Here is a 57,671-nt window from a genome sequence, read left to right on the forward strand (position 1 = left end):
TACCTGAATCGAGAGCGTGATCCTGTAAACAGACAAGCTGCTTAAGATCTAAAGCGACAACTACGTTGACACACACCGAAAGCACTAAAAGTAACCAAAAGTGCCTGCTCTCGGCTGGGTCCCTCCTCCGTCGGGATTCCCTCACTCCGACGATGCTCCGTGGGCCCGCGCCGAACGGACATCCATGTCCTGACGGCGCTCTCGCCGCATCCATGCGGCTCGACCCACTCCGCACCGCCTGCGCTCGGCCTGCACCAAAGTCGCGTTTTGCGGTGTCTGGACTTTTGTGTAGGAAGATCAAGAGCGGCAACAGCAACAGCAACGGCAACAGCATTTGCGAGCAAGCTCGCTCCCACGGGGAGAGAGCCAGGCCAGCAAAATAGTCAGCGCCCACACCGGCCTCTTCCCGGCTAAAGCCGGTCCTACAAAAAGCACACTGCGTACCCCCGTAGGACCGGCTTCAGCCGGGAAGCTTTTGATCTTGATCTTGATCTCAAACACAAGAGTTTCAGACGACATCAATCGCGACTTGGGTGCAGGCTGAACGCAGGTTTCGCGGAGTAGGCCGAGCCGCATGGATGCGGCGAGAGCGCCGTCAGGACATGGATGTCCGTTCGGCGCGGGCCCACGGAGCGAGACCGGAGTGAAGGAACCCGACGAAGTCGGGCCAAACCGAGAGCAAGCACCCTTGGTTACTTGGGGTGCTTTTCCAAGTAACTCGCCGAAGGCGAAACAGTCTGCCCCCAGGCAGACGCTTTTGATCTTAAGGATCTTGATCTTGATCTTGATCTCGATCAAAACACCTTTTGGCCTGTAAACTCCCGACCATTGCTGCCTGGAGTAACCTATGCGCGAAGAGTTGAATCAGGGCCTTATCGATTTCCTGAAGGCCTCCCCCACCCCCTTCCATGCCACCGCCAGCCTGGTCCAACGCCTCGAAGGCGCCGGCTACCAGCGGCTCGACGAACGCGAGCCTTGGTACACCGAAGCGGGCGGCCGCTACTACGTCACCCGCAACGACTCCTCCATCGTCGCCTTCAAACTCGGCCGCCTGTCGCCCCTCACCGGCGGCATTCGCCTCGTCGGCGCCCACACCGACAGCCCGTGCCTGCGCGTCAAACCGCAACCCGAACTGCAACGTCAGGGCTTCTGGCAACTGGGCGTCGAAGTCTACGGCGGCGCCTTGCTTGCGCCATGGTTTGACCGCGACCTCTCCCTCGCCGGCCGCGTCACCTTCCGCCGCGACGGCAAAGTCGAAAGCCAGCTGATCGACTTCAAGCTGCCCATCGCGATCATCCCCAACCTCGCGATCCACCTCAATCGCACCGCCAACGAAGGCTGGGCGATCAACCCGCAGACCGAACTGCCGCCGATCCTGGCCCAAGTCGCCGGTGACGAACGCCCTGACTTCCGCGCCCTGCTGACCGATCAACTGGCCCGCGAGCACGGCCTGAATGCCGACGTCGTTCTCGACTACGAACTCAGCTTCTACGACACCCAAAGCGCCGCCGTCATCGGCCTCAACGGCGACTTCATCGCCGGCGCCCGGCTCGACAATCTGCTGTCCTGCTTCGCCGGGCTGCAAGCGTTGCTCAATGCTGATGGTGACGAGACCTGCGTGCTGATCTGCACCGACCACGAAGAAGTCGGCTCGACGTCCGCCTGTGGCGCCGATGGCCCGATGCTCGAGCAAGTGCTGCAACGTCTGCTGCCGGAAGGTGACGACTACGTCCGCACCATTCAGAAATCCCTGCTGATCTCCGCCGACAATGCCCACGGCGTGCACCCCAACTATTCCGAAAAGCACGACGCCAACCATGGCCCGAAACTCAACGCCGGCCCGGTGATCAAGGTCAACAGCAACCAGCGCTACGCCACCAACAGCGAAACCGCCGGTTTCTTCCGTCACCTGTGCATGGCCGAAGAAGTCCCAGTGCAAAGCTTCGTCGTGCGCAGCGACATGGCCTGCGGCTCGACCATCGGCCCGATCACTGCCGGCCACCTCGGCGTTCGCACCGTCGACATCGGTCTGCCGACCTTCGCCATGCACTCGATCCGCGAACTGGCCGGCAGCCAGGACCTGGCGCATCTGGTGAAGGTGTTGTCGGCGTTCTATGCGAGTGCCGAGTTGCCGTAATCTCCCGAATCACGTTGCGGCGCAAGCCGCAATGCGCAAAAGCTTCAAACGCGGGAAGCTAAAGGCCACGGAGGCCTGGATTTGATCTCGCGTTTTTTGTGCACGCCCGGCAACCCAAATTAAACAGCGCACACCCGACACCCATATCAAATGGAAATACATGCTATCGCGACTTAATCTAAACGTGACAGCCATGTATCTGGACGCCATGCATATCGCTAACCTAGAGTTGAAATGCGTTCACCATCAATGCAAAAGGAAAAGCATCATGGCTAATCAAAACAGTGGTTCGACAAACAAACCCATTATAGTGATCATCCGCTCTGTCGGCGAAGACATTGAAAGAGGTGGATCCTGCGGCGCCAATGTAGATTTGTATGGTAGTGCGGAAAAAAACGTCACGATCGAAATCAAAGATCAAACAGCTATATTATCTGCTACGCAATCAGATCAATACGGCGCGTGGAAGGTCACACTTGATAACCTTCAACATGGCTTACATGTGTTTGCTGCAGGCGATGCGGCAAGCGGAACTGTGTCGGACAGCTATGAAGTAGGTTATCCAAAACCACCAGAGCCAAATTAATAATATCTTTAAAGGAGTTTGATTTATTTACTCTTTCTCCCGCCTTTTTCAGAGAATAGATTAATGACGGTGATGCACCGTAAATAATTCAGCCCCCTTCTAAAGGGGATAATTGAATCAGTGGCGTTGAGCGCAGGCCGATCCATTTCCTTCACAGGTCATGGAAACGGCCTGCACATCGCGCTGTCCCGGACTTCACAATTCCCCCTCGCCACACCCCCCATCCCCTCGTAAACTCATCCGCCTCTGCTTGACCCGGCATGGCTCCCAAACCACGCCATCCCAAGCGCCTGTCTATTCGAGGTCTGTTTCCAGGTGATCGCTCCCACCCGCCTTTCCGTTCTGCCCCGCCTGTTTTTGCTCTGCCTGCTGGCGCTGTTCCCGTTTGCGTTGACCCACGCCGCTGGCCTGCCAAGTCTGCTCAGTGGCGGCGACAAGACGCAGCCTCAGGCCCAGGAACCGCTGGGGCAGTCCCTGGACGAGGTCATCACGTCGCTGGAAAACGATCAGCAGCGCAGCAAGTTGCTGCAAGACCTGAAAAAGCTAAGGGACGCCACCAAAAAAGCGCAGCCAACCGTGGAGCAAGGCGTACTGGGCCTCATCGGCAGCTCGCTTGCCGAGCTGGAAAAACAGTTCACCGGCACCGACAGCCCGCTCAGCCGCTGGGCGGATGAGGCGGGGATGGCTGAAGACGAGCTGATGGCGCTGATGCTGCCGGCCAACCAGTGGTGGCCGATCATCTGGGGCTTTGCCGTGGTGCTGGCGATCTGGGGCCTGCTGGCGGCGGCGTTGATCTGGCTGGGCCACAAGGTGCGCTTGCGCTTCGGCCTTTCCGCCGAGCTTCCGCAGCACCCGCGCCTGTCGGACATGCTGCGCTTCGCGCTACGCAAGCTGGGCCCTTGGCTGGTGGCGCTGGTCATCACGATCTACCTGAGTTATTCGCTGCCGCCGTCGCTCGGCCGCGATCTGGCGATGGTGCTCGCTTACGCGTTGGTCGTTGGCACGCTGTTCTCGGCGGTGTGTGTTATCGCGTTTTCACTGCTGGACGGGCCGCACCGGCATCGGGCGCTGTACATCCTGCGGCATCAGGCGTTTCGGCCGCTGTGGTGGATCGGCAGCTTTGCCGCGTTCGGCGAGGCGTTGAGCGATCCGCGCCTGGTCGCCAGCCTTGGCGTGCACCTGGCGCACACCGCCGCAACCCTGGCCAATGTCATGGCCGCGCTGTCCACCGGCCTGTTCATCATTCGTTTCCGGCGCCCGATCGCACACCTGATCCGCAACCAGGCCCTGGAGCGCCGCCTCAAACGCCGCGCCCTGAGCGACAGCATCGAGGTCCTCGGTACGTTCTGGTACCTGCCGGCGCTGGTACTGGTGGGCGTCTCCCTGTTCGCCACGTTTTTCTCTGCGGGCGACACCAGCACTGCATTACGTCAGGCCCTGATCTGTACAGTGCTGCTGGTGATGTGCATGGTCATCAACGGCCTGGTGCGGCGTCATTCACTCAAGCCAAGCCACGCTCACAAGCGTCACGCCCTGTATTCGGACCGCCTGAAGAACTTCTTTTATACCGTTGCGCACATGCTGATCTGGCTGGTGTTCATCGAACTGGGCCTGCGAGTCTGGGGTTTGTCGTTGATTGGCTTCGCCGAAGGCGACGGCCGCGACATCAGTCTGCGGCTGATCGGCCTGGCGGCCACGCTGATGTTTGCCTGGCTGATCTGGATTCTTGCGGACACGGCGATTCATCACGCCCTCACCCGCTCGCGCAAGGGCCTGGCCAATACCCGCGCGCAGACCATGATGCCGCTGATCCGCAACGTGCTGTTCGTGACCATCTTCATCATCGCGTTGATCGTCGCGCTGGCGAACATGGGCATGAACGTGACACCGCTGCTGGCCGGTGCCGGTGTGATCGGTCTGGCCATCGGTTTCGGCGCCCAGTCGCTGGTGGCGGATTTGATCACCGGGCTGTTCATCATCATCGAAGACTCCCTGGCCATCGACGATTACGTGGACGTCGGCGGCCACCTGGGGACCGTGGAAGGCCTGACCATTCGCACGGTGCGCCTGCGCGACATCGACGGCATCGTCCACACCATCCCGTTCAGTGAGATCAAGAGCATTCAGAACTACTCGCGGGAGTTCGGTTACGCGATCTTCCGCATCGCCATCCCGTCGAGCATGAACATCGATGACGCCCTGAAGATGATCCGCGACGTCGGCCAGAAGATGCGCACCGACCCACTGCAACGACGCAACATCTGGTCGCCGCTGGAGATTCAGGGGGTGGAGAGTTTCGACGCGGGCAACGCCATTCTGCGCGCGCGCTTCAAGACCGCGCCGATCAAGCAGTGGGAAGTGTCGCGGGCGTTCAATCTCTCGCTCAAGCGTTATCTGGATGAAGCGGGGATGGATCTCGCGACCCCTAGATTGAGCGTGCAGGTCAACACCAATGGTGGCAGCGTAAGTGAGGTGCGTGGGAAGAAGGGTGACCCGGCAGGCTGATGTGTCAGTGTCAGCCTGTCGACCATCGCTGAGAGTGACGCTTGGTGGAGCCTCTGTCGGAAATCGGCCTCGGGGCTATCTCGCTGATGACCCAAAACACGATTCAGAACTCCCACATGCCGGGGCAGCTACTCAAACGTAAACGTATCGACTAAAAACCAATCTCCGCGAGCCGTTTTAAATACCATCTCTCTAATACCCACGGCAGAGAATGTACTTTCAGTCACATAGGGGCTCTCGGGGGGTAATACCACTATCCCCAATGGCGAACCCTCATGATTATAAAAAGATACCTGGTGATCCCTCTCGTTCGTAGCGCGGCACCAAAAACTCACTTTAGAGCAACTCCCTCTCAACTTCACACTGACGGTCTGACCCGGTGGCTTTGGATTTCCGCCAGTAAATTTTGCATGGAAGTTCAGCGTCTGCCTTTCTATCTTTCCGGGATAATTGGTGCCCGCAGGCAAGATGCCTACATTACCCACACCTTCTAAAAACGTAATCGTCATCATCGGCGTTTCGATGCTTTGACCAACTGAGATCATGGTATCTGGAAGCGAATCGAAATTCTCAACGCCCACCAGCGCACGCTCAACCTGTAAGGCCCACGGGTCGGAAACAGTCGTACCGTCTGCTGTCTTTGCAATAAAGCTGTGAGCCCCCTCCTCCAGCCCTGAAACATTCTTTTCCCACACGCGGCCGCTCACTGGGACAAATCCCAGCGAAACACCGTTATCAAACAACTCCACCTGGGCATCGGCGTTGCTGTCAGCCCCGTTGGCTTCTTTTAACTGGACCTGCCGCTCCATAATGAATTCCTTTCCATGGCGTTAGCTGAATGATGGATAACGCTATCAGTGTGACGCAATACATGCATTTGGCAACGGCAGCTCAAGAACCCGCGAATGAGCAAACGCAGCCAGAGATCCGATCATGCGACATGATTCACTTTAAAAATCATAAACATAAAGAATAAAGCTATTCAAATTCGAAATAATGTTAATTTCAAATTGATCTTATAAGCATAAATTAAGGGCCAAGCAGAGCGCCTGATGTGGAGTACGAAGCTCACAACACAACTTCACCAAAGGAATTCAAATATCCGCCACCACTGCGCTCACGTGAATCGCGTCGTGGCGCCAATATTCCAGATCGCAATCGATCAGCCGGCCGCGCTGGTCGTGATTGACCCGGGCGATGCGCAGGCCCGGGCTGCCGATGGAGACTTTCAGCGCTCCCGCCGCTTCCATGGGCAGCGCGGTGGGCACCATTTCGAAACGCACTTGGCCATAGCGAATGTCGTAATGGCTGGCGTAGAGCTCGGTCAGCGACTGGTTCAGGTCCAGATCAAGGATCTGCGGGAAGTAATCGGGGTTGAGGTAGTGCTCGACATAGAGCACCAGCCGTTCATCAATGCGACGGGCGCGGCAGATCTGGATCACGCTGGACAGCGCCGGCAGCTGCAGTAACCCGCAGATGACCGCCGAGGCCGGTTGCAGCCGCGCGGATATCACCTGGGTCGCGGGCACCCGCCCCTGAGCCTGAACCATCGCGTGAAAGTGGCTGCGGCGCATCAGGTCATAGGCCAGTCGCGGCGGTGAAATGAACCAGCCGCGCCGCTCCTCGCGGTAGATCAAGCCCCGCGCCTCAAGCTGCACCAATGCCTCGCGCAAGGTAATGCGGGTGGTATCGAAGACCTCGCTCAGCTTGCGCTCGGCCGGCAACTTGCTGCCCGGCGGCAGCAGACCGTGCTCGATCTGCTCTTGCAGCGCATTGCAGATGGTCGTCACCGCTCGGGGCATTTCTTCGCGCATTGCGTTACCTATCTGGACTAGACCAGCGCTATTTAAGGGCAAGGTCGCTCGCTGACTGGCCCGTTTCGGTGCTCCAGAGCCTAGGCAGCGTAGATGACCGTTGCGTGACATTCCAGCCGGGAGCGGCGGCAACGCCGGACTTCAGGAAATCGTCAGGGCCTTTCAGATCAGGCGCTTGAGCATGGTCTACGCTCATTTCACAGCGATTGCCCGGGTTGTGGCTTGCTCCAGCAAGAGTCGGTCCAGACACGAAAGCGTCATGTTACTGGCCTAACTTGGCTCAGGTATTGCTGACCTAGACCAATCATCCGCAACGAACACTTCTATGAGTCCGTCGAGAAGTGCACAAAGGAGCTTCGAATGAAACACCTTTTGCTGGCATCACTCCTGGGTTCGGCCATCGCGCTGAGCACGTCGGCCATGGCCGCCGACACCGACCTCAAAACCCTCGAAGCCGCGGCCAAGGCCGAAGGCGCGGTCAACAGCGTGGGCATGCCCGATGACTGGGCGAACTGGAAAGGCACCTGGACCGACCTGACCGCTAAATACGGTCTGGTGCACATGGACACCGACATGAGTTCGGCTCAGGAAGTGGCCAAGTTCGATGCGGAAAAAGACAACGCCAGCGCCGACATCGGCGACGTGGGTGCCGCCTTCGGCCCGATCGCTGTCGCCAAGGGCGTCACTCAGCCCTACAAGCCGAGCACCTGGGCGCAAGTGCCTGACTGGGCCAAGGATAAGGAAGGCCACTGGGCGCTGGCCTACACCGGCACCATCGCGTTCATCGTCAACAAAAAACTGTTGCACGGCTCCGACGTACCGACCAAATGGGCTGATCTGAAAAACGGCAAGTACAAGGTCACCATCGGTGATGTCAGCACTGCGGCCCAGGCTGCCAACGGCGTACTGGCCGCTGCGATTTCCATGAAAGGCGATGAGACCAACCTCGCGCCGGGCCTGCAACTGTTCACCGAACTGGCCAAACAAAAGCGCTTGGGCATCAACAACCCAACGATCCAGTCGATGGAAAAGGGCGAAGTGGAAGTGGGCGTGGTCTGGGACTTCAACGGCCTGAGTTACAAGGCCAAGATGACCAATCCTGACGACTACGTGGTACTGATCCCGTCCGACGGCTCGGTGATCTCGGGCTACACCACGATCATCAACAAGTACGCCAAGCACCCGAACGCCGCCAAGCTGGCCCGTGAATACATCTTCAGCGACGCCGGGCAGATCAACCTGGCCAAAGGCAACGCACGCCCGATCCGCGCCGAGCACCTGACATTGCCGCCAGAGGTCCAGGCCAAGCTGCTGCCTAACGAGCAGTACAAGAACGTGACGCCGATCAAAGACGCTGCGGCCTGGGAAAAATCCTCGAAAGCCCTGCCACAGCAGTGGAACGAGCAAGTCATCGTCGAGATGCAGTAATCCTCAACGGCTAACGCAGCCCCCTTGTAGGAGTGAGCTTGCTCGCGATGTCGGTGTGTCACTCGACCTGTCTGTCGCAGGCATACCGCGATCGCGAGCAAGCTCACTCCTACAGTGATGTTTGGCGATCCACCCTCCGGAGATGCCATGAAACACAACGTCATCCTCATCCTGCTGGACGGCCTGAGTTACAGCGTGGCGCAACATGCGATGGGGCATTTGCTGGCCTACCGAAACGCAGGCCGCGCGGCGTTGTACAAACTCGAATGCGAACTGCCGTCGCTGTCCCGCCCGCTGTATGAATGCATCCTGACCGGCGTGGCGCCCATCGACAGTGGCATCGTGCACAACCAGGTTTCCCGGCTTTCCAGCCAGCGCAGCGTGTTTCACTACGCCACCGACGCCGGGCTGACCACTGCCGCTGCCGCGTACCACTGGGTCAGCGAGCTGTACAACCGCAGTCCGTTCATTGCCGCACGCGACCGCCACACCGACGATGCCGAATTACCGATTCAGCACGGGCACTTCTACTACGTCGATCACTACCCCGATTCCCACCTGTTCGACGACGCCGAGCATCTTCGAACAGCGCACGCGCCGCACTTCTTGTTCGTCCACCCGATGAACATCGATGACGCCGGCCACAAGCACGGCCTCGACACCCCGCAGTACCGCAACAGCGCGCGTACCGCCGACATCATTCTCGCCGAGTACCTGCAGCGGTGGCTGGATGCGGGCTATCAAGTGCTGGTGACCGCCGACCACGGCATGAACAACGACCGCTCCCACAATGGCGTGCTGCCGGCAGAGCGCGAAGTCCCGCTGTTCGTGCTCGGTGACGCCTTCAGCCTCGACCCCGAGGCGCGACCGAAACAGAGCGAGATCTGCGGCACCGTCTGCGCGCTGCTCGGCGTACCCCACGACAAACCCTTGTGCAGAGAGGTGCTCAAGTGAATTCACTAAGTCGCGGCAAATGGCTGGGGCTGTTGTGCCTTGTGCCGTTTGCGGTTTTTTTCATCGCGTTTCAGATCGCGCCGCTGGCCTGGGTGGCGATCAACAGCCTGCAATCAGACGCCGGCTGGGGCATCGACAACTTCATCAAGGCGTTCAATTCGCGTTTCTACCGCCAGGCCATGCAGTACAGCCTGGAGATCAGCTTCTGGTCGAGCCTGATCGGCATCATCATCGCAATCCTGGGCAGTTATTCCCTGCGCAAAGTGCCGTCGCGGCTGAGGGATTTCGTCAGCGCCTTCGCCAACATGACCAGTAACTTTTCCGGCGTCCCGCTGGCGTTTGCCTTCATCATCCTGCTCGGTTTCAACGGCGCGCTGACGCTGATTCTCAAACAGGCCGGGATCATCGATGACTTCAACCTGTACTCGAAAACCGGCCTGATCATCCTTTACACCTACTTCCAGATCCCCCTGGGCGTGCTGCTGCTCTACCCCGCTTTCGACGCGCTGCGCGAAGACTGGCGCGAGTCGGCGTCACTGCTGGGCGCCAGCGGCTGGGATTTCTGGCGGCACATCGGCATTCCGGTGCTGACCCCAGCGCTGCTCGGCACCTTCGTGATCCTGCTGGCCAACGCGCTGGGCGCCTACGCCACGGTGTATGCGCTGACCACTGGCAACTTCAACGTCTTGCCGATCCGCATCGCGGCGATGGTGGCGGGCGACATCACGCTGGACCCGAACATGGCCAGCGCTCTGGCGATGATTCTGGTGGGGATGATGACGCTGGTGACCGTCGTGCATCAGTGGCTGTTGAAGAGGAGCTACCATGTCTCGCGCTGAACGCCGCCCGCCGGGGCTCTACCACCGCGTCGTGGTGTACCTGCTATTTCTGATCCTGCTCGCGCCGCTGCTGGGCACCTTTGTGTATTCGATCGCCACCAGTTGGTCGGCGACGATTTTGCCCGACGGCCTGACCTATAAATGGTACGTCGCGCTGTGGAGCGATCCGCGTTTTTTGCGCGCGTTCGGCCAGTCGCTGCTGGTGTGCGTCGGCGCGCTGGCGCTCTCGGTGGTGCTGATTCTGCCGCTGCTGTTCGTCGTGCATTACCACTTTCCCAAGCTCGACGCGCTGATGAACATCCTCATCCTGCTGCCCTTCGCGGTGCCGCCGGTGGTGTCGTCGGTGGGTCTGTTGCAGCTCTACGGTTCGGGGCCGCTGGCGATGGTCGGTACGCCGTGGATTCTGATCGGCTGCTATTTCACCGTGGCGCTGCCGTTCATGTACCGGGCGATCACCAACAACCTGCAGGCGATCAACCTGATTGACCTGATGGACGCCGCCCAGTTGCTCGGCGCCAACACATTTCAGGCAGCGTTTCTGGTGGTGCTCCCGAACCTGCGCAAGGGCCTGATGATTGCCCTGCTGCTGTCGTTCTCGTTCCTGTTCGGCGAGTTCGTGTTCGCCAATCTGCTGGTCGGCACCCGCTACGAGACCCTGCAGGTGTACCTGAACAACATGCGCAACAGCAGCGGTCACTTCAACAGCGCGCTGGTGATTTCCTACTTCTTTTTCGTACTGCTGCTGACGTGGGCGGCCAACCGACTGAACAAGGACAAAGACTGATATGAGCTTCGTCAGTGTCGAAAACCTGCAGAAGAATTACGGCAGCACGGCGGTCTTCAGCGACATCAATTGCGACATCCGCAAGGGCGAATTCGTCACCCTGCTCGGCCCGTCCGGGTGCGGCAAGTCCACCTTGCTGCGCTGCATCGCGGGGCTGACGCCTGTGACCAGCGGCAGCATCTTCCTTGACGGCAAGGACCTGGTGCCGGTGTCGCCGCAGAAGCGCGGCATCGGCATGGTGTTCCAGAGCTATGCGCTGTTTCCCAACATGAACGTGGAGCAGAACGTCGCGTTCGGCCTGCGCATGCAGAATGTCAGTACCGATGAAATGAAGCAGCGGGTGGCCGAGGTGCTGAAGCTGGTGGAGCTGAACGAGTTCGCCACGCGCTACCCGCATCAGCTGTCGGGTGGGCAGTGTCAGCGTGTGGCATTGGCGCGATCGCTGGTGACCCGCCCTCGCCTGCTGCTGCTCGATGAGCCGCTGTCGGCCCTCGATGCGCGCATCCGCAAACACCTGCGCGAGCAGATCCGTGCGATTCAGCAGGAGCTGGGCCTGACGACGATTTTCGTGACCCACGATCAGGAAGAAGCGCTGACCATGTCCGACCGGATTTTCCTGATGAATCAGGGCCGGATCGTGCAGAGCGGCGACGCCGAAACCCTGTACACCTCGCCGGTCGATGCGTTCGCCGCCGGCTTCATCGGCAACTACAACCTGCTGGAAGCCGACGCCGCCAGCCGCCTGATGCAGCGCCCGATCAACAGTCGCGTGGCGATTCGCCCGGAAGCGATTCAATTGAGCCTGACCGGTTCGCTGGAAGGCGAAGTGCGCAGCCACAGCCTGCTGGGCAACGTGATCCGCTATCGCGTCGAAGCTCGGGGCGTGGAGCTGGTGGTCGACGTGCTTAACCGCTCGGCCAGCGACTTGCACCCGAACGGCCAGCGCGTCACCCTGCACATTGAAGCGTCGGCGTTGTGTGAAGTCGCATGAATTAGACGCCAACCCTGTAGGAGCGTGGCTTGTCCCGCGATCGGCGGGGAACCCGTCGTGAAACCTGCGACGAAGGTCAGAATGACACACCGCATTGGCCTGGGTTGCTGCCGGTTCCCGGCAGATCGCGGGACAAGCCACGCTCCTACAGTTGATCTGCGTGTGAATGATTTAAGAGGACAGTTTTAATGGCTTTAGCAATTTTCGATCTGGACGAAACCCTGATCCACGGTGACTGTTCAAGCCTGTGGAGCGAGCAGATGGGGCGTTTGGGCTGGGTCGATCCCGAGTGGTTCATGAAGAAGGACCACGAACTGATGGAAGCCTACGGAAAGGGCGAACTGGCCATGGAAGACTACATGGCGTTCAGCCTGGACCCGATGGTCGGGCGCACGCCGGAGGAAGTGGATTTTCTGGTGGGGCCGTGGGTTGAGGATTACATCGAGCCGATCATTTTCAGCGACGCGACCAAGGCCATCGCCGAACACCGCGCCGCCGGGGATCGCATCCTGATCATCTCGGCGTCGGGGGTGCATCTGGTCAAGCCCATTGCCGAGCGCATCGGCGTTGATGAAGTGCTGGCCATTGATCTGGACGTCGCCCATGGCGTCTACACAGGTAAAACCAGCGGCGTGCTCACCTACCGCGAAGGCAAGATCACCCGCTTGATGGCGTGGCTGGATCAGGAAGGCGAGAACCTTGAGGGGGCGAGTTTCTATTCGGACTCACGCAATGACCTGCCGCTGCTGCAGAAGGTCGACTTTCCCCATGCGGTGAACCCGGACCCGGCGCTGCGTGAAGCAGCAGAAAACGCGGGATGGCCGATTCACCACTGGAAGTAATCCATTCGCCCGCCCAAGGCATTCACGTTGTGGGATCAAATCCATTCGCGACACGGAAGGACAGCCGACACGCCTCGTCGACTGAAATATCCTTCGCGAATGAGTTTGCTTTCAGCAGCTACCCCCGAATTCGACATAAGCCCTTAGGTACTGATCATTTCTTCTATCAGAACTGTCATTTGTGACAGTAGCCAACTCTCATGACGCGGCGCCTAATGACGCCTGCCTTCACTGACAGGAGTCAACGAAATGTCTAGCACCCCGCCCAGCTCCGCCACTGATAGCCGCCTGAAGCGAACCGGAACTGCAACGGCCAACTATGAAGTGGAAATCTTCGATGGCAGCACTTCCATCGGCAAAACCACTGCAAACGCCAGTGGAGTGTGGACCCTGCCAATCACCGACCTCACGGTCGGCGCCCACGCCTTAAAAGCACAGCTTCTAAACGGCCATGGAGAAGAGTCGACGGTGTACAGCTTCACCATCCTTGCATTGGCTGCACCGACCATCACCAGTGTCAAGGACTCGAGGGGCGTTGAAATTCCGCAAGGTGATTCCACCCTCGATACCAGCGTAACCATCACCGGCACTGCAGCGGCCAATGAAGACATTGAGATCTTCGATGGCGCTGCGTCAAAAGGTACGGCGAGCACTGATGCCAGTGGCGTCTGGACCAGGACACTCACCAACCAAGCTATTGGGGGCCATGCAATCAAGGCCAGGGCCCTTTACGGCAACGAACAAGAGTCGGCAGTGCGGACATTCACGATCGCTGCTCCTCTGGACTTCAATGTCTCCCCGGTTGCGCTGCAAGCCACGCTCTACATGATCTGGAGAAATCCGGGAGCCCCTGCGCTGCCGACCTTTCCGGCCGGATCCACGATTACTCGCACCGCCTCCGGTGGCCAGCCGCCTTATACCTACAGTTCGTCCAACGACAGCGTGGCTAATGTGACCAGTGATGGACTCGTCAGCCCTCGCGGCAACGGGGCCGCCACGATCACGGTGAGAGACAACACAGGGCAATCAAAAAACTACACCGTGACGGTCAGTAATGTCTGGACGGTGGAATACATTGGCTCTTTTATCCACCGAGGAGCCGTGGAGTATCAACGGCCAGGCGGGCATCTGTCCGATACGGGGGAACTGGGCAGGATTGGCGATCAACATCGGGGCCACTGGCCGGCAGGCATTCCCAATGGCTGGTACTGGTCAAACGAACGTCAACCAGGACTTTTTGAAGAGTACTGGGCCAAGAGTACGTCCGATGGAGCGGTGCAGGTATTCCTGGCGGCCACAGCTGTCGATACGTTTTCTGTCTACCCAAGAAACCCCTGAAGCCGCACAGGCCGTTTGCTGCGGTGATCTTTCGGCACCGCAACAGACGACCCGTATCGTCAGCGGTCAGACCAGGCTTTCGTTGATCACCAGCACGACTTTGCCCGACACCTGATTGGTCGCCAGCTCCGCGTAGGCCGCTTCCGCTTCACTGATCGGAAAGCTGCGCGCCAGTTGTGGCTTCAAGCGGCCTTCGGTGAACAGCGGCATGACGTGTTGGCCCAGGTCGCTGAGCAGGTCGGCCTTGAACGGGTCGTCGCGGCTGCGCAGGGTCGAGCCGAGGATATGGATGCGCTTGCCCAGCACCTGAGCGAGGTCCAGCTCGGACTTGCTTCCGCCCATCAGCCCGATCAGCACCAGACGACCGTCAACGCCAAGCACCTTGAGGTTCAGCGCCGCGTAGTTGGCGCCCACCGGGTCAAGGATGACGTTGAACGGCGCAAAGTCGTTCAGCGCGTCGAGGTTCTCATTGCGCAGCACACCGCCCTGGGCGCCGAGGGATTCGCAATACGCCAGCCGCTCCGCCGAGCCCACGGTGACCCAGACCGGGTTGCCGAAGGCCTTGCACAGCTGAATGGCAGCTGAACCAACTCCACTTGCTCCGGCGTGCAGCAACACTTTTTCGCCGGGCTGGAGACCGGCCAGCTGAAACAGGTTGAGCCAGGCGGTGGCGTACACCTCGGGTATCGCCGCTGCTTCGTGCAGCGAAATCCCCTCGGGCACCGGTAGCACATGCCGCGCGTCGACCACGACTTCTTCGGCCATCGCCCCGCCCGCAACGAGCGCACACACGCGGTCGCCGACTTCCCAGGCGCAGCCCGGGCCAACCTCGGCAATCACCCCTGAACATTCCATGCCGAGGATTTCCGTCACACCCGGCGGTGGCGGGTAATGCCCCGAGCGTTGCAGCAAATCGGCACGATTAAGTCCGGCGGCTGCCACCTGGATGCGGACTTGTCCTACATCCAGCGTCGGCGATGGCTCATCAACCCATTCCACACGACCTTCCACGCCTTGCAATGCTTTCACGGTGCCTCCATAGTGAGTCTTGACTGAGCCCATGTGCCTCACGGCCACTGGGCTTTTTGCATTATGCGACCGTGTTCTGACCGAACCGGCGACCTCCAAAGACGGCCTAATATGCGTTATCAATTGTCCCCGCGTCGAATCAGCATGAAGCATTTTTTACCCAGCACCACCCTTGCATTACTCATTGGCCTGACTGTCCTGCCAATGTCGGCCAGTTCGTTTGCTGCCAACAGCTGGGATAATCTTCAACCTGATCGCGATGAAGTCATCGCCAGTCTGAATGTCGTGGAGCTGCTCAAGCGCCACCATTACAGCAAGCCGCCGCTGGACGACAAGCGTTCGGAAATCATCTATCAGAGCTACCTGAAACTCCTCGATCCTGCGCGCAGCTACTTCCTCGCCAGTGACATCGCCGAGTTCGACAAGTGGCGTTTCCAGTTCGACGACTTCCTCAAGAGCGGCGACCTGGCCCCAGGCTTTACTATCTATAAGCGTTATCTGGACCGCATCAAGTCGCGTCTGGATTTCGCGCTTGCGCAGCTGAGCAAGGGCGTCGACAAGATCGACCTGAACACCCAGGAAACCTTGCTGGTTGATCGCAAGGACGCGCCATGGGCCAAGAACGAAGCCGAGCTCGACGACCTCTGGCGCAAGCGCGTCAAGGACGAGGTTCTGCGCTTGAAGATCGCCGGCAAAGACCCCGCGAAGATTCAGGAAACCCTGACCAAGCGCTACAAGAACCAACTCGCGCGCCTGAGCCAGACCCGCAGCGAGGACGTGTTCCAGGCTTACCTGAATACCTTCGCGATGTCCTACGATCCGCACACCAACTACCTGTCACCTGACAGTGCGGAAAACTTCGACATCAACATGAGCCTGTCCCTGGAAGGGATCGGCGCTGTCCTGCAGAGCGACAACGACAACGTCAAGATCGTGCGCCTGGTGCCGGCCGGCCCTGCCGCCAAGACCAAGCAAGTGGCCACCGCCGACAAGATCATCGGCGTTGCCCAGGGCGACAAAGAGATGGTCGATGTGATCGGCTGGCGCCTGGATGAAGTGGTCAAACTGATCCGCGGTCCGAAGGGTTCGGTCGTGCGCCTGGAAATCGTCCCGGCCAGCAATGCGCCAAGCGACCAGACCACCAAAATCGTCTCGATCACCCGCGAAGCCGTGAAGCTCGAAGAGCAAGCGGCGAAGAAGTCGATCCTGCACCTGAACCAGGACGGCAAGGATTACAAGCTGGGCGTCATCGAGATCCCCGCTTTCTACCTGGACTTCAAGGCCTACCGCGCCGGCGATCCCGAGTACAAGAGCACCACCCGCGACGTCAAGAAACTGCTGACCGAATTGCAGTCCGAGAAAGTCGACGGCGTGGTCATCGACCTGCGTAACAACGGTGGCGGTTCGTTGCAGGAAGCCACCGAGCTGACCAGTCTGTTCATCGACAAAGGCCCGACCGTTCTGGTGCGTAACGCCGACGGCAAGGTCGATGTGCTGGAAGACGAAAACAGCGGTGCGTTCTACAAAGGCCCGATGGCGTTGTTGGTCAACCGCCTCTCGGCCTCGGCTTCGGAGATTTTCGCCGGCGCCATGCAGGATTATCACCGCGCGCTGATCATCGGCGGCCAGACCTTCGGTAAAGGCACCGTGCAGACCATTCAGCCGCTGAACCATGGCGAGCTGAAACTGACGCTGGCCAAGTTCTACCGTGTTTCCGGTCAGAGCACCCAGCACCAGGGCGTACTGCCGGACATCGCCTACCCGTCGATCATCGACACCAAGGAAATCGGCGAAAGCGCACTGCCTGAAGCGATGACTTACGACACCATCAAGCCGGCGATCAAGCCTGCGGTGGATCCGTTCAAACCGTTCCTCGCCCAGCTGCAATCGCGTCATGACGTGCGTTCGGCCAAGGACGCCGAGTTTGTCTTCATCGAAGAGAAACTGGCGCTGGCGAAGAAGCTGATGAGCGAAAAGACCGTCAGCCTCAACGAAGCCGAGCGCCGCAAGCAACACGCCGACATCGAGAGCAAGCAGCTGGCGATGGAGAACGTGCGTCGCAAGGCCAAAGGCGAAGAGCCGCTCAAAGAGCTGAAGAAGGAAGACGAAGACGCGCTGCCTTCGGACGACGACAAGACCAAACCCGAGGATGACGCCTACCTGGCTGAAACCGGGCGCATCTTGCTCGATTATCTGGGCTTGAGCGGTTCGGTGGCGAAAAAGTAAAACGCCATGAGACGTGACGAAATGATGGCAATTCGTCATCAAACAGTCATGAAGCTGTCGTGAAATAGCGGGGCTCGACGCCACAGGCGTCCAGCCCCTTTTTCTTGCCCCGAGATTGCCATGACCGTGACTGAGCAGCTGGGCGCTTTGAGTTCGATCCTGACTCACGGCGACTTGCACAGCCTGTTCCAACCGATTGTGTCGCTATCGGATCGGCGCATTCTCGGCTACGAAGCCCTGACTCGCGGTCCTTCCAACAGCGCGCTGCATTCCCCCATCAGCCTGTTCGCCGTAGCCCGCCAGGCCGGGCGCCTGAGCGAACTGGAACTGGCCTGCCGCGAGTCGGCTTGCCGTCGCTTCAGCCAACAGAAGCTGGACGGCAAGCTGTTTCTCAACATATCGCCGGAGTCCCTGCTGGAAGCCTCGCACCCGCCGGGGCGCACCTTGCAGCTGTTGCAGCGCTACGGCATACCGCCGAGCCGCGTGGTCATCGAACTGACCGAGCAGACCCCGACCGATGACTTTGGCCTACTCTACAACGCGCTGTATCACTACCGCGATATGGGCTTCTCCATCGCCCTGGATGATTTGGGCGCAGGGTATTCGAGCCTGCGGCTGTGGTCCGAGCTGCGCCCGGATTACGTGAAGATCGACCGGCACTTCATCGACGGCATTCATCAGGACGCGGTCAAGCGCGAGTTTGTGGGCTCCATGCTGCAGATGGCCAAAGCGTCGCGGGCGCTGGTGATCGCTGAAGGCATCGAGTTGCAGGAAGAGCTGGCGGTCTTGATCGACATGGGCGTCGAACTGGTTCAGGGCTATTTGCTGTGCCGTCCGCAGGAGTTTCCGCCCCGTGACGCTCGCGCCCTGCTGCCGAAAATCGACCCGGCCGCTGCGACCCTGACGGAGGAAACCAGCGACCTCAGCGCCCTCCTCAACGAGCTGCCGGCGGTGGTGCAGACCACGCCCACCGCAACGGTGCTGGAGGCGTTTCGCAAGCAGGCCAATCTCAACTCCCTGGCGGTGCTGGATGATCAGCATCAGCCGATCGGCATCGTCCACCGCCACTCGCTGTCGGACGTGCTGCTGCAGCCCTTCGCCACCGAACTGTATGCGCGCAAGCCCATTAGTCGTCTGATGAGCGACGACTTTCTGGCCGTCGAGCTGAGCCAGTCGCTGCAGCAGGTCAGCCGGCTGATCACCAGCCGCGCGCGGCAACGCATCGAAGAAGATTTCATCATCATGCAGAACGGCCTCTACCTTGGGCTGGGCCGGGTGATCGATGTACTGAAGCTGATTACCGAAGTGAAGATCCAGCAGGCGCGCTACGCCAACCCGCTGACCCTGCTGCCGGGCAACGTCCCGATCCAGCAATGCCTGACCCGACTGTTGCAGCAGGGTCGCGAGTCGATGATCTGCTACGTGGACATCGACAGCTTCAAGCCCTTCAACGACATCTACGGCTACGGGCGCGGCGACGAGGTTCTGCTGTGTCTGGCGCATTGCCTGAACGACCGGATTGACCCGAGCCGCGACTTTGTCGGCCACATCGGCGGCGACGATTTCCTGATGGTGCTGGGCTCGGACGACTGGCGCAAACGCCTGAACATGTTATTGGAAGATTTCCAGAACCAGTGCCGACGCTTCTACCGCGCCGAGCATCTGGAGGCTGGCTGCTTCGTCGCGCTCAACCGCCAGGGCCAACGCCAGGAATTCCCGCTGCTGTCGCTGTCCATCGGCGTCGTGCACCTGCACCCGGAGGTGTGCACAACCCTCGACGCCAGCCAGCTTGCCGAACTGGCGTCTCAGGCCAAGCATCACGCCAAAGAAGTGATTGGCGCGAGCGTGCATGTGATCAATACCCGAGAGGCGGAGGTGATGGCGACGTTGAATCAGGCGGTTTTGGGGTAACCGACGGGTTCGCCAGCAAGCTGCTTCTATGGATTTGCGGAGGCATGCAAATCCGCAGCAGCAACGATTTCCTTACCGGCCTTGCGGTGGCCAGACCAAAGCAAGGGTTGCTAGCTCACCCTCCATCCGTAGGAGCCAGCTTGCTGGCGAATGCAACGGACTGTTACTGATACATCCACTGACAGAACGCGTGCCTCCACCCAGCCCCCTCATTCCACGGAGGTCTTCCACACTCACGTCATATTTTGAACCCTAGCGCGGACGCAAAGGAGACTGCATCGCACTAGCCTTCCGGCACTTTCGCCAGACAGGAGGGCTGAATCCCGTGTCGAAGATCTATCACGCAGGAAGGTTGCGGACCGGACGCTATTCCCAGTCGGGGCAAATCTACCTCATCACGACGGTGACCCATCAACGGCAGTGCTTCTTTGGAAACTGGCAAATGGGCCGACTGCTCGTACAGCAGTTTCGCGACGCACAGGCGCAAGGCCTTGCGAACTCGCTGGCCTGGGTTGTGATGCCGGATCACTTTCACTGGCTTGTGGAGCTGGGCGACTGTGATTTGGAAAAGCTGGTGTTGGGGGTGAAATCGCACACTGCTCGAAACGTGAACAAATCCCTCGGCCGGTCGGGTCGATTCTGGCAGCGGGGATTTCACGATCGGGCGATCCGAGATGAAGAAAATCTGCAGAGTGTCGCCCGATACATCGTTGCAAACCCCATCCGCGCGGGGCTGGTGAGGCGCGTGCAGGATTATCCGCTGTGGGATGCCGCATGGGTTTGACGCGCTGATTGTTGCGCGCGGGCTTTAGGCTAGCGAGGGTCGGGCCACGACCGATAACATCGGGCCCGACCTCAATCCGTAGGAGCCGGCTTGCTGGCGAATGCATTGTGTCAGGCACATTCATATCGGCTGACGGATCGCGGTTCGCCAGCAAGCCGGCTCCTACCAATTCGCGTTCGCCTTTGGATTCGTGGCGTCGGTGCGTGCGTGTGTTAATCCACGTTCGGTCTTGGATCGCGGCGTCGGTGCGCGAATGTTGAGTTCAGCTCGCATGCACGGCCGGGGTGGGATATTCGACGAGGCGTATGACGGTCGCGGCATTACCCATGAAAGCTGGCCCGACCTCAACCCGTAGGAGCCGGCTTGCTGGCGAATGCGTTGTGTCAGGCACATTCATATCGGCTGACGGATCGCGGTTCGCCAGCAAGCCGGCTCCCAATTCGCGTCTGCATTTGGATTCCGCCAAGTCGTTAATCCACGCCCTGCTTTGGATTCGCCAGGCGCCATGATTGTCATCCGCCTCCAGATCGGATTGCTTGGAACACGATCCAAGACCTACTCCGGTATGCTCGGCTGCGGGTACTCAAATTCGAAGACACGGGCCACTTCCGAGGCGTGCCAGGACGCTGCAGCGATGCCGTCAGAGGGTCCGGAGAAACGGCCGAGGCGTTCGACGCATTCAAAGAACCCGGTGCGAGGCAGACGGCTGGCGCCCTGACTGATCACCAACGAACTGCGCAATGGCTGCTCGGCGCGGGCGTCGAGGGCGGCGAGGTGTTCAAGGGCGGCAGTCAGGGTTTGCATGGCGGGGGTGGGTAACTGCAACCGCTCAAGCAACGCGCGATAGGTCACCAGATGACGCTGACGACGGGCCAGGTCCAGTTCGGCGAGCAGCCCGTCCCAGTGCTGGCGACTGATGCGCACGCTCATGCCTCACCCCGCCAGCCCGCGACGCCCAGCTCCCACGCCAGACTCCGGCGAATGGCCGCGTCCAGCTCACGGGCGCCGCTCTCAATCAGGTCCAGGTAAGAAGGACTGATGCCGACCGTGCGCGCCAGTTGCGCCACTGCCAGGCCCTTGGCCTCGCGCAATGCACCCAACTGAGATAAAGAAGGCAGGTCTGCGGCGGATGAGGACTGTTCAGACTCGGCCTGGATGTGGGTAGCCGCCTCTGGCTCCGGGCCAGGCGCAACACCTGCGGCGCGCAACAGGGCCTGATACTGCGCCCATGGCAGCACCGCATATTCCGGCTCTCCATCGCGCGAAATAATCTGAAGATCCATAACGCTCCCCTGTAGGACTAAACACGCTTTTACGCAGTCTTTTTCTAAGTATGGGCGGCATCTTAACAGCGGTTGGCTACGACTTGGGTGTGGGGATCACTGCAGCACTGGCGACGGAATGGATGAGCTGCACCAACCCGCGTTCAAATCTTTTTCTCGTGCTCCAGCAGGACAGGCGTTGCCGGCAAACGCTCGACCACCGCGAGCTTCTCCGGGTTCTGCAATTCGCGCCAGGCACGGAATGCACTGAGCTCGGCTTCGAGGTGCTTCATCACCCAAGCCAGCACGGCGATGTCGTCCAGCATACCCAAGCCGGGGATCCAGTCGGGAATCGCGTCCAGTGGGCTGAGGAAATACATCAGACCGGCCACGATAGAGAGAATCGCCTTACCGCTGATAGCGCGATATTCCCCGCGCCAGTAGGCCAGGCACAGCGCTTGAAGCAGTTTCAAATCGTCTTTGATCTTGCCCAGCCGACCGCCCTCACTGGCGGTTTTACCTGCAACGGCGAACAGCAACGCGGGCAGGCGACCCGCCGCCATCAAGCGCTTGGCCATGGGCAGATAACGAATGAGATTCCAGGGTGCTTTCATATCCACTCCACGATTACCGATAAAAATCGACATTCCGGCTGACTGCGTAAGCCGCAGTCGCCTGCTGACGCGTGTGCGCGTTCCGCCCCCAAAGGTTATCCACACAAATTGTGGATAACCTTGTGAACAGACCCGCTTTTCGGGGTCGGAACGCCCGTTCTACAGGGGCCGGACTTAGATCGCGCGTTTTTTACACACATAAAAACCCGCGAAAATCGTTGACTCACTGGGGCTGTGGCGCTAGCCACAATCCAATGAGCACCGCGATGAGCGCCCCGCAGCCTCCGACAAATCCCGGGTTAAAGCCCGTTGACTGACCGACATGGGACTCTGCCCGTCCATGCCGGTTCGATGAAATAGGCCCGGAAATGAAAATGCCCCGTCGAGACGGGGCATTTCTTTCAAGCGGTAACCGGACTTACGAACGATTACTTCTTGGCGGCTGGCTTGGCCGGTTCGGCGGCCGGGGCAGCCTCTTCTTCTTCATCAGCGCCGGCGGCAGCATCATTGGCGCCTGCAGCAGCAGGGTCCTTGATGCCCAGCAGTTCGAGGTCGAAGACCAGAACCGAGTTCGCCGGGATCATTGGGCTAGGGCTCTGTGCGCCGTAGGCCAATTCGCTAGGGATGTAGAGTTTGACTTTCTCGCCGACGTGCATCAGCTGCAGACCTTCGACCCAGCCCGGGATCACGCCGCTGACCGGCAGATCAATCGGGCTGCCACGTTCAACAGAGCTGTCGAACACTTTGCCGTCAGTCAGCTTGCCTTCGTAGTGAACGGTCACGACATCAGTCGGCTTCGGTACTGGACCGTCGGCTTTCTTGATGATTTCGTATTGCAGGCCGGAAGCAGTCGTGGTGACTTCCTTACGCTTGCCGTTCTCTTCGAGGAACTTCTTGCCGGCGGCTGCCGACTCTTCGCTCATCTTGGCCATGCGCTCTTCAGCGCGCTTTTGCAGGTCGCCAAATGCTGCAACCAACTCTTCGTCTTTGAGCTTCTGCTCTTTCTTGCCAACGGCGTCTTCGATACCCAGCGCTACCGCTTTGGAATCCAGATCGTCCATGCCTTCCTGAGCCAGGCTTTTGCCCATGTTCAGGCCGATGCCGTAAGAGGCTTTCTGGGCCGGGGTTTTCAGCTCAACGGTGCTGGCTTGCTTGTCGCAGCCCGCGAGTACCAGACCGACCAGGGCAATCGCCGCTGCCAACCGATGCTGTTTCATTCTGTTTCCTTGTTCATGCGCCAATAGGGCAAACGAGTAAAGCCGCGAGCTTATCAGGCTGCCGCGATCAATGGCTACCGGCATGAGAGGGAGAAAAGGCAGATAAGTTCAGGTATCCAAAGGTTTTCTTGTTTGATCGAGAAATTCGTTCAGTTGGGGTTCAGGGGACAGCCACGGGGGGAGAGAACGGCGCTAATACACGTCGCGCACATAGCGCTTATGCTCGGTCAGACAGCGAAGCTGTTCGGCCGCCTTTTCCAGGCTGACGCCGCCCTGTTCGCTGATCACACGACGCAGCGCCTGATCGACATCCCGCGCCATCCGCGAAGCATCGCCGCAGATGTACAGGTGCGCGCCCTCCTCCAGCCAGCGCCAAAGTTCGGCGCCCTGTTCCTGTATGCGCTGTTGAACGTAGATTTTCTCTGCCTGATCCCGGGAAAACGCCAGGCTCAGCCGAGTGAGCAGGCCGTCCTGCTGCATGCCTTGAAGCTCGTCGCGGTAATAAAAGTCGGTGGCCTGATGCTGCTCGCCGAAGAACAGCCAGTTCCGGCCCCGATCGCCCCGGGCGCGCCGCTCTTGTAAAAACGCTCTGAACGGCGCCACACCGGTGCCCGGACCGATCATGATCATCGGCACATTGCCATCGCCCGGCGGGCGAAAATGCCGCGTAGGCTGCAGGAAAATCGGCACCTCGCACTCGCCCGCACGATCCGCCAGAAAGGTCGACGACACGCCTTTGCGCGATCCATAGCGCACCGCGGAAACCGTCAGGTGAACTTCATCGGGATGCGCTTTGGCGCTCGACGCGATGGAATAAAGCCGCGGCTGAAGGGGCTTGAGATGATCAAGCCATTCCTGCGCAGAGCAGGCGATGGGAAACTCGCGCAATACGTCGGCCAACTGCCGGCCCCACAGCCAGTCCTTAAGCTCGCTTTTGAAGGGTTCGGTCAGCAGGGTTTTCAGATCGTTGCTGCCGTTACGCTCGGCGATGAACGCCAAAGTGTCTGCGCCAGGTCGCGCAATCTCGAACTGCTCGGCCAGCGCCTGACACAGCGGCACGTCGCCAGCCTTCACGCCACGCACCGGTTGCTCGGCGTTCAGACCCGTAAGCTCGAGCCACTCGTTCACCAGTTCAGGGCAATTGCGCGGCCACACCCCCAACGCGTCGCCGGCTTCATAGGTCATTCCTGAACCTTCAAGGGTCAATGCCAGTTGCCGCGTGTCCTTGGCGGCGCCCTCCGCATTCAGTCGCCGGTTGAGCGACACCCTGGCGTGATGGGGCTGTGTCCGTGAAGGCTGTCGCCCAACAACCGGGGCGTTGTCAGTGATTGAAGGGGTAGGAAGATTCAGCGACAGCGCCTGCTGCAACCCGGTGAACCAGCTGTCTGCGTGGGCCTGGTATTCGCCGTCGCAATCGATTCTGGGGAGCAGTGACGAAGCGCCCAGGTGCTGCAGGCGCTGGTCGAGGTTCTTGCCGTGCTGGCAAAAACGGTCGTAACTCGAATCGCCCAGCGCCAGCACGGCATAGCGCAAAGATTCCAGACGTTCTTGCCGGGCAGCCAGTGACTGCCAGAACCGTTGCCCGTTATCGGGTGATTCGCCGTCGCCGAAGGTGCTGCTGATCAGTGCGACGTTCTGCAGTTGGTCAAGACACTCGCCGGGGAAATTGTCCATCGCCGCCACGTGAACGGGCACGCCGGCAGTCTTCAACCGGTCGCCGAACTGCCGGGCCAACGCTTCGGCATTGCCGGTTTGTGATGCCCAGAGCAGCGTCAAAAGCGGCGCCTGGTCAGGTGCTGTCTGCGTCTCGGTCTCAGCTTGGGGCAAATCAAGGAAGCGATGCCCGATCAGCTCGACCTTGCGCAAGGCGACCGCACAACACTTGAATTCGGGCTGGCGGGAGATCGGGTCGACGGCGTCGTTGGTCACGGCGTTAATCGCCAGCTTTTCGCCATACACGTCATTCCAGTGAAAGGGCGCGAAGCAGTTGCCCGGCAGCACGCGGTCGCTGATCACCGCAGGCAACACCGCCAGGCCTCGTACGGAACGGATTTCCACGCCATCGCCTTCGCGGATGCCCAGCGCAAGGGCATCGTCGGGGTGCAGCTCGACGAACGGATGGGCATTTAGCGCGTTCAGTGTCGGGACTTTCCCGGTCTTGGTCAGGGTGTGCCACTGGTGTTGCAGGCGGCCGGTGTTGAGCACCATCGGAAATGCATCGTTGGGCAGTTCAGCGGGAGGCATGTGCGGACGTGGGAAAAATACCGCTTTGCCGTTTGCGGTGGGAAAGACAATCGCCGGGCGTGCTGGTGTGCCCCGCTCGACGGGCCGCGCGTTGATCTCGCTGAGGTAGCGAATCGGATTGCGCACGCGCTCGTCATCGGGCGCGCACGGCCACTGCATCGGTTGATCCCGAAGCCGCCCATAGCTGGCGCCGCGAATGTCGTAGCCCGTGGCGGGGTTCCACGCCTGTTTGATTTCCTCGAACACTTCCTCCGCCGAGGCGTAACTGAAGGCGTCGGCGAAGCCCATTTCACAGGCGACCCTGGCGATGATCTGCCAGTCCGGCAACGCCTGGCCCGGTGCATCGACGGCTTTCTGTGTCAGGTTTAGATTGCGTTCGGAATTGATCATCACCCCTTCCGCCTCAGCCCAGAGCGCGCCCGGCAACAAGATGTCGGCGTAGCGATTGGTCTCGGTGTCGAGGAAGGCGTCCTGGGTGATGACCAGTTCGGCGGTCTTCAGGGCGTCGATGACCGTGGTGCGGTTGGCAACGCTGGCGACCGGGTTGGTGCAGATGATCCAGCAGGCCTTGATCACGCCCTCGCGCATCTGCTCGAACAGGTCGATGGTGCCGCCGCCGGGCATGTGCGGGATGCTGCCCTCCGGGATGCGCCAGAGGTCTTCGATGAAGCGGCGGTCGGCGTCTACCAACACCGAGCGCTGTCCGGGAAGTCCCGGGCCCATGTAGCCCATTTCCCTTCCGCCCATGGCATTCGGTTGCCCGGTCAGGGAAAACGGACCGCTGCCGGGCCGGCAAATCGCCCCGGTCGCCAAATGCAGATTGCACAGCGCATTGGTGTTCCAGGTGCCGTGGGTGCTCTGGTTCAGGCCCATGGTCCAGCAACTCATCCACTCGGGCGCCGCGCCGATCATCCGCGCAGCCTGACGAATGTCGGCTTCGGCCAGGCCGGTGATCTGCGCGACGTATGCGGGCGCGTACTCGGCGAGGAAGTCGGGCATAACGTCCCAGCCCTGGGTGAACGAGGCAATGAAGTCGGCATCGGTGTCGCCGTTCTTCACCAGCAAGTGCAACAGCCCATTGAGCAGCGCGAGGTCGGTGCCCGGTTTGATTTGCAGGAACAGGCCGGCCTTGTCGGCGGTGGCACTGCGCCGGGGGTCGACGACGATCAGCTTCGCCCCGGCCTTGACCCGGTCCATCATGCGCAGGAACAGGATGGGGTGACAGTCGGCCATATTGGCGCCGATCACAAAAAACAGGTCGGCCTTGTCTAAGTCATCGTAGGACCCGGGCGGGCCGTCCGCGCCCAACGAGAGCTTGTAGCCGCTGCCCGCGCTGGCCATGCACAGCCGCGAGTTGGACTCGATATTGGCCGTGCGCACGAAGCCCTTGGCGAGCTTGGTGGCCAAGTACTGCGCCTCCAGAGACATCTGCCCCGAGACGTAAAACGCCAGTGCACCGGGACCGTCGCGATCCAGAATCCCACGCAAGCGCCGGGCGGTTTCGCTGATGGCGGCGTCCATTTCCGCGCGCACTGGCTCGTGGCTGCGCTGATGGCGGATGTAGGCGGACTCCATCCGCCCCGACTCGGCAATCGCCTGGCCGCAGGTGGCGCCTTTGGTACACAGTCGGCCGAAATTGCTCGGGTGCGTCTTGTCGCCGACGACCTTGATGACCCGGTTGTCCTCGACCTGCATGACGATGCCGCAACCGACGCCACAATAAGGACACACGCTCTTTACGCTGCTGCTCGCCATATTCCGTTTCCTGAAAGCAAAAAAAGACGCCCTGTTCTCATCCGTTGGAAAACGGAGAGCACACGGCGCCTTTGTCGTGAATATGGCAATCGGCGTTGATTGCCTGTGAACAGGATATTGCAAACAGCAGGCCAGCCTGGCCGTGGAACGTGCAGCGGGCGGTTTCAGCGAAAGTTGCCCACACGATCAATGGGCGTTGAGCTTCACCGTGGGGCGCACCAGTGTAAATCGCACCCTTTTCGAGCCGGAACCGTTCGCTATGGAGGGCGACGAGATCGAATAACGATCACGCTTCTGGCCCGTCAAACCTGCGCATCTGGCCGGAAAGAAACGGGGCGGACGCGTCGATATTCCCACTGGCACAGCCATTGCTAAGTCTCTTATCAAGTCCAGCCTGAACACGCGGTTGGCAGCCCTGGCCGGTCAACGCGGACCGCCAGCCGTTCGCGGCGTCGGGCTCACCAGGTTGGCGTCGACACTGTGGTCGCGCGGCAACCCCTAAAAGAACAGGCAAAGGCGCCTGGAACCGAGAGGTTCCGGGCGCCTTTTTTTTTGCTTTCGAAAAACCTGATTGGCCTTGGCCGGGACTCGATATGAACACCACAGTCGCCCCACTCAACGACGTCCAAACCCTGATCGTCATCGGCAACGGCATGGTGGGTCACCACTGCGTCGAGCAACTGATCGCCGCCGGCGCCCTCGAGCGCTATCGCATTCATGTGTTCGGTGAGGAAGGCCAGCGCGCCTACGACCGCGTGCATCTGTCCGAATACTTTGGCGGTCGCGACGCCGAGTCACTGGCGATGAGCGCTGCTTCTTTATATGAGCAGACCGGGCTTGCGCTGCACCTGGGTGTGCCGGTGCTGGAAATCGACCGGGCGCGGCGCGAAGTGATCACCGCCAAGGGCAGCTTCGGGTACGACAAGCTGGTGCTGGCGACGGGTTCCTATCCTTTCGTACCGCCCATCGAAGGCGCTGAAGGCCATTCTCGGCTGGTCTACCGCACCCTGGACGACCTCGACACCATCCGCGCCGCCGCCAGCCAGGCGAAACGCGGCGTGGTGGTTGGCGGGGGGCTGTTGGGACTGGAAGCGGCCAACGCGCTGAAGTCCCTGGGCCTGGAAGCCCACGTGGTGGAATTCGCGCCGCGCCTGATGCCGGTGCAGCTGGATGACCACGGCGGCGCCGCCCTGAAGGCGCGCATCGAAGCGCTGGGCGTGGGCGTGCACCTGTCCCGCGCGACGCAATCCATCAGCGCGGGGGAGGAATACCTCTACCGGATGAATTTCGCCGGCGATGAATTCCTCGAAACCGATCTGATCGTCTTCTCTGCCGGCATACGCCCCCAGGACGCCCTCGCCCGCCAGTGTGAACTGGCGCTGGGCCCGCGCGGCGGCATCGCCATCGACGAACATTGCCGCACCAGCGACGCCGACATTTTCGCCATCGGTGAGTGCGCCGCCTGGAACGGCAGCGTTTTCGGCCTCGTCGCGCCGGGTTATCAAATGGCGCGCAACGTCGCCGCGCAATTGTGCGACCTGACCGCCGAGCCATTCTTCGGCGCTGACATGTCCACCAAACTGAAACTGCTCGGAGTCGATGTCGGCTCCATCGGCGATGCCCACGGCGCGTTGACGGGCGCGCGCAGCTACCGGTTTATCGACGAGGCCACCGGCAGTTATCGCCGCCTGGTGGTGTCCGCCGATGGCAAAAAGGTGCTCGGCGCCGTGCTGGTGGGCGACAACAGCTATTACGACACCTTGCTGCAATACGTGCAGAACGGCATCAAGCTGCCGGCCGATCCGTCCAGCCTGATCCTCCCCCACAGCGACGGCGCGCCGACGCTTGGCGCCGATGCCCTGCCCGCCACGGCAACCATTTGCTCGTGCCACAACGTCAGCAAGGCCTCGATCTGCTCGGCCATCGACGGCGGCTGCACGGACCTCGCCGGGCTCAAGGCCTGCACAAAGGCCGCCACCGGTTGCGGCGGTTGTGCAGCGCTGCTGAAGAGCGTGTTCGAGCACGAGCTGATCGCCCGCGGCGTCACCGTCGATAAAAGCCTGTGCGAGCACTTCCCCTTCACGCGTCAGGAGCTGTACGCCTTCGCCCGGGTGGAAAACATTGAAAGCTTCGACGAGATGCTGGCCCGCCACGGCAAAGGCCATCTGGGTTGCGACATCTGCAAGCCCACCGTCGGCTCGATCCTCGCCTCGTGCTGGAATCGGCCGATCATGGAACCGTCGCTGGTGCCGTTGCAGGACACCAACGACACGTTCATGGCCAACATGCAGAAGAACGGCACGTATTCGGTGGTGCCGCGCATCCCGGCGGGCGAAATCACTGCCGACGGCTTGATCGCCATTGGCGCGGTCGCGAAGAAATACGACCTGTACACCAAGATCACTGGTGGCCAGCGCATCGACCTGTTCGGCGCGCAACTGCATGAGCTGCCGGACATCTGGGCCGAGCTGATCGCCGCCGGATTTGAAACCGGCCATGCCTACGGCAAATCGACGCGGACGGTGAAGTCCTGCGTCGGCAGCACCTGGTGCCGTTACGGCGTTCAGGACAGCGTGCAAATGGCGCTGAATATCGAGGACCGCTACAAAGGCCTGCGCTCGCCGCACAAGCTGAAGTTCGCAGTGTCTGGGTGCACCCGCGAATGCGCCGAAGCCCAGAGCAAGGACATCGGCGTGATCGCCACGGAGAACGGCTGGAATCTCTACGTGTGCGGCAACGGCGGCATGCGCCCGCGCCACGCCGAGCTGTTCGCCACCGATCTGGACGACGAGACGCTGATTCGCTACATCGACCGCGTGCTGATGTTTTACATCCGCACCGCTGACAAGTTGCAGCGGACGTCGGTCTGGCGCGAGTCCCTCGAAGGCGGGCTGGATTTTCTGAAGGCCGTGGTGATCGATGACAGCCTGGGGCTGGCAGCTGAACTGGAGGCGCAGATGCAGTTGGTGGTCGACCGTTATGAATGCGAGTGGGCGAATGCGCTGAAGAGCCCGGAGAAACTCAAGCGTTTCCGCACGTTCGTCAATGACAAGGGCGCTGACCCGGACATTCATTTCGTCAAGGAGCGCAGCCAGCGTCGTCCCGCTCGCGCTGAAGAGTTGAATCTGATTGCTGCTGTGGAGGTTGCACGATGAGCCAGGCCAATGCTGCAGTGATGGATATGCCGAAGACTCAGGTGTGGCGCGCGGTGTGTGCACGTGAGGATCTGGTGCTGAATTCCGGGGTGGTGGCGCTGGTCGGCACTGCGCAGGTGGCGCTGTTTTTTGTGGCGTCGATTGGCGGCGCGCCGCAGTTGTTTGCGGTGGACAATCGCGATCCGGTGACGGGGGTGAATGTGATGGGTCGGGGGTTGGTCGGCAGTTTGGGCGGGGACCTTGTGATCGCTTCGCCTCTATATAAGCAGCATTACCGGCTGGTGGATGGCACGTGCCTTGAAGACGCAGCGCTGCGGCTGCGGACCTGGCCGGTTCGGCTGGTGGGCGATGTTGTGGAGGTGGGTCTAGGGGACTGATTTATTTACAGCGCTTCACCGTAAATTAATCTGTCCCCGAGTGCGCGGTGCGGCTGAGAGAAGGTCAAGAGCGTCTGCCTAACGGCAGACATTTCGCCTTCGGCGAGTTACTTGGAAAAGTCGAAAGTCGCACCATCCCCAAGTAACCAAGGGTGCCTGCTCCTGGTTGGGCCCCTCGTGCCTCGGGGTTCCCTCACTCCGGTCTCGCTCCGTGGGCCCGCGCCGAACGGGCATCCATGTCCTGACGGCGCTCTCGCCGCATCCATGCGGCTCGGCCCACTCCGCGAGACCTGCGTTCAGCCTGCACCCAAGTCGCGATTGGCGGTGTCTGGACTTTTTGCGTTTGAAGATCAAAGACAGAGCTAAAAAGCAGATCAAAGGCTTCCCGGCTAAAGCCGGTCCTACGGAACTACGCGCTGCTTTTAGTGGGACCGGCTTCAGCCGGGAAGAGGCCGGTGTGAGCACCATCAGGCTTGCGGGCTATGAATCGTTGCATTGGATGCACGCGCTGCTTTTCGTAGGACCGGCTTTAGCCGGGAAGAGGCCAGTGTGGACACTGGTCACCTCAGATCAGCCGCGCCCACCAAATCGCAGGCACAAAAAAAGCGACCCTAAGGTCGCTCTCTTTGTCGTTACGAGGAGTTCAAGGGCCTCGTAACTCAATATGGCGCAGCGGACGGGACTCGAACCCGCGACCCCCGGCGTGACAGGCCGGTATTCTAACCGACTGAACTACCGCTGCGCGTAACACTTGAAACGAATGGTGGGTGATGACGGGATCGAACCGCCGACATTCTGCTTGTAAGGCAGACGCTCTCCCAGCTGAGCTAATCACCCTTCGCTTCGGTGTGGCGCGCATTCTACGGAGCGATCAAAAAGCTGGCAAGCACTTTTTGAAATAAATTTTATAATCCTTCCAAAGGCTTACATCAGGGTTGGCCGCAGGGTCGCAGCAGCGAATAATGCCCCCCTTTGTATAAAGGAGAGATGTACCCCATGTGGTTCAAAAACCTGCTTGTCTATCGCCTGACCCAGGACCTGCCATTTGACGCCGAGGCGCTGGAAACCGCGTTGGCGACCAAGCCTGCACGTGCCTGTGCCAGCCAGGAGTTGACCACTTACGGTTTCATCGCCCCGTTCGGCAAGGGCGAAGACGCGCCACTGGTGCACGTCAGCGGTGATTTCATGCTGATCTCGGCGCGCAAGGAAGAACGCATCCTGCCCGGCAGCGTGGTCAACGATGCATTGAAAGAGAAAGTCGAAGAGATCGAGACCGAGCAGATGCGCAAGGTCTACAAGAAGGAACGCGATCAGCTCAAGGATGAAATCATCCAGGCCTTTCTGCCCCGCGCCTTTATCCGTCGCTCGGCCACTTTCGCCGCCATCGCCCCCAAGCAGGGCGTGATTCTGGTCAACGCTTCCAGCCCGAAGCGCGCCGAAGACCTGCTGTCGACCCTGCGTGAAGTGGTCGGCTCGTTGCCCGTCCGCCCCGTGACCGTCAAAACAGCGCCAACCGCTGTCATGACCGAGTGGGTCAAGACTGGCGAGACCGCCGAGCACTTCTTCGTGCTGGACGAATGCGAACTGCGCGACACCCACGAAGACGGCGGCGTTGTGAAGTGCAAGCGTCAGGACCTGACCAGCGACGAAATCCAGCTGCACCTGAGCACCGGCAAGGTCGTCACTCAGCTGTCGCTGGCGTGGCAGGACAAGCTGTCGTTCGTGCTGGATGACAAGCTCGGTATCAAACGCCTGAAGTTCGAAGACCTGCTGCAGGATGAAGCCGAGCAGAACGGCGGCGACGATGCGCTGGGTCAGCAGGACGCCAGCTTCACCTTGATGATGCTGACGTTCGGTGAGTTCCTGCCGCAATTGATGGAAGCACTGGGCGGCGAAGAGATTCCCCAGGGGATCTGATTTCGCCCACTGACGCAGGGGCCGGCTTGCTGGCTCCTTAGCGTCTGCATCCCCTTCATACCCATAAGAAAGGAGCAGGCCATGCGCGCCCTGGCTGCGTTGAGTCGTTTTGTCGGTAATACCTTCGCGTACTGGGTGCTGCTGTTTGCCGTGCTGGCGTTCCTGTTCCCGTCCTGGTTCATTGGCCTCAAGTCGTACATCGTGCCGTTGTTGGGGCTGGTGATGTTCGGCATGGGCCTGACCCTCAAGCTCGATGATTTTTCTGAAGTCGTGCGCCACCCCTGGCGCGTGGCTCTGGGGGTGGTCGCGCATTTCGTGATCATGCCCGGCGTTGCCTGGCTGCTTTGCCAGCTGTTTCACCTGCCACCGGAAATCGCCGTAGGCGTGATTCTGGTCGGCTGCTGCCCGAGCGGCACATCGTCCAACGTCATGACCTGGCTGGCGAAAGGTGACCTGGCGCTGTCGGTGGCCATCGCCGCCGTCACCACCCTCCTCGCCCCGCTGCTGACCCCGGCGCTGATCTGGCTGCTGGCCTCGGCGTGGCTCCCGGTGTCCTTCATGGAGATGTTCTGGTCGATCCTGCAATTGGTGATGCTGCCGATCGTGCTGGGCGTCATCGCTCAACGCCTGCTGGGCGCCAAAGTGAGCTTTGCCGTCGACGTGCTGCCGCTGGTGTCGGTGGTGAGTATCGTGATGATCGTCTGCGCGGTGGTGGCAGCGAGTCAGGCGAAGATTGCCGAATCGGGACTGCTGATCATGGCCGTGGTGATCCTGCACAACAGCTTCGGCTTTTTGCTGGGCTACTTCACCGGCAAGCTGTTCAAGCTGCCGCTAGCCCAGCGCAAATCGCTGTCCCTGGAAGTCGGCATGCAGAACTCAGGCCTCGGCGCCGCACTGGCCGCCGCGCACTTTTCGCCACTGGCGGCGGTGCCAAGCGCGCTGTTCAGCGTCTGGCACAACATTTCCGGTGCGTTGCTTTCGACGTACTTCCGCAAGATGACCCCGGATGCGGTGGTTGGGGAAGAGAAGCCAATTGCAGGTTGATCGGAATGGCTCCAGTGGGAGATCCCCGATCACCTACTCATCGTCCGATAAACGCGATACATGTGGGAGCGAGCTTGCTCGCGAAGACAGTATTCCTGCCGCTGAAGGTTTAGCGGCTATACCGGCCTCTTCGTGAGCAAGCTCACTCCCACGGTTCCTCTGTCACAGGTCAGATAGCAGTCTCCCGCAGACTATTCAGCAGTCTGAAATCTTGGATTCTGACTGACGCATCGCCCCTCTTCCTAACGCACCGTCCCCCGCAACTGCGCCACCCGCTCGCGCACCAGCGCCGGTTGCGACTCTTCCCCCGTCAATGCCGGCCCGGCCACCAACGTCACGCGCGACCACAGCCGGCGGAATACGCCCTTGTTCGGGTCGCGGCTGAAGAAGCTGCCCCACAACCCCTGCAAAGCCATTGGAATCACCGGCACGTCGGTCTCCTGCAAGACCCGGGTCATGCCGCTTTTGAAGGTGTCGATCTCGCCGTCGGTGGTCAGCTTGCCTTCCGGGAAGATGCACACCAGCTCGCCTTCCTTGAGGTAATGGGCGATGCGTTCGAACGCTGTGTCGAACACCGCCTTGTCCTCCTTGATGCCGGCAATCGGGATCGCGCCCGCCGTGCGGAACACGAAATTCAGCACCGGCAGATTGAAGATCTTGTAGTACATGACGAAGCGGATCGGCCGGCGCACCGAGCCGGCGATCAACAGCGCGTCGACGAACGAGACATGGTTGCAGACCAGCAATGCCGCGCCCTCATCCGGAATCAGGTCGAGGTCGCGATGCTCCACGCGGTACATGGAGTGGCTGAGCAGCCAGATCATGAAGCGCATGGTGAACTCGGGCACGATTTTGAAGATGTAGGCGTTGACCGCGATGTTCATCAGCGACACGACGAGGAACAGCTGCGGAATCGACAGTTTCGCCACGCTCAGCAGGATGATCGAAACGATCGCCGAGACCACCATGAACAGCGCGTTGAGGATGTTGTTGGACGCAATGACCCGCGAGCGTTCCTTCTCCGGCGTCCTTGACTGGATCAGCGCGTACAGCGGCACGATGTAAAACCCGCCGAAGACGCCGATGCCCAAGATGTCCAGCAACACCCACCACGCCTGCCCGTAACCCAGAATCGCCAGCCAGTTGTTGGCCTGCACGTTCTGCGGGAAATCACCGGAATGCCACCACAACAGCAGGCCGAACACGGTGAGGCCCATGGAGCCGAACGGCACAAGGCCGATCTCCACTTTGCGCCCGGACAGTCGCTCGCAGAGCATGGAACCTGCGGCGATGCCGATGGAGAATACGGTCAGAATCAGGGTGACGACGGTTTCATCGCCGTACAGAAAGTCCTTGGCGTAGGCCGGGATCTGCGTCAGATAAATCGCGCCGACGAACCAGAACCACGAGTTGCCGACGATGGAGCGCGACACCGCTTTGGTCTGCCCCAGGCCGAGTTTCAGGGTGGCCCAGGATTCGCTGAAGATGTTCCAGTTCAGGCGCATGTCCGGCGAAGCGGCGGCTGCGGGCGGAATGCCCCGGCTGGCGAGATAACCCAGGCAGGCCACCGAGACCATCGCTGCCGCCACGATGGGCGCGTAATGGGTCGCCGACATCATGACCCCGGCGCCGATGGTGCCGGCCAGAATCGCCAGAAACGTGCCCATTTCCACTAGGCCGTTGCCGCCCACCAGTTCGTTTTCATGCAGGTGCTGCGGCAGAATCGAGTACTTCACCGGCCCGAACAGCGCCGAGTGGGTGCCCATGGCGAACAGTGCCGCCAGCATAAGCGACAGGTGATTGAAGAGAAAACCGGTGGCCCCCACCACCATGATCACGATCTCCAGGACCTTGATCATGCGGATCAGTTTGTCCTTGGGGTATTTCTCGCCAAACTGCCCGGCCAGCGCCGAGAACAAGAAGAACGGCAGGATGAACAGCAAGGCACAGAGGTTGACGTAGATGGAGCGGTCGCCGTCGATGCTCAGCTTGTAGAGAATGGCGAGGATCAGCGACTGCTTGAAGATATTGTCGTTGAACGCCCCGAGGGACTGGGTCACGAAAAACGGCAGAAAGCGCCGCTTACCCAACAAACTGAACTGCGACTGACTCATCTTCCCTGGTCCTGAGTGGCGCCGGTGCCGGCTTACGGATGGGAACGCCGAACGGCAGTTCCGGGCCACATTGAAGACGACACCGGCGGCAAAGTCGAGCATGCGCTCCAACGGATAGCCCGTTAGAGCGCGCGAGCGCTATTTACCGTGAGGCAGCGATGCACGGCGAGACGAACAGCTTGCCGTTATAGGCGCCGCTCAGGGTGCGCTTCATGATCATCAGCCACAGGGCTGCCAATGCAGCGACGAGCACGCTGCCGAGGGCTGAAAAGAACCCCAGATGAAGTACAGCGCTCAGTTTGAGGGTGGTCAGCGCGAACACACCCAGCGGAAAGGTAAACCCCCACCAGCCCAGGTTGAACGGGATGCCGTTGCGCAGATAACGGGCGGTGATCAGCAGCGCCATCAGGCACCACCACACGCCGACACCCCATAAAATCACGCCACCAATCAGGCCAAGGCCCGAGGCGATTTCGCCGACGCCGGGCAAGCCGTTGGCGTCGAAGATCAGCGGCGAATCGGCGCCCAGCACGATCAAACCGAATGCACCGGTGCTGATCGGCCCGAGGGCCAGCCAGCTCGACGCGGCCATGCTTTCGTGGGGCAATTTGTGCAGGGCCATGCGCAGCAACAGGATGGTCAGGACGCTGAACGCCACCGGCACCGACATCGCCCACAGCACGTAGCTGGTGATGAGCACGCTGAATTGGCTGTGACTGTCGGCCAGATGCGGCGCCAGCAGCCCGCCACTCACCGCCGCCACTTCGCAGGCGACAAGGGGCAGAAGCCAGACGGCGGTCATCTGATCGATACGGTGTTCCTGGCGAGTGAACATCAAAAACGGGATGAGCACGCCGCAGGCCAGGGACATCGCCACGTCCAGCCACCACAACAGCTCGGCGAACGGCAGCACGGCATCGCCCCAATGCGGCAGGCCGAAGGTGAGCAACCCGTTAATAAGGGTCGCCAGGCCCATGGGAATCGTGCCGAAAAACATCGACACCGTGGAATGCCCGAACACCCGCCGCGCCTCGTCGAAAAACATCACCCAGCGGGCGATATAGAGCGCACTGAAGGTCAGGAACAGGACGATGTTCAGCATCCACAAGACTTCCGCCAGCTGGAACAGGCCGGGGATCGTCACCGGAAGCTGCACCAGCACCGCCGAGAGAATGCCAGTGCCCATGGTCGCGGCGAACCAGTTGGGGGTGAATTGGCGGATGACTTCCCGAGGGTGACTCAGTTGGCTGAAGGGTCTTTGCGGGATGAACATGGCGTGGGTCATGGCGGGCTCCTGTCCTCGTGTGAGGTGGCACCCATAGTAGGACGGCAGCTGATATCGAATAAGCGGGTAATTTAGCTATACCTCATAGATTTCCCAGATATGCGTTGACCATGGATTCGCTGCGCCCCTGCGACACCGCGCCGCTCAGACCTTGGTCGTAACAGACGAACCCTACGCGGCGTGCGAGACTGTCCGGCCGGCGAAGGATCGCCACCGAAACCGCTAGCCGCTTGCCTCCGGAGTTCCCATGTCGCTGTCCAGCGGGCTGATCGCTGCCGTCGCCCTGGCCTATATGGCCATCATGTTCGCCATCGCCTTTTACGGTGACCGTCGCAGCACCCCGCTGCCGCCGCGCCTGCGCGCCTGGGTGTACAGCCTGTCGCTGGCGGTTTACTGCACCAGCTGGACGTTTTTCGGCTCGGTCGGCCAAGCGGCCGAGCAACTCTGGTCGTTTTTGCCGATCTACCTCGGTCCGATTCTGCTGTTGCTGCTGGCGCCCTGGGTGCTGCAGAAAATGGTGCTGATCAGCAAGCAGGAAAACATCACGTCCATCGCCGACTTCATCGCCGCCCGCTACGGCAAGTCGCAAACCCTCGCCGTCGTCGTCGCGCTGATCTGCCTGATCGGCGTGTTGCCCTACATCGCGCTGCAACTCAAAGGCATCGTGCTGGGGGTGAACATTCTGATCGGTGCCGGCGCCGACGCCACCGGCACTCGCGCCCAGGACACCGCACTGATCGTCTCGCTGGTGCTGGCGCTGTTCACCATCGTCTTCGGCACGCGCAACCTCGACGCCACCGAGCACCACCGCGGCATGGTCCTGGCGATCGCCTTCGAGTCGCTGGTCAAGCTGTTCGCGTTTATGGCCGTCGGCGCGTTCGTGACGTTTGGCCTGTACGACGGTGTGGATGACCTGTTCAACCAGGCCATGCTCGCGCCGCGCCTGGAGGAGTACTGGAAAGAAACGGTCAACTGGCCGTCGATGGTGGTGCAGACCGGCGTCGCCATGATGGCGATCATCTGCCTGCCCCGGCAGTTTCACGTCACCGTGGTGGAGAACATCGAGCCCGAAGATTTGCGCCTGGCCAAATGGGTGTTCCCTGCCTACCTGCTGCTCGCAGCCGTTTTCGTGGTGCCGATTGCGCTCGCCGGGCAGATGCTGCTGCCCGCCTCGGTGCTGCCGGACTCATTCGTGATCAGCGTGCCGCTGGCCCATGCACACCCGGCGCTGGCGATGCTGGCGTTCATTGGCGGCGCATCGGCCGCCACGGGGATGGTCATCGTCGCCAGCGTCGCGCTGTCGACCATGGTCTCCAACGACATGCTGCTGCCGTGGCTGCTGCGGCGCAAAACCGCCGAGCGTCCGTTCGAGGCGTTCCGCCACTGGATGCTCTCGGTGCGCCGGGTCAGCATTGTGGTCATCCTGCTGCTCGCGTACGTCAGCTATCGACTGCTGGGATCGACTGCGAGCCTGGCGACCATCGGCCAGATCGCCTTCGCCGCCATCACGCAATTGATGCCGGCGATGATCGGCGCGCTGTACTGGAAGCCGGCCAATCGACGCGGTGTGTTCGCCGGGCTCGCTGCCGGGGTGTTCATCTGGTTTTACACGCTGGTGCTGCCGATCATCGCCCACAGCATGGGGTGGTCGCTGAGCAGTTTTCCGCTGTTGGCATGGCTGCACAGCAACCCGTTCAATCTGCCGATCAGTCCGCTGACCCAGGGCGTGGTCCTGTCGATGATCGGCAACTTCGCGTTGTTTGTGTGGGTCTCGCTGCTGTCGCGAACCCGCGTGTCGGAACACTGGCAGGCGGGCCGTTTTATCGGTCAGGAATTGCAGGCGCGGCCCAACAACCGCTCGCTGCTGGCGGTGCAGATCGAAGACTTGCTCAAGCTCTCGGCGCGTTTTGTCGGCGAAGAGCGCGCGCAGCAGAGCTTCATCCGCTTCGCCTACCGCCAGGGCAAAGGCTTCAACCCCAACCAGAACGCCAACGGCGACTGGATCGCCCACACCGAACGCTTGCTGGCGGGGGTGCTGGGCACGTCGTCGACACGGGCGGTGGTCAAGGCGGCGATTGAAGGCCGCGACATGCAACTCGAAGACGTGGTGCGCATCGCCGACGAAGCCTCCGAAGTGCTGCAGTTCAACCGCGCCCTGCTGCAAGGCGCCATCGAAAACATCACCCAGGGCATCAGCGTGGTGGATCAATCCCTGCGACTGGTGGCCTGGAACGCGCGCTATCTGGAGCTGTTCAATTACCCGGAAGGCCTGATCAGCGTGGGACGGCCCATCGCCGACATCATCCGCTACAACGCCGAGCGCGGTTTGCTCGGGCCTGGTGAAGCGGAGGTGCACGTCGCCCGGCGGCTGCACTGGATGCGCCAAGGCCGCGCACATACGTCCGAGCGGTTGTTTCCCAATGGCCAGGTGATCGAGCTGATCGGCAATCCGATGCCCGGCGGCGGCTTCGTGATGAGCTTCACTGACATCACCGCCTTCCGCGAGGCCGAGCAGGCGCTCAAGGGCGCCAACGAAAGCCTTGAGCAGCGCGTGGCCGAACGGACGCGGGAGCTGTCGCAGTTGAACACGGCGTTGACCGAAGCCAAGGCCCATGCGGAAGCGGCCAATCAGTCGAAAACGCGCTTTCTCGCCGCCGTCAGCCATGACTTGATGCAGCCCATGAATGCCGCGCGTTTGTTCTCCGCTGCCCTGCTGCACAACGATGACAATGTGCCGGCGGAAGCGAAACAGCTGATCCATCATCTGGACAGCTCGCTGCGTTCGGCCGAAGACCTGATCAGCGACCTGCTGGATATTTCGCGTCTGGAGAACGGCAAGTTCACGCCGACCATCACGCCGTTTGCGCTGAATAATCTGTTTGAAACCCTCGGTGCCGAATTCAAGGCCCTCGCTCAGGAGCAGGGCCTGGACTTCCGCGTGCGCGGCAGCACATTGCGTGTGGCCAGCGACGCCAAACTGCTGCGGCGGGTGCTGCAGAACTTCCTGACCAATGCGTTTCGTTACGCCAAGGGGCCGATTCTGCTGGGGGTGCGGCGCCGTAACGGGCAACTGAGCCTGGAAGTGTGGGACCGGGGGCCGGGTATTCCCGAGGACAAGCGGCAGGTGATTTTCGAGGAGTTCAAGCGGCTTGACAGCCATCAGACCCGCGCCGAGAAGGGCCTGGGTTTGGGACTGGCGATTGCCGACGGCTTGTGCCGCGTGCTCGGTCACTCGCTGGAAGTGCGTTCGTGGCCGGGTCAGGGCAGCCTGTTCAGCGTTACGGTGCCGCTGGCGCCTGCGTTGCCGACGCCGGCCGCTGCGCCGACTGAACCTGTGCGCGCCGCGCTGAACGGCACACAAATTCTGTGCGTCGACAACGAAGACAGCATCCTGATCGGCATGAACAGCCTGCTGAGCCGCTGGGGGTGTCAGGTCTGGACGGCGCGCAATCGCGAGGAATGCCAGACGCTGCTCAGCGACGGCGTTCGCCCGCACCTGGCCTTGGTGGATTACCACCTGGACCACGGCGAGATCGGCACCGAACTGATGGCGTGGCTACGCACGCAATTGGGTGAGCCGGTCCCCGGCGTCGTCATCAGCGCCGACGGCCGCCCGGAGCTGATCGCCCAGGTACACGCCGCCGGCCTGGAATACCTCGCCAAACCGGTGAAACCCGCCGCGCTGCGGGCATTGTTGAGTCGGCATGTGCGGCTGGGTTGAGGAGTGGCTGAGCCCGCATTGATGCGCGGATCCGTGTATCGCCGTGCGCACATTCCGCGCCAGACGACGCTCCTACAGTTTTTGCAGTGCCCGATGAATTCAGCGCAGACCCCAAACCGTTCATGGCCGTGCGCAGATTCCGCGCCAGACCACGATCAATGTAGGAGCGCGCTTGCCCGCGATCGGCTGCGCAGCAGTCGTAAAACCAAACACCTCGGTAATGCCTGATACACCTCATGCATCGGTTCGCTGCCGCTACGCGCCAGATCGCGAGCAAGCTCACTCCTACAGTTTTCATCTGCAGTGCCCGAAGAATTCGCGGCGGGGGTGGACGGTTCTACTCAACCTTCCTGAACACAAACACCAACCCCACCACAATCAGCACCATCCCCAGCAAACTCACCAGCGCGAGGCGGTTGCCGTAGATCAGGTAATCCATGATCGCGGTGACGCCGGGCACCAGGTAAAACAGGCTGGTGACGTTGACCAGATTGCCCTGGGCGATCAATCGGTAGAGCAGGAACGTCGCGAGCACCGACACCACCAGCCCCATGTAGAGCACCGGCACGTAGAAGCCGATGCTGTGCTCGAAATGAAAGGGCTGAAACGGCACGAACACCGCACATACCACCGTCCCCGCAAGGTATTGCACGGGCAGCGTGCCGAGGGGGTTGTCGGTGATGCGTTTCTGCATGATCGAACCGCCGGTCATGCTCAACATGCCGAGCACGCCGAACGCCATGCCGGCGAGCGATCCGCCGTCGCCGATTCCTTTCCAGACCACCAGCACCAGACCCGCCAGCCCCAGACCAAGGCCAGACATGCGGGACGTCGAACGGCTGCGCTCGACCAGCACGGCCGTGAGAATCGGTTGCACGCCCATGATCGTGGCCATGACGCCGGGCGCGACTTTCAGGTCCAGCGCCAGCAGGTAGCAGATCTGATAAGCCCCCAGCAGCACAGCGCCCGTCAGCAACGCGAAGCCCATCGAGGCTCGTGTGGCGGGAAGCTTGTAACCCAACGCGGGGATCAGAATCGCCAACGCCACAAGCGCCAGCAGGAAACGGAACAGTAGAAATGCAAACGGTGAAGCGTGGGTCAGGCCCCACTTGGAAACAATCGCGCCGCTGCTCCAGAGCAGGACGAAAAGCGTCGTCGTGGCCATCGAGGCCAGGGCTTTATGAGCAAACATGAGTCACCTGTGATTCAGACAGAATCGGACCCGGCACGTACCGGATTCACGGAAGTTTTGCGGGCGTTTGCAGGCCTGGACCGACAGCGTTTAGGCGGTCGATCAGCCGAGCACAACGACCCCTGGCGGTGCAACAGCGCACACGACAGGACTGTTCACAGGTGGGGGTGGCGGGTAACGCGTGATGAAGACGAGTTGCAGGCAGTCGCGCGGTTCCGCAACAGCGCGAGCCGTGGCGGATAAAGCAAACCGGGTGCTGGATGCAGGCATCGTGCTTATCTTCTGAAAGGGAAGGACTGGGTGACGCCAAGTGGGGCGGCAACGAGGCCGACTATAACCAGCGACCGGTGCCTTGTGCAATGTCATAAGTCGACGTCGTTGACAGCTCCAACGCGGAACTGCCAGGACAGCAAAAAGCGCCGCCGCGCAGGGTGCGACAGCGCTCCACAAAACCGTTTGTTCAGCCGAACAGCCAGTAGCCCAGCAGCGTCAGTACGACCACCGCCAGCACCGGACGAAGGATGCGATACGCCTTGGGGTTGGCGCGTTTGAACTGCTTGACCTTGCCGCTGAAGCTGTTGCTGAAGCGTTTGCTGAAGGCATAGGCCTGATTGATCCCGCCAACGCGTTCGTCATCGGTGTTCTGCGGCGCAGTGGCACGGCCCAGAAACGCGCTGACGCGGCGGTTGACAGCGGTCATGAAGCGATTGCTCAGCGGTCGCTCGATGTCGCAGAACAGAATCACGCGGGTGACGTCGGTTTCGTTCTTGACCCAGTGCACGTAGGTTTCGTCGAACATCACGTCATCACCATCGCGCCATGCATACACCTGACCGTCGACAAAAATGCGGCAATCGTCAGAGTTCGGCGTCGACAGGCCCAGGTGATAACGCAGGGAGCCAGCGAACGGATCGCGGTGCGGGTTCAGGTGGCTACCGCCGGGCAACAGGGCGAACATTGCGCCTTTGACGTTGGGAATACGGCTGACCAACTCAACCGTCTTCGGGCACAGCGCCTCGGCGGACGGCAGCGGTTTGTCGTACCACTTCAGGTAAAAACGCTTCCAGCCTTTCTTGAAAAACGAACCGAAACCCGCGTCGTTGTCCTTGGCGGCGGCACGGATATAGCCTTCGTCGAACAGGTGCATGGCTTCGTCGCGGATGGTTTCCCAGTTGTCGCGCAGCACGTCCAGCTCAGGAAACTTGCTGCGGTCCAGGTACGGCTTTGAGGGCACGCTGGAGAACAAATACATCAAGGCGTTATACGGGGCGAACAGTGCGGAGTGATTCACGAACTGGCGCAATACCGGCAAACGCGCCTTGCCGCGCAAATGCACGTACAGCGTGCTGCCGACAAACAGCAGCAGAATCGCCGCTTTGACAGCAAAAGAAAGGGTCATGAAACTCTCCTTGAAACAGGGCCGAACCGCGCGGCCCGAAGCTTACGCCGCTGAAACCGCCGCCGGATGATCTGGGACAATCTTCCGGCGGGTTTCGAATGGCGGCCATCATAAGCTTTAGTCCGCCGGGTAAAAAGCCGAAGCCGCGGCGCACACGATTATTGCGTCAGCTCGCGTTCAGTAAACAGGTCGCTGAAGAGCATGCTCGACAAGTAACGCTCACCGGAATCCGGCAGCACGACCACGATCGTCTTGCCCTGCATTTCCGGTTTCTCGGCCATTCGCACCGCTGCATGCATGGCCGCGCCGCAGGAGATACCGCAGAGAATCCCCTCCTCCTGCATCAGCCGCAGGGCCATGGCCTTGGCTTCTTCATCGCTGACCAGCTCGACGCGGTCGACAATCGAGAGGTCGAGGTTCTTCGGGATGAAACCCGCGCCAATGCCCTGAATCTTGTGGGGGCTGGGTTTGATCTCTTCACCGGCCATTGCCTGGGTGATGATCGGCGAGCCCATGGGTTCGACGGCCACCGAGATAATCGGCTTGCCCATGGCGTTTTTGATGTAGCGCGAGACGCCGGTGATCGTGCCGCCCGTGCCGACACCTGCGACCAGCACGTCGATGGCGCCGTCGGTGTCGTTCCAGATTTCCGGTCCGGTGGTCTTCTCGTGAATGGCCGGGTTGGCCGGGTTCTCGAACTGCGCCGGCATGAAGTATGTGGCAGGGTCACTGGCGAGCAACTCTTCGGCCTTGGCGATGGAGCCTTTCATGCCCAGCGCCGGCTCGGTCAGCACCAGTTCGGCGCCCAGGGCCTTGAGCACCTTGCGCCGCTCTATACTCATCGAGGCCGGCATGGTCAGGGTCAGCTTGTAGCCACGGGCTGCGGCGACGAACGCAAGGCCGATGCCGGTATTGCCGGAGGTGGGTTCGACGATGGTCATGCCGGGCTTGAGTTTACCGCTGCTTTCGGCGTCCCAGATCATGTTCGCGCCGATCCGGCACTTCACGGAGTACCCCGGATTACGCCCCTCGATCTTGGCCAGAATGGTGACCCCGCGCGGCGCGATGCGGTTGATCTGCACCAGTGGCGTGTTGCCGATGGAATGGGCGTTATCTGCGTAAATACGGCTCATGACCGGGTCCTTGTGCAGGTTTGGAAAAGCTCAAAGCCTATGCCTTGAGCCGGTGCAACGTCCAGTCGAAGCGAACCGATCACATCGCCAGCAGTCAACAAAGCTACGTTACTGGAGGGTGGAGACATGAAACGTCGTTACAGCTGGCCGTTATGGACAATTGTTGGCTTGGTGGTGTTGCTGATCGCAGTCCACATCGCGCTGCCCTACGTGGTTCGCAATTATCTCAACGAAAAACTCGCCGACATGGGCGACTACCGCGGTCAGGTCACCGACGTGGACCTGGCCCTGTGGCGCGGGGCGTACCGCATCAACGGCCTGAAAATCGTCAAGGTCGATGGCAAGGTGCCCGTGCCTCTGCTGGATGCGCCGGTCATCGACCTCGCCGTCAGCTGGCACTCGCTCTGGTACGACCATGCGGTGGTCGCCGAGGTCGCGTTTGTCAGCCCTGAACTCAACTTCGTCGACGGTGGCCCGGACAAGCGCCAGTCCCAGACCGGTGCCGGTACTGACTGGCGTGCTCAGTTGAACAAGCTGCTGCCGATCACCCTCAACGAGCTGCGCATTCAGGACGGCAAGATCACGTTCAGCAACTTCAATTCGACGCCGAAAGTGAAAATCGATGCCGACAACATCAACGCCAGCATCTACAACCTGACCAACGTCGAAGACAAAGCCGGCAAGCGCGATGCCCGCTTCGAGGGCAAGGCCATGCTGCTGGGCCATGCGCCACTGGAAAGCACAGCGACCTTCGACCCGTTCAGCCTGGAAGATTTCGACTTCAAGCTGCGCGCGACCGGTATCCAGCTCAAACGCCTGAACGACTTCGCCTCGGCGTACGGCAAATTCGACTTCAACGCGGGCGACGGCGACGTGGTCATCGAAGCCCAGGCCACCAATGGCCAGCTCAGTGGCTACATCAAGCCCCTGCTGCGTAATGTCGATGTCTTTGACTGGCAGCAGGACGTCGAGAACCAGAACAAAGGCTTCTTCCGCTCGATCTGGGAAGCCGTGGTCGGCGGCAGCGAAACGGTGCTGAAGAACCAAGTGAAGAACCAGTTCGCCACCCGCGTCGAACTCAGCGGCAGTGTCCACAAACAGGACATCAGTGCGTTCGAAGCGTTTTTACAGATCCTGCGCAATGCCTTCGTGAAGGCGTTCAATACCCGCTACGACAGTGGCAAGAGCGAGGCGAAATAAACCCAGCGTTTTGACTGGCGCATCCCTGTAGGAGTGAGCTTGCTCGCGAAGCGTTTAGTCAGCGATGACCTTGATCGCTGACACGCCTCCCCCTCGAGTCAGCTCACTCGCCACTTTCGGCTGCCCCCTTGTCAACGCGGTTCTCTTTGGCAACTCCATAGGCCGCATGCTTCTCCGCCAGCAACACACCGTTCTCCGCCTGATTCTGCAATGCATCCCACCCCAGACACGCCAGCGCCAACGTGCGCGGTGCGGCCTCGCTGCCGTTGGTGTAGCGGGTGATGCTTCGCGTGCTGACGCCCAGTGCCTCGGCCGCCAAGGCCAGCGGCAACCCGGTGCGCGCGCGCCAGCCGATGAAGATCCGTGTGTTCTCGTCGGTGGCAGCCTGCGCCTTGGCGTCCAGGTAAAGAGTGTCGGCGCCGATCTGGATGTCGGGCCCGGCCCACTCCACGGTCCAGCCGTCGTCGCCGATCTGCGCCTGCTTGAACACGCTCGGATCCTTGAGCGGTTGCAGCCCCCGGATTGCCGCGATATCGCCGCTCAGGTCGAGGACGTACGTCACGTCGTTGATGAATGTCAGCGCCAATTTTTGATGAGCCAGCGCCTCTGCGGTTTTGAGGCGTGGGCGTTTCATGGATGCCATCGTTTCCATTCCTCCAGTAATTCTGTTTGGTGGGCCCTTACCCATTCGAGCGCCTCCCTGAGTACGGCGGCCGGGGCGTGGCCGAGCATGGGTTCAACCAACTGCAGACAGATCAACACATCCAGCCCGCCACCGGTGAGGTGCACGTGAGGCGGCAGGTGGTCCTTTTCCCGCAGTTGAATTCTGTATTTGTCCCTGAATCTGTATTGGTCGACATGGCCTGCAAGGTATAGCTATTTTGGCGATACCTCAATGAAAGTTACAATTTTCTGCCCGGTCAGACCGTGACGCCCCATTCAGATACTGAATAAACCGTCTGCGTTCACAGTCGCGCGGGGCGCGCGGTATAGTCGCTGCATTCTTTGCGCCCTATCTTGCGCGATTCAGGCCACGGGTCTGTCCGCCTTGTTCGAGGATTTTCCCGATGAAATTCGAAGGCACCCACGCCTACGTCGCCACCGACGATCTGAAGCTTGCGGTCAACGCAGCCATCACCCTGGAGCGCCCGCTGCTGGTCAAGGGCGAGCCCGGGACCGGCAAGACCATGCTCGCCGAGCAACTGGCCGAATCCTTCGGCGCCCGGCTGATCACCTGGCACATCAAGTCGACCACCAAGGCCCATCAGGGCCTCTATGAGTACGACGCGGTCAGCCGCCTGCGCGACTCGCAGCTGGGCGTCGACAAAGTCCACGACGTGCGCAATTACCTGAAGAAGGGCAAGCTCTGGGAAGCCTTTGAATCCGAAGAGCGGGTCATTCTGCTGATCGACGAGATTGACAAGGCGGACATCGAATTCCCCAACGACTTGCTGCAAGAACTCGACAAAATGGAGTTCTACGTTTACGAGATCGACGAGACGATCAAGGCCAAAAAGCGCCCGATCATCATCATTACGTCCAACAACGAAAAAGAACTGCCGGACGCCTTCCTGCGCCGCTGCTTCTTCCACTACATCGCGTTCCCCGACCGCAGCACGCTGCAAAAGATCGTCGACGTGCATTACCCGAACATCAAGAAGGACCTGGTCAGCGAAGCCCTGGACGTGTTTTTCGACGTGCGCAAAGTCCCGGGCCTGAAGAAAAAACCTTCGACATCCGAACTGGTGGACTGGCTCAAACTGCTGATGGCCGACAACATCGGCGAAGCCGTGCTGCGCGAGCGCGACCCCACCAAAGCCATTCCGCCGCTGGCCGGTGCCCTGGTCAAGAACGAGCAGGACGTGCATTTGCTTGAACGCCTGGCGTTCATGAGCCGTCGCGGCAATCGCTGAGCCTTTTCTGGTCAAGCTTATTTAGATCAAGGGCGGGACGCCGACTATGTTGCTCAACCTGTTCAACGAAATGCGTGCGGCCAAAGTGCCGGTTTCGTTGCGTGAACTGCTCGACCTCATCAACGCGCTGAAGCAGCGCGTGACGTTCGCTGACATGGACGAGTTCTACTACCTGTCGCGCACGATTCTGGTGAAGGACGAGCGCCATTTCGACAAGTTCGACCGGGCGTTTGGCGCGTATTTCAATGGCCTGGAAAAGCTCGACGATCACTTGCAGGCGCTGATCCCCGAGGACTGGCTGCGCAAGGAGTTCGAGCGTTCGCTGACCGCTGAAGAGCGCGCGCAGATCCAGTCGCTGGGTGGCTTGGACAAGCTGATCGAAGAATTCAAGAAGCGTCTGGAAGAGCAAAAGGAGCGCCACGCCGGCGGCAATAAATGGATCGGCACCGGCGGCACCAGCCCGTTCGGCTCAGGCGGTTACAATCCCGAGGGGATTCGGGTGGGCGACGCCGGCCAGCGTCAGGGCAAGGCCGCGAAGGTTTGGGATCAACGCGAGTACAAGAACCTCGACGACGGGGTTGAACTGGGCACGCGCAACATCAAAGTGGCGCTGCGGCGTCTGCGCAAATTCGCGCGCCAGGGTGCGGCGGACGAACTGGACATCGACGGCACCATCGATCACACCGCCCGTGACGCCGGCCTGCTGAACATCCAGATGCGCCCGGAACGTCGCAACACCATCAAGCTGTTGCTGCTGTTCGACATCGGCGGCTCGATGGACGCCCACGTGAAGATCTGCGAGGAACTGTTCTCGGCCTGCAAGACCGAGTTCAAGCACATGGAGTATTTCTACTTCCATAACTTCGTTTACGAGTCGGTGTGGAAGAACAACCAGCGCCGCACCTCCGAGCGCACCGCTACTCAGGACCTGCTGCATAAATACGGCGCCGACTACAAAGTGATCTTCATCGGCGACGCCGCCATGGCGCCCTACGAAATCACCCAGCCGGGCGGCAGCGTCGAGCACTGGAACGAGGAAGCGGGCTACGTCTGGATGCAGCGGTTCATGGCCAAGTTCAAGAAGATCATCTGGATCAATCCGTACCCCAAAGATGCCTGGGCCTACACCACCTCCACCAACATCGTGCGGGACTTGATCGAAGACCAGATGTACCCGCTGACGCTGCGGGGGTTGGAAGAAGGGATGCGGTATTTGGCGAAGTGATGTTGTGGGCTGACCTGGCCCATCAGTCCTGAAGCGTAGCAGTCGAGGGCCGACCTTTACGCGATAGGTCGGCCCTCATGAAGCTAGGCATTCCACGCGCGTTATAAGCGCCCGCATAGTGGAGTACATAGACATGCCACGCTGTGTTGGCCGTCATGCGACCCCTCCATTTGTAGGATCCGATCGCTACAAATGGAGGGTCAACTACAACTCGGGGCACTGGCACGTCTCCGTCAGGGGTAACCCTGACACTGGCATCAGTCCGGTTTCAATTACTCAAATCTGCGATATAAATATCGTCAACTAGTGAATAAAAGGCTAACCGCACGACCCACGCGGTTAGCCGCTCCCTCACTTGGAACTGGCGAAATGCCGTGCGTATCTAGCTGATAATCCTTCTACCGTCTGACCCACGACTCCCGCCAGGAGCCACACATACCCTTTGGCTGCGTTCTTGAATCCCGAATGATTATTCAATAGATCGAAAAGTTTTTTCTCATCATTCACACCCAATAAACCTGAAACCATCAGCGGCTTAATCGTGCCTTTCTCATCAACTGAAAATTTCAATTGGCTTAACAACTCTGTTTCAACTCCGACCACCGTAGCTTTCACGTCCTGCCATATATTATCCATTTGATCCGCGAGACCCTCCGCAGCGGTTATCCGTGCATTCAACTTTACCCGCTCGTAGAAGTCGCGCGGGCTCAATGTGCGGAAGGATACAGACCCGTCCTCGTACGACTGGAGATCATGATCCAACATGGCCTCGTGATAGACATAATCAGGTTCGGGTTCACTTAGGACCATCTCGCACTCCTGGGCGGTAGCCGCATCAACGTCGCCGTGTCTTCTAGCCTTCTCGTACGCGATCGCTACTGCTTGTCGATAGGAATGGTTCTGGTCGACGATTAGGTCAAGGTTCATTGTCGCTCCTCATAGCGGGGGTATGAGGTACGTAACGGCCAGCATAAAAAATGACTGACCTGAGAATACTGAATGACGATTCCGATGAGCCTGTACGAAACAGACCACACAGGGTCAACTTCAAAACCGCTTCGTATATTCCACCTGCTCCCGATGCGCCACGTCCTGCACCACTGCCCTCATCCGCACCACACTCCCCGGCAGTTTCTGCGCCAGCCGCGCCAGTGACAACGGCGTCAGCGCGCCGAGCCTTGGATAGCCGCCGATGGTCTGACGGTCGTTGAGCAGGACGATCGGCTGACCATCCGGCGGGACCTGGATGGCGCCGAGCGGGATGCCTTCGGAGATCATCGGTTTGCCCTGATAAACCAGCTCCGGCCCCAGCAGGCGCATGCCCATGCGGTCGGCGCGGCTGTCGAGGGTCCAGTCGCTATTGAACGCATCGAACAGGCTCAAGCCGCTGAACTGGCCGATCTGTGCACCGAGAACGACATCCAGCGGACGCTGTTCGGAAAAGTCGGGAATGAGGTGATCGGGCAGCGCGTGAAGCTCAAATGACGCCCCTGCATAAGTCAGTTGATCGCCTTCAGCCAGCGCTTTGCCGCTTCCTTCGAGCCCGCCCAGCCCTTCGCGTGTGACGGTGGAGCAGCTGCCGAGCACATCGAGCGCCGCAAATCCGCCGGGCGCCGCGAGGTAGGCGCGGGCACCGTTGATGGGCCGGGTAAAACGTAGCTGCTGGCCTTTGCGCACAAAGAAGCTGCGCCACGGCGCCATCGGACGATCGTCGAGCATCGCGCCCAGATCCGCACCCGCCAGGGCCAGACAGCAGTCGGCATCGGCTACCAGCGTCAGGCCGCCCAATGTCACTTCGACGACGGCAGCGTCCAGCGCGTTATTCAGTAGCTTGTTGGCCCACGACATCGACACCCAGTCCAGCGCCCCACCCTGGGTGACGCCGAGGTGTCTTACGCCAAACCGTCCCGCGTCCTGCAACAGGCACAGCGGCGTGCTGCTTTTAACCGTCAACGCGCTCATGCCAGGCCCTCCAGCGGCGTGTCGTCGCCGCCCAGACGCATGAACTCGGCGTGATCAACGGCGGCAAAACGCACGGTGTCGCCAGGCTGCATCAGGCTGTAGCCGTCGATTTCGCGATCAAACAGTTTGGCCGGGGTGCGCCCGAGGATGTTCCAGCCGCCGGGCGACTCCAGTGGATAGGCCGCCGTTTGCCGTTCGGCGATGCCGACACTTCCCGCGGCAACGCGCTTGCGGGGTGTCTTGATGCGCGGCGCGGCGAGGATTTCTTCCACCAGCCCCATGAACCCGAACCCCGGCGCGAAGCCCAGGGCGAAGACCTGATACTCGCGCTGGCTGTGGCGGCTAATCACTTCTTCCACCGACAGCCCGCTGCGCCTGGACAACAGGCTCAACTCGGGCCCGACGCTGAGGTCGTACCAGACCGGCAACACATGCTGCCGACCGCCTTGGGCGGCGTCGGGTGTGAGGTCTTTCAGCGCATCGGTAATGATCGCCCGAGCCTGTGTCGGACTCAACGCCAACAGATCGTAATGCACCATCAACGTGGTGTAGGACGGCACCAGATCAATCAATTGCGCAGCAAAGCCCTCGCGCAGACGCAACGTCGCGGCGAGCATCCACGGCATGTTGGCCTCGTCGATGGCGTCGAACAGGCGGACCATCAGGCAATCGATGGCGACGACTTCGATGCGCAGGTTCACGGGGCCGACGGTCCGGCGTCAGTGCCGTTCAATGCCTGACGAATGCGCTGGACTGCGTCGATGGAGCTGGCGTTGTCGCCGTGCACGCACAAGGTGTGTGGTTGCAGCCGCAGCTCGCTGCCATCGCTGGCGATCAAGGCTTCGCCTCGGGACAAGGTCATGGCCTGAGCGATGATGACCTCGGCATCGTGATGCACCGCGCCGGGAATGTTGCGCGAGACCAGACGCCCCACATTGTCGTAGGCCCTATCGGCAAAGGCCTCGAACCACAGCGTGATGCCGAATTCATCGGCGATGGCTTGCGCCGCAGAGTTGTCGCGCATGGCCAGCAGCATCAGCGGCAGTTCGGGATTGTAACGGGCGATGGCCTCGATAACGGCGCGCAGTTGCGTCGGGTTGGCCATCATGTCGTTGTACATCGCGCCGTGGGGTTTGACGTAGCTGACGTGGCTGCCCTGGGCTCGGCAAACGCCGTCAAGTGCGCCGATCTGGTAATGCAGCAGGTCTTGAATTTCCTGCGGCGAACAGGCCATCGAGCGACGGCCGAAACCCACCAGATCCTGATAAGCCGGGTGCGCGCCAATGGTAACGTTGTTGGCCAGGGCCAGCGCGACGGTCTTGCGCATGACGCTCGGGTCGCCGGCGTGGAAGCCGCAGGCGATGTTGGCGCAATCGATGTAGGGCATGACCTCGGCGTCCAGACCCATGGTCCAGACGCCGTAGCTTTCGCCGATATCACAATTCAATAACAGGCGGCTCAAAGGCGTGACTCCTGTGCGAACGAGACGGGGAGAAGCTCGAGTGTACGCGCGGGGTTGTCAGGTTGGCAGCGCGGGACACGGGGCTGTGCGTTGGGGGCATTCTTCGGCGCGGATGGCCCAAGCGTCCAACTAATTAAAGCGCGGGGGGAGGATAAGAAAAAGTGAACGGTGCGAGGATCTTCACTGACTGTGAGGGCCCCTTCCCGGCTAAAGCCGGTCTACAAGGTCCTACGAAGTACCCCCCACTGTAGGACCGGCTTCAGCCGGGAAGGCGTCAGTAGCATCACTGCCCAATCAAGCGGGTGCCGGCAATGAGCATCAACGCCAGTCGCGCCCCACCGGTCGCACGTGATGCCGACCCACAAACACCCAGTCAATGAACACCACAATGCTTTCGATGACCAGCGAAAACAGCAATGCGCACAGCAGGCCCCAGCCGATGACTTCCGGCGACAACAGCACCTGCCAGGTGTAGCCATTCCAGGTTTCGTCGCGGATGCCGGTGTCGGCGGCGGTCAGCACATGCCAGGCGCGGGAGTACCACGGGCCTTGCAGCGCCAGCCATTCACGGTCGAGGGTCTGATTGCGGGTGAGCAGGTTGCTGATGTTGTCAGCGTCGGTGCGGAACACCGGATCATCGCTGCTGCGGTAATGCTGGATCAGGGCCTGCACGTCGCCATTGAAGAACCGCTGGGCGGTTTCGGTATAACCGCGCAGGCTTTGTTGCGCTTCCAGCATGTGCGCTTCGACGCGCTTGCTGTAATCGCTGATGAAGCCTGGAATCTGCACGCCTATCAACAGGCCTGCCGTGAACAACACCAGTCGTATATAGCTGCGCAGCATAGATCCCTCTCTTTCAGGCCGAGCCTTCGGCAACGCATTCGCCGCGGCGCCAAAGACTCCAGTGACCCGGCTCGTATCGGTTCCAGGTCTCGTTTTCGGTCAGCGGCTCGGTGGCAATCACCGTCACCACATCGTTGGGCGTGGTTTCTGCCTGGAAATCGACGATGACGTCGACATCTTTCAGGCGCGCCGGGCCAAACGGGGCGCGGCGGGTGATGTGCACCAGCTTGGTCGAACAGTAGCAAAACAGCCAGTCGCCATCACTGAGCAGTGCGTTGAATACGCCTTTGCTGCGGTATTCGTTGCAGGCCTCGACCAGAGTCGGCAGCAACTGCTCGATCTCCACGGGCTCGGGAAACGCTTCACGCACCCGGTTGAGCAGGTCGCAGAACGCCGCTTCACTGTCGGTATCGCCCACTGGCCGATAAAACGTGGCACCGGGGTGAAAATCCGCGAGCTGACCGTTATGGGCGAAACACCAGTTGCGCCCCCACAGCTCGCGCACAAAAGGATGGGTGTTGGACAGGCAGACCTTACCGACGTTGGCCTGACGAATGTGGCCGATGACCACTTCGCTCTTGATGGGGTAACGCTGGACCAGTTGCGCAACTTCCGACTCGCTGCTCGCGGCAGGGTCCTGAAACAGGCGCAGGCCACGGCCTTCGTAGAAACCGATGCCCCAGCCGTCGCGGTGCGGACCGGTACGGCCACCGCGCTGCATCAGCCCGGTGAAGCTGAACACGATGTCCGTCGGTATGTTGGCACTCATGCCCAGAAGTTCACACATGCTCGGGTCTCGGTGCGTTGAAGCACGCGTCTGGGAGGATGCCGGTGATCATCACAGTTTGGGTTCGACGCGATAGCGGCCGCTCGGCGCAGGTGCTGGCGATGCCACCGGCGACGGGCTGGCGAAGCGTCCTGCAGGCTGGTCCGCGTAAGGCTCGTCGTGTTCCTTCTGCTCGGCGGCAGCCTGTGCAGCGGCAGCTTCGGCGTGGGCCAGACGGGCTTTTTTCTTGCGCAGGAACGGCAAGCGGATCAAGGCGTAAACCAAGTAGAGGCCCAGCGCGACGGCGCCGTAAGTGGAGAGGTCGAGCACGGCGCGCCAGACGTTGTTGCCGACTTTCAGCGCCAGATCCAGCACGCTGATCGCCAGCGCCGGGGCGTATTGATCCTTGGCCGGATCGACGATGGTCGGGCAGAACAACAGCACGGCGCCGATCACGCGCAGGGGTTCGCGCAGGTAGCGCCACATCCAGCCGGTCAGCTTGAACCACACCAACAGACAGCCCAACGCGGCGAACGCGTAAAGGCCCCAGGCAATCAGATAGTCGTTGTCGGTCATGACGTCCGTGGTAAGGCAGGTAAAGAGGCGCTTATGATAACGACTTTTCACCAGCCCGGCTTCCCCGGCTTCAGTTATCGGTCCGCCGCGTGTCCAGCACCGGGCAGCGCGACCGATCCCTTTTAAATGAGCCCACGTGAGAGAGCCCAGCATGCCTTCCGCCCCACACACCTCCACCGCCCCCGTCGCCCGCAAGGCTGACGGCGCCGACCCGTACGCCTGGCTGCAAAACCGCGACACCGAGGAAGTGCTCGATTACCTCAAGGCCGAGAACGCCTGGCAGGAACAGCAGCTCGCCGACCTGCAGCCGTTGCGCGACACCCTGTTCCAGGAGATCAAGGGCCGCATCCTTGAAACCGATCTGTCCCTGCCCTCCCCTTGGGGCCCGTATCTTTATTACACCCGGACCACCGAAGGCGACGAATACGCCCGTCACTACCGCTGCCCGCGTCCGGCCGATGACTCCCAGACCCTCGACGAAAGCGCTGAAGAATTGCTGCTCGACCCAAACGAACTGGCCGGCGGTGGCTTCTTCTCCCTCGGCGCGTTCAGCATCAGCCCCGACCATCAACGCCTGGCCTACAGCCTCGACACCAGCGGCGAGGAGGTTTATCAGCTGTACGTCAAAGAGCTGAGCAGCGGCGCGGTCAGCAGCCTGCCGTTCGAAGACTGCGACGGCAGCATGACCTGGGCCAACGACAGCCAGACCCTGTTCTTCGGCGAACTGGACGACACTCACCGTCCGCACAAGCTGTATCGCCACAAGCTGGGCGAAGCATCCGCCGAGCTGGTGTTCAGCGAGCCCGACGGGCGCTTCTTCCTGCATTGCTATCGCAGCAGTTCGGAGCGGCAGTTGATCATGGGGCTGGACAGTAAAACCACCAGCGAGGCCTGGGTGCTGGACGCGGGCACGCCCGAGCAGGCGTTCGTGTGCATGGCACCGCGCAGCGAAGGCCACGAGTATTCGGTGGACCACGGATTGATCGAGGGCGAATGGAGCTGGGTGATCCGCAGCAATCAGGACGGCATCAACTTTGCGCTGTACCACGCGACTGAAAAGACCGATGGCATCCCGCAACGGGGCGACTGGCAGAACCTGATTGCCCACAGCGAGACGGTCATGCTCGACGGCTTCAGCCTCAACGCCAAAGGCCTGACCTTGAGCCTGCGCGAAGGCGGCCTGCCGATTGTCGAAGTACATCCCCAAGGCCTGCCGGCGTATCGCGTGCAACTGCCGGATGCAGCGTACAACCTGTACGTGCAGGACACCCTTGAGTTCGACAGCGACACGATTCGCCTGCGCTATCAGTCGCTGAATCGTCCGCCGCAGGTATGGCAATTGTCGCTGGCGACCGGGGAACAGGTCGTACTCAAGGAAACGCCCGTACTGGGTGTGTTCGACGCCGATGCCTACGTCAGCCAGCGGTTGTGGGCGACGGCCGCCGACGGTACGCAAGTGCCGATCAGCCTGGTGGTCAAGCGCGAGCTGGCGGGTCAGACGGTTCCGCTGTATCTCTACGGCTATGGCGCGTACGGCGAGAGCCTGGACCCGTGGTTTTCCCATGCGCGACTGAGCCTGCTCGATCGCGGCATCGCTTTCGCCATCGCCCATGTGCGCGGCGGCGGTGAGCTGGGCGAAGCCTGGTACCGCAACGGCAAGCAGGAGCACAAGCAGAACACCTTCAGCGACTTCATCACCTGCGCCGAACACTTGATCGCGGAGAACATCACCACTGCCGAGCAACTGGTCATCAGTGGCGGCAGCGCCGGCGGCCTGTTGATTGGCGCGGTGGTCAATCAGCGTCCGGAGCTGTTCGAGGCGGCCATTGCTGAGGTGCCGTTCGTCGATGTGCTGAACACCATGCTCGATCCCGATCTGCCGCTGACCGTCACTGAATATGACGAATGGGGTAATCCGCAAGAGCCGGATGTTCACGCGCGGATCAAGGCCTATGCGCCTTATGAAAATGTCACGGCACAGGATTATCCGGCCATGCTGGTGATCGCGGGTTACAACGACAGCCGCGTGCAATATTGGGAAGCGGCCAAGTGGGTGGCGAAGCTGCGTGATCTAAAAACCGACGATAACCTGCTGTTGCTCAAGACCGAACTGGGTGCAGGACACGGTGGCATGAGCGGGCGCTATCAGGGATTGCGTGACGTAGCACTCGAATACGGATTTATTCTGAAAGTGCTGAACATGGCCTGACGAAATCTGCGCGAGTGGTGTGTCACATGGCAAGCCCCGGACGCTGTAAAGTCCGGGGCTGCTCTCACGCCAGCCAGTGCTTCACGCAATCTCCCTGAACACTCAACAAGAACTCGCCATGTCTACATTACTCAACAAAGAAATCCGCGACATGCTGATGGACTGCGGTCTGTTCATAGCCCTGACGCCTGCAGAATTCGCCGCCGCTGCGGGGTACTTCAGCATCAGCAGCATTGAAAAGGGCGACGCGATCTTCAACGAAGGCGACGCGGGCACGTTCATGTGCATTATTCATTCGGGCACGGTGTCGGTGCAGAAGCTCAACAGCGACGGCCAGCCGGTGGAGACCGCCGTGCTGCGCAGCGGCAGAGCGTTTGGCGAAATGGCGGTGCTGGACGGCGAACGCCGCTCGGCCACATGCATCGCCGCATCGTCGTGCTACCTGCTGAACCTTGGCAAGGATTCGCTGGAAAAGATGCTCAACGAGGCACCGAAAGTGGCGGCGAAGATCATCCGCGCGATCGCGGTGGCCATGTCGAAGCGGCTGCGCATGATGGACGGCCAGGTGGTGACGCAGCAGGATTGAGAGCGTCGAGCGTGAGTCAGGGACTGGGCTTGGCCGACGGCTGCAAGCCGGGCAATGGCTCATCGTCCTTTGGCGGACCTGGCTGGGGAATCTTCGGCAATAACGGCGGGTTGCCTTGCCCGCCTGCATGGGGAACGCCCGGCGGTGCCACTTGCGGGTACGGCGTTGGCGTCGCGGTGCCGGGCGAACCCTCGGAAGCCGCGATGGGCTCGGGTGTATTCAGAACAGGCTGCAGGCTCTCGGCAGACGCTTGCGGCGCGCCGAGCACAGTGATGACAATCGTCAGTAGAATGGAGCACTTCATCGTTGGCCTCCCCTGCCAATCTTTCGCT

The 57,671-nt window shown here is 60.7% G+C and carries 46 protein-coding genes and 2 tRNA genes; 23 read left to right on the forward strand and 25 right to left on the reverse strand.

The features are described 5' to 3' along the window. Positions 1-847 precede the first annotated feature (847 nt). The 3 genes from IFT99_RS09910 (at position 848) to IFT99_RS09920 (ending at position 5,228) form a co-directional block, all read left to right on the forward strand. Positions 848-2,137 carry a M18 family aminopeptidase gene (locus tag IFT99_RS09910; protein WP_192132015.1) on the forward strand — a complete coding sequence of 430 codons (1,290 nt, stop codon included), beginning with the start codon at positions 848-850 and terminating at the stop codon, positions 2,135-2,137. A 268-nt stretch (positions 2,138-2,405) separates the two neighbouring features. Continuing rightward, entirely contained in the window at positions 2,406-2,723 is a 318-nt protein-coding gene (locus tag IFT99_RS09915; RefSeq protein ID WP_192132017.1) for a hypothetical protein, read from the forward strand. A 315-nt stretch (positions 2,724-3,038) separates the two neighbouring features. Next, a complete protein-coding gene (locus IFT99_RS09920) occupies positions 3,039-5,228 on the forward strand; it encodes a mechanosensitive ion channel family protein (RefSeq protein ID WP_342214616.1) in 2,190 nt (729 codons plus the stop codon). A gap of 128 nt (positions 5,229-5,356) precedes the next feature. Here IFT99_RS09920 and IFT99_RS09925 read toward each other — a convergent pair whose 3' ends face one another. After that, a complete protein-coding gene (locus IFT99_RS09925; RefSeq protein ID WP_192132018.1) occupies positions 5,357-6,037 on the reverse strand; it encodes a hypothetical protein in 681 nt (226 codons plus the stop codon). A gap of 285 nt (positions 6,038-6,322) precedes the next feature. Continuing rightward, entirely contained in the window at positions 6,323-7,042 is a 720-nt protein-coding gene (locus IFT99_RS09930) for a UTRA domain-containing protein (protein WP_065986856.1), read from the reverse strand. A 360-nt stretch (positions 7,043-7,402) separates the two neighbouring features. Here IFT99_RS09930 and IFT99_RS09935 point away from each other — a divergent pair, with 360 nt between their 5' ends. The 7 genes from IFT99_RS09935 to IFT99_RS09965 all read left to right on the forward strand — a co-directional run bounded on the left by IFT99_RS09935 (position 7,403) and on the right by IFT99_RS09965 (position 14,218). After that, the gene (locus IFT99_RS09935) at positions 7,403-8,470 is read left to right on the forward strand and encodes an ABC transporter substrate-binding protein (protein ID WP_065986855.1); all 1,068 of its coding nucleotides are present in this window, start codon (positions 7,403-7,405) and stop codon (positions 8,468-8,470) included. A 147-nt stretch (positions 8,471-8,617) separates the two neighbouring features. Further along, complete coding sequence (locus IFT99_RS09940; RefSeq protein WP_192132020.1) at positions 8,618-9,424, forward strand: alkaline phosphatase family protein; 807 nt, start codon at positions 8,618-8,620, stop codon at positions 9,422-9,424. After that, positions 9,421-10,263 (forward strand): ABC transporter permease, encoded by an 843-nt coding sequence (locus IFT99_RS09945; protein WP_065986853.1) that lies wholly within the window; start codon positions 9,421-9,423, stop codon positions 10,261-10,263. Before IFT99_RS09940 ends, IFT99_RS09945 begins: the two co-directional genes overlap by 4 nt. Next, positions 10,250-11,047: an ABC transporter permease gene (locus tag IFT99_RS09950; RefSeq protein WP_192132022.1), complete on the forward strand. Its 798-nt coding sequence runs from the start codon at positions 10,250-10,252 to the stop codon at positions 11,045-11,047. Before IFT99_RS09945 ends, IFT99_RS09950 begins: the two co-directional genes overlap by 14 nt. A 1-nt stretch (position 11,048) precedes the next feature. After that, positions 11,049-12,038: an ABC transporter ATP-binding protein gene (locus IFT99_RS09955; RefSeq protein ID WP_192132024.1), complete on the forward strand. Its 990-nt coding sequence runs from the start codon at positions 11,049-11,051 to the stop codon at positions 12,036-12,038. 188 nt (positions 12,039-12,226) lie between these two features. Beyond that, on the forward strand, positions 12,227-12,880 hold the full coding sequence (locus IFT99_RS09960) for an HAD family hydrolase (protein ID WP_192132027.1): 654 nt from the start codon (positions 12,227-12,229) through the stop codon (positions 12,878-12,880). 249 nt (positions 12,881-13,129) lie between these two features. Continuing rightward, a complete protein-coding gene (locus tag IFT99_RS09965; protein WP_192132029.1) occupies positions 13,130-14,218 on the forward strand; it encodes an Ig-like domain-containing protein in 1,089 nt (362 codons plus the stop codon). Positions 14,219-14,284: 66 nt separating this feature from the next. Here the strand turns inward: IFT99_RS09965 and IFT99_RS09970 are convergent, their stop codons facing one another. After that, a complete protein-coding gene (locus IFT99_RS09970; protein WP_192132031.1) occupies positions 14,285-15,247 on the reverse strand; it encodes a zinc-binding dehydrogenase in 963 nt (320 codons plus the stop codon). 144 nt (positions 15,248-15,391) lie between these two features. Between IFT99_RS09970 and IFT99_RS09975 the strand changes: the two genes are divergently transcribed. The 3 genes from IFT99_RS09975 (at position 15,392) to IFT99_RS09985 (ending at position 20,168) form a co-directional block, all read left to right on the forward strand. Beyond that, positions 15,392-17,473, forward strand: coding sequence for a carboxy terminal-processing peptidase (locus IFT99_RS09975; protein WP_192132033.1), 2,082 nt, complete (start codon positions 15,392-15,394; stop codon positions 17,471-17,473). A gap of 120 nt (positions 17,474-17,593) precedes the next feature. Then, entirely contained in the window at positions 17,594-19,384 is a 1,791-nt protein-coding gene (locus tag IFT99_RS09980) for a bifunctional diguanylate cyclase/phosphodiesterase (protein WP_192132034.1), read from the forward strand. 325 nt (positions 19,385-19,709) lie between these two features. Then, on the forward strand, positions 19,710-20,168 hold the full coding sequence (locus IFT99_RS09985; RefSeq protein ID WP_192132036.1) for an REP-associated tyrosine transposase: 459 nt from the start codon (positions 19,710-19,712) through the stop codon (positions 20,166-20,168). 555 nt (positions 20,169-20,723) lie between these two features. Here IFT99_RS09985 and IFT99_RS09990 read toward each other — a convergent pair. The 5 genes from IFT99_RS09990 to IFT99_RS10010 form a co-directional block, all read right to left on the reverse strand. Then, positions 20,724-21,098, reverse strand: coding sequence for a hypothetical protein (locus tag IFT99_RS09990; RefSeq protein WP_192132038.1), 375 nt, complete (start codon positions 21,096-21,098; stop codon positions 20,724-20,726). After that, positions 21,095-21,451 (reverse strand): helix-turn-helix domain-containing protein, encoded by a 357-nt coding sequence (locus tag IFT99_RS09995; protein WP_192132040.1) that lies wholly within the window; start codon positions 21,449-21,451, stop codon positions 21,095-21,097. The genes IFT99_RS09990 and IFT99_RS09995 overlap by 4 nt, the downstream gene beginning before the upstream one ends. Before the next feature lie 143 nt (positions 21,452-21,594). After that, positions 21,595-22,044 (reverse strand): YkvA family protein, encoded by a 450-nt coding sequence (locus IFT99_RS10000; RefSeq protein WP_065986833.1) that lies wholly within the window; start codon positions 22,042-22,044, stop codon positions 21,595-21,597. A gap of 428 nt (positions 22,045-22,472) precedes the next feature. Then, positions 22,473-23,261, reverse strand: a complete 789-nt coding sequence (locus tag IFT99_RS10005; RefSeq protein ID WP_065986831.1) for an FKBP-type peptidyl-prolyl cis-trans isomerase — start codon at positions 23,259-23,261, stop codon at positions 22,473-22,475. Positions 23,262-23,453: 192 nt separating this feature from the next. Beyond that, complete coding sequence (locus tag IFT99_RS10010) at positions 23,454-27,260, reverse strand: bifunctional nitrate reductase/sulfite reductase flavoprotein subunit alpha (RefSeq protein WP_192132042.1); 3,807 nt, start codon at positions 27,258-27,260, stop codon at positions 23,454-23,456. 593 nt (positions 27,261-27,853) lie between these two features. Between IFT99_RS10010 and nirB the strand changes: the two genes are divergently transcribed. Beyond that, positions 27,854-30,415, forward strand: a complete 2,562-nt coding sequence (nirB, locus tag IFT99_RS10015; protein WP_192132045.1) for a nitrite reductase large subunit NirB — start codon at positions 27,854-27,856, stop codon at positions 30,413-30,415. Next, positions 30,412-30,792: a nitrite reductase small subunit NirD gene (gene nirD / locus IFT99_RS10020; RefSeq protein ID WP_192132047.1), complete on the forward strand. Its 381-nt coding sequence runs from the start codon at positions 30,412-30,414 to the stop codon at positions 30,790-30,792. Before nirB ends, nirD begins: the two co-directional genes overlap by 4 nt. 665 nt (positions 30,793-31,457) lie before the next feature. Here nirD and IFT99_RS10025 read toward each other — a convergent pair. Next, a tRNA-Asp gene (locus tag IFT99_RS10025) sits at positions 31,458-31,534 on the reverse strand. Between the two features lie 19 nt (positions 31,535-31,553). Then, positions 31,554-31,629 (reverse strand) — tRNA-Val (locus tag IFT99_RS10030). Between the two features lie 159 nt (positions 31,630-31,788). Here IFT99_RS10030 and rdgC point away from each other — a divergent pair. Next, complete coding sequence (gene rdgC, locus IFT99_RS10035) at positions 31,789-32,709, forward strand: recombination-associated protein RdgC (protein WP_065986824.1); 921 nt, start codon at positions 31,789-31,791, stop codon at positions 32,707-32,709. An 81-nt stretch (positions 32,710-32,790) separates the two neighbouring features. Further along, positions 32,791-33,753 (forward strand): bile acid:sodium symporter family protein, encoded by a 963-nt coding sequence (locus IFT99_RS10040; RefSeq protein ID WP_192132049.1) that lies wholly within the window; start codon positions 32,791-32,793, stop codon positions 33,751-33,753. Between the two features lie 242 nt (positions 33,754-33,995). Here IFT99_RS10040 and IFT99_RS10045 read toward each other — a convergent pair whose 3' ends face one another. Together IFT99_RS10045 and IFT99_RS10050 are read right to left on the reverse strand one after the other, a co-directional pair. Then, entirely contained in the window at positions 33,996-35,867 is a 1,872-nt protein-coding gene (locus IFT99_RS10045) for an MFS transporter (RefSeq protein WP_192132051.1), read from the reverse strand. A gap of 142 nt (positions 35,868-36,009) precedes the next feature. After that, entirely contained in the window at positions 36,010-37,152 is a 1,143-nt protein-coding gene (locus tag IFT99_RS10050; protein WP_192132053.1) for a TDT family transporter, read from the reverse strand. Between the two features lie 247 nt (positions 37,153-37,399). Here IFT99_RS10050 and IFT99_RS10055 point away from each other — a divergent pair, with 247 nt between their 5' ends. Beyond that, complete coding sequence (locus tag IFT99_RS10055; protein WP_192132055.1) at positions 37,400-40,873, forward strand: hybrid sensor histidine kinase/response regulator; 3,474 nt, start codon at positions 37,400-37,402, stop codon at positions 40,871-40,873. A 337-nt stretch (positions 40,874-41,210) separates the two neighbouring features. On the opposite strand, the gene IFT99_RS10060 is transcribed toward IFT99_RS10055, so the two are convergent. The 3 genes from IFT99_RS10060 to cysK all read right to left on the reverse strand — a co-directional run bounded on the left by IFT99_RS10060 (position 41,211) and on the right by cysK (position 44,597). After that, positions 41,211-42,065 carry a DMT family transporter gene (locus tag IFT99_RS10060; protein ID WP_192132057.1) on the reverse strand — a complete coding sequence of 285 codons (855 nt, stop codon included), beginning with the start codon at positions 42,063-42,065 and terminating at the stop codon, positions 41,211-41,213. A 460-nt stretch (positions 42,066-42,525) separates the two neighbouring features. Continuing rightward, positions 42,526-43,464, reverse strand: a complete 939-nt coding sequence (locus tag IFT99_RS10065) for an aspartyl/asparaginyl beta-hydroxylase domain-containing protein (RefSeq protein ID WP_065986809.1) — start codon at positions 43,462-43,464, stop codon at positions 42,526-42,528. Positions 43,465-43,622: 158 nt separating this feature from the next. Then, positions 43,623-44,597, reverse strand: a complete 975-nt coding sequence (gene cysK, locus IFT99_RS10070; RefSeq protein ID WP_065986807.1) for a cysteine synthase A — start codon at positions 44,595-44,597, stop codon at positions 43,623-43,625. Positions 44,598-44,723: 126 nt separating this feature from the next. Here cysK and IFT99_RS10075 point away from each other — a divergent pair, with 126 nt between their 5' ends. Further along, a complete protein-coding gene (locus tag IFT99_RS10075) occupies positions 44,724-45,797 on the forward strand; it encodes a DUF748 domain-containing protein (protein WP_065986805.1) in 1,074 nt (357 codons plus the stop codon). A 103-nt stretch (positions 45,798-45,900) separates the two neighbouring features. Here IFT99_RS10075 and IFT99_RS10080 read toward each other — a convergent pair whose 3' ends face one another. Then, entirely contained in the window at positions 45,901-46,431 is a 531-nt protein-coding gene (locus IFT99_RS10080; RefSeq protein WP_192132058.1) for a DUF2442 domain-containing protein, read from the reverse strand. Beyond that, positions 46,428-46,622, reverse strand: a complete 195-nt coding sequence (locus tag IFT99_RS10085; protein WP_192132489.1) for a DUF4160 domain-containing protein — start codon at positions 46,620-46,622, stop codon at positions 46,428-46,430. Before IFT99_RS10085 ends, IFT99_RS10080 begins: the two co-directional genes overlap by 4 nt. Positions 46,623-46,864: 242 nt before the next feature. Between IFT99_RS10085 and IFT99_RS10090 the strand changes: the two genes are divergently transcribed. Together IFT99_RS10090 and IFT99_RS10095 are read left to right on the forward strand one after the other, a co-directional pair. Then, complete coding sequence (locus IFT99_RS10090) at positions 46,865-47,710, forward strand: AAA family ATPase (protein ID WP_074890636.1); 846 nt, start codon at positions 46,865-46,867, stop codon at positions 47,708-47,710. A gap of 46 nt (positions 47,711-47,756) precedes the next feature. After that, the gene (locus tag IFT99_RS10095) at positions 47,757-48,935 is read left to right on the forward strand and encodes a vWA domain-containing protein (protein WP_122537461.1); all 1,179 of its coding nucleotides are present in this window, start codon (positions 47,757-47,759) and stop codon (positions 48,933-48,935) included. A 351-nt stretch (positions 48,936-49,286) separates the two neighbouring features. Here the strand turns inward: IFT99_RS10095 and IFT99_RS10100 are convergent, their stop codons facing one another. From IFT99_RS10100 to IFT99_RS10130, 7 genes are all read right to left on the reverse strand, one after another. Then, positions 49,287-49,862: a hypothetical protein gene (locus tag IFT99_RS10100; RefSeq protein WP_192132060.1), complete on the reverse strand. Its 576-nt coding sequence runs from the start codon at positions 49,860-49,862 to the stop codon at positions 49,287-49,289. Positions 49,863-49,982: 120 nt separating this feature from the next. Next, positions 49,983-50,897, reverse strand: coding sequence for a 5-oxoprolinase subunit C family protein (locus tag IFT99_RS10105; protein ID WP_192132062.1), 915 nt, complete (start codon positions 50,895-50,897; stop codon positions 49,983-49,985). Next, positions 50,894-51,598, reverse strand: coding sequence for a 5-oxoprolinase subunit B family protein (locus IFT99_RS10110; protein ID WP_192132064.1), 705 nt, complete (start codon positions 51,596-51,598; stop codon positions 50,894-50,896). The genes IFT99_RS10105 and IFT99_RS10110 overlap by 4 nt, the downstream gene beginning before the upstream one ends. Beyond that, complete coding sequence (locus IFT99_RS10115) at positions 51,595-52,359, reverse strand: 5-oxoprolinase subunit PxpA (RefSeq protein WP_192132066.1); 765 nt, start codon at positions 52,357-52,359, stop codon at positions 51,595-51,597. The genes IFT99_RS10110 and IFT99_RS10115 overlap by 4 nt, the downstream gene beginning before the upstream one ends. A 318-nt stretch (positions 52,360-52,677) precedes the next feature. Further along, positions 52,678-53,202, reverse strand: coding sequence for a DUF2937 family protein (locus IFT99_RS10120; RefSeq protein ID WP_192132068.1), 525 nt, complete (start codon positions 53,200-53,202; stop codon positions 52,678-52,680). A 13-nt stretch (positions 53,203-53,215) separates the two neighbouring features. Continuing rightward, a complete protein-coding gene (locus IFT99_RS10125; RefSeq protein WP_065986787.1) occupies positions 53,216-53,989 on the reverse strand; it encodes a class II glutamine amidotransferase in 774 nt (257 codons plus the stop codon). 51 nt (positions 53,990-54,040) lie between these two features. Then, the gene (locus tag IFT99_RS10130) at positions 54,041-54,544 is read right to left on the reverse strand and encodes an MFS transporter (protein ID WP_244656957.1); all 504 of its coding nucleotides are present in this window, start codon (positions 54,542-54,544) and stop codon (positions 54,041-54,043) included. Positions 54,545-54,695: 151 nt separating this feature from the next. Between IFT99_RS10130 and IFT99_RS10135 the strand changes: the two genes are divergently transcribed. Together IFT99_RS10135 and IFT99_RS10140 are read left to right on the forward strand one after the other, a co-directional pair. After that, entirely contained in the window at positions 54,696-56,753 is a 2,058-nt protein-coding gene (locus IFT99_RS10135) for a S9 family peptidase (protein WP_192132070.1), read from the forward strand. 118 nt (positions 56,754-56,871) lie between these two features. After that, a complete protein-coding gene (locus tag IFT99_RS10140; RefSeq protein WP_192132072.1) occupies positions 56,872-57,339 on the forward strand; it encodes a Crp/Fnr family transcriptional regulator in 468 nt (155 codons plus the stop codon). Positions 57,340-57,355: 16 nt separating this feature from the next. Here IFT99_RS10140 and IFT99_RS10145 read toward each other — a convergent pair whose 3' ends face one another. Then, positions 57,356-57,643, reverse strand: coding sequence for a hypothetical protein (locus IFT99_RS10145; protein ID WP_192132074.1), 288 nt, complete (start codon positions 57,641-57,643; stop codon positions 57,356-57,358). Positions 57,644-57,671 lie beyond the last annotated feature (28 nt).

The organism is Pseudomonas sp. CFBP 8772 (assembly GCF_014841665.1).
GTDB classification, from domain to species: domain Bacteria; phylum Pseudomonadota; class Gammaproteobacteria; order Pseudomonadales; family Pseudomonadaceae; genus Aquipseudomonas; species Aquipseudomonas graminis_B.

Excerpts from the sequence above, each read along its gene's own strand:
- IFT99_RS10125 (WP_065986787.1), bottom strand. The coding sequence starts at position 53,989 with ATGTGTGAACTTCTGGGCATGAGTGCCAACATACCGACGGACATCGTG.
- IFT99_RS10010 (WP_192132042.1), bottom strand. The coding sequence starts at position 27,260 with ATGGCGAGCAGCAGCGTAAAGAGCGTGTGTCCTTATTGTGGCGTCGGT.
- IFT99_RS10145 (WP_192132074.1), bottom strand. The coding sequence starts at position 57,643 with ATGAAGTGCTCCATTCTACTGACGATTGTCATCACTGTGCTCGGCGCG.
- IFT99_RS10135 (WP_192132070.1), top strand. The coding sequence starts at position 54,696 with ATGCCTTCCGCCCCACACACCTCCACCGCCCCCGTCGCCCGCAAGGCT.
- IFT99_RS10095 (WP_122537461.1), top strand. The coding sequence starts at position 47,757 with ATGTTGCTCAACCTGTTCAACGAAATGCGTGCGGCCAAAGTGCCGGTT.
- cysK (WP_065986807.1), bottom strand. The coding sequence starts at position 44,597 with ATGAGCCGTATTTACGCAGATAACGCCCATTCCATCGGCAACACGCCA.
- IFT99_RS10120 (WP_192132068.1), bottom strand. The coding sequence starts at position 53,202 with ATGCTGCGCAGCTATATACGACTGGTGTTGTTCACGGCAGGCCTGTTG.
- IFT99_RS09965 (WP_192132029.1), top strand. The coding sequence starts at position 13,130 with ATGTCTAGCACCCCGCCCAGCTCCGCCACTGATAGCCGCCTGAAGCGA.
- IFT99_RS09925 (WP_192132018.1), bottom strand. The coding sequence starts at position 6,037 with ATGGAGCGGCAGGTCCAGTTAAAAGAAGCCAACGGGGCTGACAGCAAC.
- IFT99_RS10090 (WP_074890636.1), top strand. The coding sequence starts at position 46,865 with ATGAAATTCGAAGGCACCCACGCCTACGTCGCCACCGACGATCTGAAG.
- IFT99_RS09975 (WP_192132033.1), top strand. The coding sequence starts at position 15,392 with ATGAAGCATTTTTTACCCAGCACCACCCTTGCATTACTCATTGGCCTG.
- IFT99_RS09955 (WP_192132024.1), top strand. The coding sequence starts at position 11,049 with ATGAGCTTCGTCAGTGTCGAAAACCTGCAGAAGAATTACGGCAGCACG.
- IFT99_RS10075 (WP_065986805.1), top strand. The coding sequence starts at position 44,724 with ATGAAACGTCGTTACAGCTGGCCGTTATGGACAATTGTTGGCTTGGTG.
- IFT99_RS09980 (WP_192132034.1), top strand. The coding sequence starts at position 17,594 with ATGACCGTGACTGAGCAGCTGGGCGCTTTGAGTTCGATCCTGACTCAC.
- IFT99_RS10080 (WP_192132058.1), bottom strand. The coding sequence starts at position 46,431 with ATGAAACGCCCACGCCTCAAAACCGCAGAGGCGCTGGCTCATCAAAAA.
- IFT99_RS10100 (WP_192132060.1), bottom strand. The coding sequence starts at position 49,862 with ATGAACCTTGACCTAATCGTCGACCAGAACCATTCCTATCGACAAGCA.
- IFT99_RS10140 (WP_192132072.1), top strand. The coding sequence starts at position 56,872 with ATGTCTACATTACTCAACAAAGAAATCCGCGACATGCTGATGGACTGC.
- IFT99_RS09910 (WP_192132015.1), top strand. The coding sequence starts at position 848 with ATGCGCGAAGAGTTGAATCAGGGCCTTATCGATTTCCTGAAGGCCTCC.
- IFT99_RS10130 (WP_244656957.1), bottom strand. The coding sequence starts at position 54,544 with ATGACCGACAACGACTATCTGATTGCCTGGGGCCTTTACGCGTTCGCC.
- IFT99_RS10055 (WP_192132055.1), top strand. The coding sequence starts at position 37,400 with ATGTCGCTGTCCAGCGGGCTGATCGCTGCCGTCGCCCTGGCCTATATG.
- nirD (WP_192132047.1), top strand. The coding sequence starts at position 30,412 with ATGAGCCAGGCCAATGCTGCAGTGATGGATATGCCGAAGACTCAGGTG.
- IFT99_RS09995 (WP_192132040.1), bottom strand. The coding sequence starts at position 21,451 with ATGGATCTTCAGATTATTTCGCGCGATGGAGAGCCGGAATATGCGGTG.
- IFT99_RS10105 (WP_192132062.1), bottom strand. The coding sequence starts at position 50,897 with ATGAGCGCGTTGACGGTTAAAAGCAGCACGCCGCTGTGCCTGTTGCAG.
- IFT99_RS10060 (WP_192132057.1), bottom strand. The coding sequence starts at position 42,065 with ATGTTTGCTCATAAAGCCCTGGCCTCGATGGCCACGACGACGCTTTTC.
- IFT99_RS09935 (WP_065986855.1), top strand. The coding sequence starts at position 7,403 with ATGAAACACCTTTTGCTGGCATCACTCCTGGGTTCGGCCATCGCGCTG.
- IFT99_RS09940 (WP_192132020.1), top strand. The coding sequence starts at position 8,618 with ATGAAACACAACGTCATCCTCATCCTGCTGGACGGCCTGAGTTACAGC.
- IFT99_RS09915 (WP_192132017.1), top strand. The coding sequence starts at position 2,406 with ATGGCTAATCAAAACAGTGGTTCGACAAACAAACCCATTATAGTGATC.
- rdgC (WP_065986824.1), top strand. The coding sequence starts at position 31,789 with ATGTGGTTCAAAAACCTGCTTGTCTATCGCCTGACCCAGGACCTGCCA.
- IFT99_RS09950 (WP_192132022.1), top strand. The coding sequence starts at position 10,250 with ATGTCTCGCGCTGAACGCCGCCCGCCGGGGCTCTACCACCGCGTCGTG.
- IFT99_RS10000 (WP_065986833.1), bottom strand. The coding sequence starts at position 22,044 with ATGAAAGCACCCTGGAATCTCATTCGTTATCTGCCCATGGCCAAGCGC.
- IFT99_RS10045 (WP_192132051.1), bottom strand. The coding sequence starts at position 35,867 with ATGAGTCAGTCGCAGTTCAGTTTGTTGGGTAAGCGGCGCTTTCTGCCG.
- IFT99_RS10050 (WP_192132053.1), bottom strand. The coding sequence starts at position 37,152 with ATGACCCACGCCATGTTCATCCCGCAAAGACCCTTCAGCCAACTGAGT.
- IFT99_RS10005 (WP_065986831.1), bottom strand. The coding sequence starts at position 23,261 with ATGAAACAGCATCGGTTGGCAGCGGCGATTGCCCTGGTCGGTCTGGTA.
- IFT99_RS09960 (WP_192132027.1), top strand. The coding sequence starts at position 12,227 with ATGGCTTTAGCAATTTTCGATCTGGACGAAACCCTGATCCACGGTGAC.
- IFT99_RS09990 (WP_192132038.1), bottom strand. The coding sequence starts at position 21,098 with ATGAGCGTGCGCATCAGTCGCCAGCACTGGGACGGGCTGCTCGCCGAA.
- IFT99_RS09930 (WP_065986856.1), bottom strand. The coding sequence starts at position 7,042 with ATGCGCGAAGAAATGCCCCGAGCGGTGACGACCATCTGCAATGCGCTG.
- IFT99_RS10065 (WP_065986809.1), bottom strand. The coding sequence starts at position 43,464 with ATGACCCTTTCTTTTGCTGTCAAAGCGGCGATTCTGCTGCTGTTTGTC.
- nirB (WP_192132045.1), top strand. The coding sequence starts at position 27,854 with ATGAACACCACAGTCGCCCCACTCAACGACGTCCAAACCCTGATCGTC.
- IFT99_RS10040 (WP_192132049.1), top strand. The coding sequence starts at position 32,791 with ATGCGCGCCCTGGCTGCGTTGAGTCGTTTTGTCGGTAATACCTTCGCG.